This is a genomic window from Micromonospora thermarum, assembly GCF_012034245.1.
GTDB classification, from domain to species: Bacteria; Actinomycetota; Actinomycetes; order Mycobacteriales; family Micromonosporaceae; genus Micromonospora; species Micromonospora thermarum.
In genome coordinates this window covers 56,345-111,704 of record NZ_JAATEO010000022.1, presented here as the reverse complement: position 1 = coordinate 111,704, position 55,360 = coordinate 56,345, and the positions used below count along the sequence as shown (strand labels likewise).

Genomic DNA, 55,360 nt, shown 5'->3' with positions numbered 1-55,360 from the left:
ACCGGGTGGTGGGAGGTGTCAGGCCACGAAGCGGGTCCGGCGGCGGCGGGCCACCACGTAGCCGGCGGCGCCGGCGAGGAGCAGCAGGCCGCCGACGACGGTCACCAGGGTGGTCGAGTCACCGGTGATCGGCAGGGTCGGGTCGTCCCCGTCACCGCCGCCCCCGCCGGAGGCGCCCTTGAGGGCGAACGGAGCGACGTCGTTCTTGGGGTTCAGGTCGGCGACGGGACTGTCGTCCTCGCCGAGGCTGAAGTGCAGCAGCTCGACGGAGCCGGCGGCGCCGGAGAGCTTGTCGATCCGCAGGCCGAACTCGAGGACGGCGGCGTCACCCTTGCGCAGCAGGTCGAACCACTCGCAGAAGTAGACGCGTCCGCCGGGCTCGCCGAACCCGCCGATGTCGTCGCCCTTGACCGGGGCGCACTGCTCCGGAACGGCCACGACGGTCGCACCCGCGGGGATGGTGACCTGCGCGGCGGTGGTCTGCTCACCCGGCATGTACGCGTTGATCATGGCGGGGCCGTTGTTCACGAAACCGACCTTCGCGGTCACCGTCCTGCCGACCGTGCCGGCGACCTCCGCGCCGGTGACGGCGGCGTCGGCGCGCTGGTAGCCCTTGACGGTCGCCGAGATTTCGGTGGCGTTGTTGGACGGGTCGGTGTCGACCTGCTTGAGCCCTCGAGCGGCGGACGTCACGGCGGGCACCAGTTCCAGGGCGCTGCCGCTACCCTTCTCCCACTCCTCGGCAGGGACGGGGAACTCCGCCACGAACTCCGCCCAGTCGCCGCTGCCGAACCACACCGCCACGCCGTACTGCTCGCCCGGCGCCCAGGCGTCGTCGGCGATCTTCAGTGCGGCCGAGCCGCCCAGCTGGAGAACGGCGCCCGGTGCGATCTCGCCCATGCCGCACCGGGCGAAGTGGGTGCCGAACGCGAAGAGGTAGGAGCAGTTCGAGTGGCGCTGCGCCGGAACGAGGCCCGGAGTCATGGCGAAGAACAGCACCGCGTCGCGGGCAGTCGTCTTACCGATGTTCGTCACGCCGAGCGGGGACTTCGCCGAGGTGCCCGGCGCGCCGGAGAAGGCGAAGCTCTCCTGCGCCTTCAGATCGATACCCTCGCCGATCTCGACGGTGGCCGTGGTGCTGACGCTCTCCTCACCCTCGGTGGCGAGGGTGAAGGTCAGGTCGCCCTTGTCGCCGGCCGCGGCCGAGTCCTTGGCCTCGACGGTCAGGTCGAGGAGGTAGTCGATGACGTCCTCGCCCTTGAACTTGCACGTGATCGTGCTGGCGGTGTCGGTGCAACCGGGCAGCGTGTCGGTGAGGCTGACGTCGGCGAAGCCCGTGACCTTGCTCTTGTCGACCGTGACGGTCAGGTCCTCGGGGAATGCCTCGGTGAAGGCGTGCAGCGTGACGGACTTCGGGGCGCCGCCGGGTGCCAGAAGGACGCTGTTGGCGAAGAGGAAGACCTCGCCCCCGCTCTCCTCGGCGGAGGCGGGGGTGGCGGAGGCGGCGACGAGCGCGCCTGCGACGCCGATCCCGGCGAGCCAGCGCCGGGTCGAGTGCTTGAGCATGGGGATCCTTCGGTGGGGTGCCGGGGGGGTGCTGGCGTGGGGATCTTAAGGAGCCCTTAAGCACCTCCGCTGCCCCCGGACGCCCCGGAGCGGCAACCTCGCCCGAACAGCTGACCACCTCGAACGCAACGGGTCGGTCCGCCGTCACGCCAGGTGACGGCATCGACCGCCCCTGGTGCGGTGCTCGTCCCGGTCACCCCGCCCGCTGAACGGATCCGGCCGGCACCGCCCTGGTCCGGGCGGCACCGGCCGGTCGGCCCTGCCAAGTGTCAGCGGTAGTCGTCCTCGTCGGCGGCGACGACCCGGGCCTGCTCCATGGCGTCCCAGTCGTCGACCTCCAGGCCGCGGTGCGGCTCGACGTCGACCTCGCCCGGGTTGACGACCATGGCCTGTTCGACCGCGTCGGCCGGCTCCGCCTCCAGGTCCCGCTCCTCCGGAGCGAGGTGGTCGCTCGGGGCGAAGTCCTCGTCGGGCTGACCCATCGTCCCTCCCTGGATCTCGTGCGGACAGCTACCCACACACCGTACGGGTTGACTCCCGTCCCCGCTCGGAGCCGGGACGAACCAGGAAACCGGGAATGGCGCCCCCCGTCCGATGCGCCGGTGCCACGATGGTGACATGGGCTTCCTGATCCGGCTGGCGATCACCGCGGTCGCGCTCTGGATCACGACGCTCATCGTGCCCGGGGTGGAGGTGGGTGGCCGGTCCGGCGCGAACAGGGTCCTCACCCTGGTCGTCGTGGCGCTGATCTTCGGTGTGGTCAACGCCGTGCTCAAGCCGTTGATCAAGGTGGTGGGGTGCGTCTTCTACCTGCTCACCCTCGGGCTGTTCGCGCTGGTGGTGAACGCCCTGCTCTTCCTGCTCACCGACTGGATCGCCGGCGTCCTGGACCTTCCGTTCCAGGTGGACGGTTTCTGGGCGGCCTTCTGGGGCGCGATCGTGATGGCCGTCGTGACCTGGCTGATCAGCGTCGTCGTGCCGGACCGTCTGGAAGGGCGATGACCACGCGCACCGGGTCGGTTGTGCCGGCCGCCGCCTTCTACGGGATACTGCCGGCGGTGGACAGCGCGGTCCGGCGCACCCAAGGACAACAGCGGCCGGTGACGGCCGAGAGCGGTAAGTAAGGAGCGTTCGACATGCCCATCGCTTCCCCCGAGGCCTACGCGGAGATGCTGGACCGGGCCAAGGCAGGCCGGTTCGCGTACCCCGCGATCAACGTGACCTCGTCGCAGACCCTCAACGCGGCGCTGAAGGGCTTCGCCGACGCGGAGAGCGACGGCATCATCCAGGTCTCCACCGGTGGCGCCGAGTACCTGTCCGGCCCGTCGGTGAAGGACATGGTCACCGGCGCGACCGCCTTCGCCCTGTACGCCCGCGAGGTGGCGAAGAACTACCCGGTGAACATCGCCCTGCACACCGACCACTGCCCGAAGGACAAGCTGGACAAGTTCGTCCGGCCGTTGATGGGCATCTCCCAGGAGCGCGTCAAGAACGGGCAGGAGCCGCTGTTCCAGTCGCACATGTGGGACGGCTCGGCGGTGCCGGTCGCGGAGAACCTGGAGATCGCCGAGCAGCTCCTCGGTGAGGCCGCCAAGGGCAAGATCGTCCTGGAGATCGAGGTCGGCGTCGTCGGTGGCGAGGAGGACGGCGTCGAGAACGCCATCAACGAGAAGCTCTACACCACCGTCGAGGACGGCCTGGCCATGGTCGACGCGCTCGGCCTGGGCGAGAAGGGCCGCTACATGGCGGCGCTGACCTTCGGCAACGTGCACGGCGTCTACAAGCCGGGCAACGTCAAGCTCCGCCCTGAGGTGCTCCACGACATCCAGGTGGCCGTCGGCGGCAAGTACGGCAAGGACAAGCCGCTCAGCCTGGTCTTCCACGGCGGCTCCGGCTCGCTGCTGTCGGAGATCCGTGAGGCGCTGGACTACGGCGTGGTGAAGATGAACATCGACACCGACACCCAGTACTGCTTCACCCGCCCGGTCGCGGACCACATGTTCCGCAACTACGACGGCGTGCTCAAGGTCGACGGCGAGGTCGGCAACAAGAAGATGTACGACCCGCGGGTCTGGGGCAAGGCCGCCGAGGCCGGCATGGCCGCCCGGGTGGTCGAGGCCTGCGAGGCCCTGCGCTCCACCGGCACCAAGATGAAGTGACGCGCTGACGCGTACCGCGGCCGGCTCCCTTCACGGGGGCCGGCCGCTCGCGTCTTCAGGACCCGGTGAGCAGGCGGACGGCCTCACGGACGTCGTCGGTCAGGTGGATGGTGGGCGAGAGGTCGCCGAACGGGGAGGCGGCGAGCAGCGGGCGCAGCAGCGACTCCACCGGCAGCTCCCGGGTCCAGTACGCGCGGTCCAGGAACACGTACGCGCCGCTCGCCCCGTCCGTGCCGTAGTAGGTCTTCGTCGCCGCCTGGAACACCTCCTGCACGGTGCCGGCCCGGCCGGGCGCGAACACGATCCCGCCCCGGGCCAGCCGCAGGATGGTGTCCTCCCGGATGGCGTTCGAGAAGTACTTGGCGATCCGCCCGGCGAACAGGTTCGCCGGCTCGTGCCCGTACAGCCAGGTCGGGATGGCGAGCCCGCCGCTGCGCGCCCAGTCCAGGTCGCCGGCCGCCAGGGCGGCCGAATCGGCGCGGGACCGGCTGGCCGCGTCGCCGGTGCCGGCCGGCGGCGGCAGCGCCGCACCGAACAGCTGCCGGACGCGCAGCGCCGCCGCCGTGTAGCGGTCGTGGTCGGTGAAGTCGGGCGCCTCCGCCAGCAGGTCGATCGCCGCGTCCAGGTCGACGGCCGGCCGCAGCGCGAGGTACGCCCCGAGGTTCGCCGCCTCCATCACGCCGGGCCCGCCGCCGGTGACCACCAGGCGGTCGGCCCGGGCCAGCTCACGACCCAGCACCGCCGCCATCCGGTACGGCGTGCTGCCCCGCGGCACAGCGTGCCCGCCCATGATGCCGACCACCGACTGCGGGCCGTGCGTGGTGAGCCAGGCACGGGTGGCGTCGGCGAGGGCGTTGTCCACACCGTGGTCGTGCAGCCGCTGGCCGAGCGCCTCGCGGACGTCCGGCAAGGCACCGCCGTGCGCGCGGAAGTGCGCGTACACGCGGGTGTCGTACATGCCGTCGAAGCCGCCGTCGGCGAACCCGGCGGCCAGGTCCTCCGGCGTGTACAGGTGCGACGGCTGTGTCGGGTAGGGCAGCCCGGAGAAGGGCGGCACCACGTTCGCACCGCGCCGGACCAGGTCGGCACCGACCTCCCGGGAGGCGAACCGGCAGCCGACGAAGAGCGTGCCGGCGACGGCCACGCCGCTGAGGTCGGGAGGGTCGAGGTCGAGCCGGAGCCCCTGCACGGTCAGCCCGGCGAGGCTGCCGGTGGCCAGCCGCCGGTCGAGCTCGGTGCGGGTCTCGACCTCGTCGGTGCAGATGTGCGGCTCGATGACGTCCGCGGGTGGTGGGGTCGGCACCGGATCATCCTGCCCGGTCCCGGCAACCCGCCAAACCACCCGGGCGCGCCCGGCCTCCAAGGGCAGGAGCCCGGTGGCGTGGCCACCGGGCTCCTGCTGAACCGGGTCCTGGGGAGGCTCCGGACCAATAGTTGTAGTGGAAAATATCCCGCTCCGGCATGGGCCGCAGGCGTGACCAACTCCTCACCCGTTCAGCCAACCGGCTCCGCCAACCCTCTCGCGTGTCGCGTCGCGAAGCGGGTTGAATGGGGCGATGCAGAACCTCTTGCCGGAGCCACCGGCCACCCTCCTGCCCGCGCACGACGAGGCCGAAGCTGCCCTGGCCGCCGCCGAGGAGACCGGCAGCGACGAGGCGTTCGCCGAGGTGGCGGCGCGTTTCCCGACCTTCAGCGCAGCCTGGGCCGCGCTGGCGGCCCGCGCCTTCGCGGCGGGCCAGGTCGTCCCGGCGTACGCGTACGCCCGCACCGGCTACCACCGGGGCCTCGACCAGCTGCGCCGCAGCGGCTGGAAGGGGCACGGCCCGGTGCCGTGGTCGCACGAGCCGAACCGGGGCTTCCTGCGCTGCCTCTACGTGCTGTCCCGGGCCGCCGACGCGATCGGCGAGGCGGACGAGGCGGCCCGTTGCGCCCAGTTCCTCCGCGACTGCGACCCGGCCGCGGCGGACGCCCTGGCCAGCAACTGACCCACCGCCGAGGGCCAGCCGGGTGCGTGGCCGGCCCTCGGCGCGCGTCAGGCGCTAGAGACCCTCGGCGACCGCTGCGGCGATCTTGAGCCAGGCGTCGCGGGTGGCCGAGGAGAGTGCGCCGTACCGGATCGGCTCGCCGGTGTCGATGAGCCGCTCGTACGGGGCCAGCAGCACCGCCCGGGTCCGCGCCGAGAAGTGCTCCTGGATGGCCGGCAGGTCGATCTCCTTGCGGGACGGCGGCATCGACACCACCGTCACCGCCTGCCGGACCAGCCGCTGCCGCCCGCTCTGCTCCAGGTGGTCGAGCATCCGGGCAGCGGTCTCGGCCGAGTCGTTCCGCGCCGACATGGTGACCACCAACTGGTCGGTGGCGTCCATCGCGGCCTGCCAGTTCTGTGCCCGGACGTTGTTGCCGGTGTCCACGAAGATCAGCTTGTAGAAGCGGCTGACCACCTCACGGATCTCGGCGAACGCGGCGGCGGTGAGCATCTCGCCGCCGGTGGCCGACTCGTCCGAGGCGAGGACGTCGAACATCCCCTCACCCTGCGAGCGGACGTACTGGGACAGGTCGCCGACCCGCCCGTGCGAGCCGTGGAACTGCCCCAGGTCGCGCAGCAGGTCCCGCACGGTCCGGGCGTGGAAGTCCTGCTGGGCGCGCATGCCCAGGGTGCCCTGCGTCTCGTTGTTGTCCCAGGCCAGCACGTAACCGCCGCGCTTCTGGCCGAAGGTCATGGCGAGCAGCAGGATGGCGACCGTCTTGCCGGCGCCGCCCTTCGGGTTGACCACGGTCACCTGCCGTAGCCCACCGAAGTTGCGGCGGACCATGTCGATGTCCCGCCGCACCTCCTGCTCGTGCCGGCCGGGCGGCAGGCGCAGCCCGATGCGGTTCGCCACCGCCCGGACGCCCATCGTGGCCACCGGGTCCGCGGGGCGCACCTGCCGGCGCCGGGCGAAGTCCTCCGCCGTCGGCGGGGCGCCGACCTCGGGGCTCCACGCCGCCTGCGGCGCCGGTTCCGGTGTCGGGTACTGCCCCGGCTGCGCCACCGCGCTCTGCTGCCACGGCGGTGGATACCAGCCGGGCTGGGGCGGGAACGGGCCGGGCGGCGGTGGCACGGCAGCCGCCTCGCCGGGGCTGCCCGCCTCGGGCGGCGTCGCGGCGGGGACCGCTTCGGCCGGTGCCGCCCACGCGGGGGCGGGCGGGGCGCTGTCGTTGCCCCACGCGGCGGCTGGCGTGCCCGCCTCGACCGGCTGCGCGCCGGCGTCGTCGCCCCACGCCGCGGTGGGCGTGCCTGCCTCGGCCGGCGGCGTCCAGGCGGGGGCCGGCGGGGTCGCCCCGGCGTCCGGGCGGCTCGGCTCGGCGGGCGATGCCGTGCCCGAGTGGCCGGGGGGCTCGGTCGGCGCGGGTCGCTGCGGGGGCTGGGCCCAGGGAGACTCGCCCGCCCGGCCGGCTGCCGTCGCGCCGGGCACGGCGGAGCCCTCCTCCGCGTGCGCCGACGTCCCGCCCCGCGCTTCGGCGGAGCCCGGAGCGCCGGTGCCCGGTCCGCCGGGACCGGCCGGGTCGAGACTGAACGGCAGGTCGAGGTCGACCCCGGCGGGCTGCCCGGGTCGTGGCGCCGGCACCGCCGCCGCGCCGGAGACCGGTACCTGACCGCCGGGAGCTGCGGCCGTGCCGCCGGAGGCCGCACCGGCATCCGGGGCAGGGTGCGGGACGGCCCGACCGCTCCAGGCGCCGGCGTCCGGCGCCGGGAAGCCGCCCCCGGACGGATAGGTGCCGGGCTGGGTGGTGCTGGGCGGCGGTGGGGGCGGCGGGGTCTGGCCGCCCCACCGGGCCGGATCACCTCCGGGCGCCCAGCCGGACGACCAGGTGGTCGCGGTGCCGGGGGGTGCCCACCCGGACGACGCGCCCCCGTCGGGCGACGCGCCGGTCGGGTCGTCGTTGGTGTCCGGAGTCCACGGGCGGGCGGCTCCGGGCGGGCCGATCATCGCCCATCCACCCGGGGCCTGCGCCCCGCCGCTCACCCCCGGCCCGGCGGACGGGGGTGGCTGGCCGGGGACGCCCGGCGGAGCCCAGGACGGCGCCCCCTCCGCCTGCGCTGCGGGCCACAGTGGTTCGATGTCCCGCTCGGGCACCGGCTGCTGGCCGGGCGCGTACGACCGGTCGGCGTTCTCGTCCACCACGAGTCCTCCCCATTCCTCCTGCCGAGGATAGGCCCCCGGGGCCGGCCGGATCGGATCGCCGGGACCGGGTCAGGCCGACCACACCGCCCAGGCACCCGGCTCGGTCCACCAGGACCGCTTGCGGCTCAGCGTGCCCTCTGCGCCGTCGTCGACGAACGGGACGCTGCCCTCGCGCGGCACCACGGCCACCGCCCGCCCACGGGCGCGGCGGACCTCCAGGCGTACCCGCTTGCGACCCCAGCGGGACCGGGTGACCACCGGGACGGCCACCGCGACCTCGACCAGACCGTCGGTCGGGTCCGGGGCCGCGAGCAGCGCCACGTCGTCCAGGCCGGCGTACCCGCCGGCGTTGCCGACCGCGCACGCCAGCAGCGGGTCGTCACCGGCCGAGAGGATCGTGTCGTCGACCTCGACCCGCCCCCGCCAGTGCAGCGGCCGGCCGCCCTCGTCGGCCGCGCCGAGCAGCGCGCCGTCCAGCGTCACCGAGCCGCCGTCGTTGCGCAGCAGGTCCAGCCGCCGGGGTGTGCCGTCCAGCACCGCGGCGGCCACCGCCGCCGGGTCGCGGGGCAGCCCGAGCTGCGCCGCCAGGTCCCGGTGCGCGCCGCTGCGGGCCGGGTCGAGCGGGAGTACGCCGACCGGCGGCAGGTCTGGCACGGTCCGGTTGGCCGGCAGGTCCTCCGGCCGGCGGCTCGGCGGCGGGGCGTACCGCCGGACGAGCCGGCGCACGACGGCGCGCAACTGTGCGTCACTGGCTGTGGCGACGACGAGTCGGGTCTTGGAGTCGGGGTCGGGCCACGTGAGGCCGTCCGGGCGGGGCGGGCCGTCGAGGCGGGCGAGCACCTCGTCGATCTCCGCGTCCGAGCGGGCGGTTACCGTCTCCACCCGCGCCCCCCGCGCGGTCAACGCGTCCGCGCAGGCCAGCACCGGTACGCGCGGCGTCTCACAGCGTTCCTCGGCCGGCTTGCCGGCCGCCTCACCGGCGCCACCGCAGCAGGCGTCGCCGCTGCCGCAGCCCCCGCGAGCGTCCCGCTCCGAGCCGAGGGTGAGCAGCACCACGTCGTACACGGGTAGGAGCCTCCTGCCTCTCGGCGCGAACCCCTGCCGGTCGCGCCGTCACTACTTGTTAGCCTGACACCCCGGGCTCGCTGACCGGTCGCCACCTGGCACCCGAGCCTTCTGGAGGCGGAGAAGATGCCAGCGATCGTGCTCCTCGGCGCCCAGTGGGGCGACGAGGGCAAGGGCAAGGTTACCGACCTGCTGGGTGAGCGGGTCGACTACGTCGTGCGCTACTCCGGCGGCAACAACGCCGGTCACACCGTGATCACCCCGGACGGGCAGAAGTACGCGCTGCACCTGATGCCCTCGGGGGCCCTCTCGCCGAGCGCGAAGATCATCATCGGCAACGGCGTCGTGGTCGACCCGAAGGTGCTGCTCACCGAGATCGACGGGCTCGCCGAACGCGGTGTGGACGTCTCCCGGCTGCGCATCTCCGGCGACGCGCACCTGATCATGCCCCACCACCGGGCGCTGGACCGCGTCGTCGAGCGCTATCTCGGGTCGTCCCGCATCGGCACCACCGGCCGGGGGATCGGGCCCGCGTACGGCGACAAGGTCGCCCGCATGGGCATCCGCGTGCAGGATCTGCTCGACCCGGGCATCCTCCGCAAGAAGCTGGAACTCGCCCTGCGCGAGAAGAACCAGATCCTGTTCAAGGTCTACAACCGCAAGGCGATCGACGTCGACGCGACCGTCGAGGAGTACCTGGGGTACGCCGAGCGGCTCACGCCGTACATCGCGGAGACCCGGGCGATGCTCTGGGACGCGCTGGACCGCGGCGAGACCGTCCTGCTCGAGGGCGCCCAGGCGACGATGCTCGACATGGACCACGGCACGTACCCGTTCGTGACCTCGTCCAACCCGACGGCCGGCGGGGCGTGTGTCGGCGCGGGCATCCCGCCGACCGCCATCACGAAGGTCATCGCGGTCAGCAAGGCGTACACCACGCGGGTCGGCTCCGGGCCGTTCCCCACCGAGCTGTTCGACGACAACGGCCAGCACCTGCGCAAGATCGGCCACGAGTACGGCACCACGACCGGCCGGGAGCGCCGGTGCGGCTGGTTCGACGCGGTCGTCGCCCGGTACGCGTGCCGCCTCAACGGCGTCACCGACCTGGTGGTCACCAAGCTCGACGTGCTGACCGGGCTGCCGAAGGTGCCCATCTGCGTCGGGTACGAGATCAACGGCCGGCGGGTCGACGACATGCCGATGACGCAGACCGACTTCCACCACGCCACCCCGGTCTACGAGGAACTCGACGGCTGGTGGGAGGACATCACCAAGGCCAGAACCGAGGACGAGCTCCCGGACGCTGCCCGCCGCTACATCGCCCGCATCGAAGAACTCTGCGGCACCCAGGTCAGCATCGTCGGCGTAGGCCCCGGCCGCGAAGAAAACGTAGTCCGCCACCCCCTCCTCCCCTAACCCCCGCGCCCGCCGCCCGCCGCCCGCCGCCCGCCGCCCGGCCGCCCGGCCACGCGCGTTGATCATGGGGTTAGCGGGCGAGTTGATCTCTAAAGCACCCGCTAACCCCATGATCAACCGGGGCTCGGCGGGCGGTTGTCCACAGGTGGGTGGAGGTTATCCACAGGGTCTCGCGGTGAGTGTGGATGTGGTTCACCGTCATGTCCCGTGGATCGTTACGAGGTGTTGGGCAGGATCCTGGGTCGGCAGGACGGGTTGATCACCCGGGCGCAGGCGCTGCGGACCGGGTTCAGTCGGAACGAGATCGACTGGCTGGCCGGGGCCGGCCGGTGGCGTCCTGTCGCACGCGCTGTCTACCTGGTCGGCCACGATCCTCGGGCCGAGCTGTCTCGGCGGTGTGAGATCCGCGCCGCGTTGCTGTCGCTCGGGCGGCACGCCCACGCCGTGCTCGGAACGGCCGCAGAGTTGCACGGCATCGCCGGCCTGCCCCGGAGCAGCGAAATACATGTCGCCCTGCCGGGGAATCGCGGCCGACCGCAGTCGGCAGGCCCGCCGAACGTGGTGCTGCACCAGATCGAGCGCTCGCCCGGTCAGGTGGTGGGAGTCGATGGTCTTCCGGCGACGACGCCACTCGTCACCGTGGCCGAGGTGATTCTGCGGGTCGCTCGATACCCGGCGGTCTCGGTGCTCGACTCCGCGTTGAGCCGAGGGCTTGTCACTGACGATGACCTGCTCGTCATCCCTCGCCTCATTCGGGGTCGGCGGGGAGCGGTGGCGGCACGGAGCTACCTGGCCGAGGCGGACGGGCGGGCTCAATCGCCACTGGAGACGAGGACGAGACTGCGCTGCGTCGACGGCCGGGTGCCGCCCGACGCCTTGCAACTGGAGGTTCGTGACGACGACGGATACCTGCTCGGCGTCGGCGACCTGGGCTGGCGCGCACCCAGGGTGATCGCCGAAGCGGACGGCCAGGGCCCGCACGGCACGCCGGAGGCGGTCTTCGCCGACCGCCGCCGGCAGAACCGACTCGTCAACGCCGGCTGGACGGTCCTTCGCTTCACCTGGCAGGACACCCTCGACCCCGCCTACATCCCCTGGACCGTCCGCAACGCGATCGCCGCCGTCCGCGTGCGTTGATCATGGAGTTGGCGGGCGAGCTGATCTCCAGATCACCCGCCAACTCCATGATCAACGGGAGCGAGGTGGGGGGTCGGTAGGATCCGCTCGTGCGGGTTCTTCTTCTTGGTGGTGGGGGGCGGGAGCATGCGCTCGCGCTCGGGCTTGCGGCCGATCCGGCTGTCGAGGCGCTGATTGCGGCTCCGGGGAATCCGGGCATCGCTGCGCTTGCCGAAATCCGGGACGTGGCGGCGGCCGATCCGGGTGCCGTCGCGGCGTTGGCGGTCGAGACCGGTGTCGACCTGGTCGTCGTCGGGCCGGAGGCTCCGCTGGTCGCGGGGGTCGCCGACGCCGTACGCGCCAAGGGCATCCCCGTGTTCGGCCCGTCCGCCGAGGCCGCCCGGCTGGAGGGCTCGAAAGCGTTCGCCAAGGACGTGATGACCGCCGCCGGCGTGCCGACCGCCCGCGCGTACACCTGCACGGACGCCGACAGCGTCGCCGTCGCCCTGACCGAGTTCGGCGCGCCGTACGTGGTCAAGAACGACGGCCTCGCCGCCGGTAAGGGCGTCGTCGTCACCGACGACCGCGCCAGTGCCGAGGAGCACGCGCGGGAGTGCGGCCGGGTGGTGATCGAGGAGTACCTGGCCGGACCGGAGGTGTCGCTCTTCGTCGTCACCGACGGCGAGGCGGCGGTCCCGCTGCTGCCGGCGCAGGACTTCAAGCGGGTCGGCGACGGCGACACCGGCCCGAACACCGGCGGCATGGGGGCGTACGCGCCCCTGCCCTGGGCCCCGCCCGGCCTGGTCGACGAGGTGATGCGCGACGTCGTCCACCCGACGCTGGCGGAGATGCGCCGCCGGGGCACCCCGTTCGCGGGCCTGCTCTACGTCGGCCTGGCGATCACCGCCGCCGGCCCGCGGGTGATCGAGTTCAACGCCCGTTTCGGTGACCCGGAGACGCAGGTGGTCCTCGCGTTGCTGGAGACGCCGCTCGGCGGGCTGCTGCACGCCGCGGCCACCGGCACGCTGGCCGAGCACCCGCCGCTGCGCTGGCGCGACGGCGCCGCCGTCACCGTCGTGGTCGCCGCCGAGGGCTACCCGGCGACGCCACGCGCCGGCGACGTGATCACCGGCGCCGACCGTCCGGGCGTCATCCACGCCGGCACTCGTCGCGACGCCGACGGCACCCTGCGCTCCGCCGGGGGCCGGGTCCTCTGCGGTACGGCCACCGGCCCGGACCTGGCCGCCGCTCGGGAGGCCGCCTACGAGCTGGTACGCGGCATCGACCTGCCCGGTTCGCACCACCGCACCGACATCGCCGCCGCCGCGGTCGAGGACCGGATCGTCATTCCCCGCTGAACGGTAGGTACCGGGCCGCGCGCAGCGCGCGGTCCCCGGAACCGGTCCGGCCCGCCGGGGCGAGACCGCACCCATCGGCGGCCGTCAAGCCACCCGTTCTGTCCGCCGGTTCCCGGGCCGGCATGTCGCTGCCGTTCGTGTCGACGCCGTATCGGGATGCCGACTCATTCCTCCTCCGGCGCCGTGGATTCGCCCGCAATTCCGCGCATGTCAGGAATTCGCGTCCGTCGGTGTGGTCCCGGGCCCGCCACAGCCTGGAGGTCGAAGCCGATCCGAAGGTGGCGAGATGTCCATGCACGACAGGTAGCGAGCTCGGGAAGAGGAGCTGCGCCGACAGGTCGACGAGATGGAGAAGATCGTCGAGGAGGCGGCGGCCCGGGCGCGGGCGGCGGACGAGCGTACGAGCGAACCGCTGGCCGAGGTGCGGGACGGTGTCCGGGAGGCCCGGCAACTCGCCGACACCATCGCGCAGGGCGGCGGCGAGGCGGCCGCGGATCTGGCGACGGAGAAGTTGATCCTGGCGGCCAGCGCGACGATCCAGCCGAGGTTCAGCCCGAGCAGGGCGTCGACGAGACTGAGCGTGGAGGGGGTCAGTCGTAGTAGCGGCGTAGTTCCCGGGCGAGCACCTTGCCGGTGGCGTTGCGCGGCAGGTACTTCACGAACACCACGTCCCGGGGCACCGAGAAGCGGGCCAGGTAGTGCCGCACGTACTCGCGGACCGCGTCCGGGTCGAGCGTCTCGCCGGGGTGCAGCGCGAGGAACGCGGCGAGCCGCTGCCCGTACTCGGCGTCCGGCACGCCGATCACGGCCGCCTCGCGGATCTGGGGGAGCTGTGCGAGCAGGTGCTCCACTTCGGACGGGAAGACGTTCTCGCCACCGGAGACGATCATGTCGTCGGCGCGGCCGTCGACGAAGAGCAGGCCGTCGCTGTTCATCCGGCCGAGGTCGCCGGTGTCGACCAGGCCGTCGTGGCGTTCCCGGTCCGCCCCGGAGGTGTAGCCCTCGAAGAGCATCTCGTTGCCGACGAAGATCCGGCCGACCTGGCCGCGCGGCACCGGCTCGCCGACCACGTCGAGGATGGCGACCCGGGTGCCGTGCGGGGGACGGCCGGCGGTCGTGGGGGCGGCGCGCAGTTCCGCCGGGCCGGCGATGGACGCCCACGAGACCTCCGTGGAGCCGTACAGGTTGTAGACGACGTCGCCGTACGTGTCCATGAAGGCGGTGGCGAGACCGCCGGGCAGCGCGGACCCGCTGACCGCGACGACCTTCAGCCGGGGTTTCGGGTCCGGCGCCGGCACCTCCATCAGTCGCTGCACCATCACGGGTACGGCGAAGAGCGCGTCGCACCGGTGCGTCACGAGGGCGGCCAGCGTGGCGGCCGGGTCGAAGCGGCGGTGCAGGACGATCGTGGCGCGCAGCGCGAAGCACACCTGAAGAGCGGCGAAACCCCAGGTGTGGAAGATCGGGGCGGCGATCAGCACCCGGTCCCGGACGTGCAGCGGGATGCGGTCGATGATGGCGACCAGCGGGCCGAAGCCGTTCGGGGTGGGTCGTCGTGCGCCCTTCGGCGCTCCGGTGGTGCCCGAGGTGAGGACGATGATCCGGCCGTCGCGCTCCGGCGGGGTCAGCGAGCCGGGCAGGGCGTTGACCCTCAACTCCTCGCGGGCCCGCTCGTCGAGGCGGGGCAGTTCGTCGGGGAGGCCCAGCAGCCGCTCGGCGAACTCGTCGTCGTGCACCAGCACCCGCAGCCGCTGTTCGTCGGCGACGGTCGCGAGCTGCGCCGCCGATAGCCCGGTGTTCACCAGGACGGCGTCGACCCCGAGCAGGGTGGCGGCGACGATCGACTCGATCAGGCCGTGGTGGTTGCGGCAGAGCACCCCGATCCGCTCCCCGGCGTGCAGGCCGTACGCCGCGCGCAGCGCCCGGGCCAGCGCCTCGGACCGGTCGAGCAGCTCGGCGTACGTCAGCTCGGCGCCCTGCTCGTCGATGACCGCGGTGCGGCCCGGGTCCCGGGCGGCGGCCTGGCGCAGCTCGCCGGCGAGACTCCATCCCCACCGGCGTAGCGCGTTGAGCTGGGAGGCGACCCGGATCGGCCGGCCGGGGGTGAGCAATCCGCGGCGGGTCAGGGTGGCGACGACGAACGGCAGGTCCATGCCACTGGCCTCCTTCGGCGGTACGCGAAGGGCCCCCGATGCCGGGGGCCCTTCGTCGACGAACGGTGCAGCCGTGGACCGGCCGGGCCGGCTCGGCTCAGCGGATCTGGACGCCGGAGATGGCCCGGGAGATGACGAGCCGCTGGATCTCGGAGGTGCCCTCGAAGATCGTGTAGATCTTGGCGTCCCGGTACCAGCGCTCGACCGGATGGTCCCGCAGGAAACCCGCGCCGCCGAGCAGCTGCACGGCCTTGTCGGTGACCGCGACGGCCACCTCGCCGGCCTTCAGCTTGGACATCGAACCCTCGCCGGCCGTGAAGGGCCGGTTGTTGCGCCCCATCCAGGATGCGCGCCAGACCAGCAGCCGGGCCGCGTCGATCTCCATCTTCATGTCGGCCAGCGCGAACGCGACGGCCTGGTTCTCGATGATCGGGCGTCCGAACTGGACCCGCTCCTTGGCGTAGTCCAGCGCGTACTCGTAGGCGGCGCGGGCCACGCCGAGCGCCTGCGCGCCGACGGTGGGCCGGGACAGCTCGAAGGTGCGCATCGCGGCCTGACCGGAGGCGCGCTGCCCGGAACGGGCCCGGGCCAGCCGCTCGTCGAGGGCGTCCTTGCCGCCGAGCAGGCAGCGCCCGGGCACCCGTACGTCGTCGAGGAAGACGTCGGCGGTGTGCGACGCGCGCAGACCCAGCTTGCGTAGCTTGCGGGTGGCGCTGAGCCCGGCGGTGCCGGGCGGGACGACGAACGCCGCCTGCCCCCGCGACCCCAGCTCGGGGTCGACCGAGGCGGTGACCACGTGCACTCCGGCGATGCCGCCGTTGGTGGCGTACGCCTTCTGCCCGCGCAGCACCCACTCGTCGGTGGCCTCGTCGTAGACGGCCCGCGTCCGCATCGCGCCGACATCGGAGCCGGCCTCCGGCTCGCTGGTGCAGAACGCCGCGACGGCCGGGGAGTCGATGTCGCCGAAGCACTGCGGCACCCACTCGACGAGTTGGTCGGGCGTGCCGGCGCCGTAGATGGCGGCGACGGCGAGACCGGTGCCGAAGATGCTCAGGCCGATGCCGGCGTCACCCCAGAAGAGCTCCTCGCTGGCGATGGGCAGGGAGAGCCCGGTGGGGTCGGCCCAGCAGGTGGCGAGGAACTCGAAGCCGTAGAGGCCGACCTTGGCGGCCTCCTGGATGATCGGCCAGGGAGTCTCCTCCCGCGCGTCCCACTCGGCCGCGGCCGGGCGCACGACCTCGGCGGCGAAGCCGTGCACCCAGTCGCGTAGGTCCCGCTGTTCCTCGGTCAGGTCAAGCGAGAACTCGGCCATGTCAGGCCTTGGGGATGTCGAACAGGTTGGCGATGTTGGCGGCGAGGCCCAGGTCGCCCTTGGCCTTCAGCTTGCCGGTCATGAACATCATGACCGGGTTGGCGCCACCGGAGACGGTCTTGAGGAACTCGACCGGGCCCATGGTGAGGCTCAGCTTCGGGTCGTGCTGCGGGGTCTCGTTGACCGTGCAGGTGCCGTCGGCGATGACGACCTCGTAGGTGTCGGTGCCACCGTCGGGGCGGCCGGTGATGTTCCAGTGGATGACCGCGTTGGTCGAGCCGGCCCGGTCGGCGCGGAACAGCTGCGGCATCCGGCCGAAGACCTCGCTGAGGATCTTGCCGCGCAGGTCACCGGACATCACCTCGGCGATCTTGTCGTCGGGGGTGGACTTGACCAGCTGCGCGAACTCCTTGGGGCCGACGTTGGCGAAGTTGGCCGGGTCGAAGTCAGTCATGAGGGCGCACCTTCCGGGGGAATTGGCTACTCGCGCGTAACCCTACGCACGAGTAGGTATGCTCGCAAGGGTGTCCAGCACCCCCGCCTTCAAACGACTGCCGCGGGCCGTCCGTGAGCAGCAGATGCTCGACGCGGCGGTCAAGGTCTTCTCCCGACGGGGCTTCCACGCGGCCAGCATGGACGAGATCGCCGACGACGCCGGCATCTCGAAACCGATGGTGTACGCGTACCTGGGCACCAAGGAGGAACTCTTCGTCGCCTGCCTGCACCGCGAGGGGACGCGGATGATGCAGGCCATCGCCGGCGCGGCCGCCCCCGACCTGCCGGCCGACGAACGGCTCTGGCGTGGGCTGCGCGCCTTCTTCGGGTTCGTCGGCGCGCACCGGGACGGCTGGGCGGTGCTCTACCGGCAGGCCCGCGGTGAGCAGCCGTTCGCCGGGGAACTCGCCGCGATGCGGGCCCGGATGGTGGAGGTGGTGGCCGGGATGCTCGACCACGCGCTGCGCGCCGAGGGCCGCGAGGTGGCCGAGGCCGAGCTGGAGGTGGTCGCGTACGCCCTGGTGGGCGCGACCGAGTCGCTCGCGGACTGGCTGGCCGACCATGCGGAGGCCGACCCGGAGAAGACCGCCACCCGGATGATGAACGTCGCCTGGGTCGGCGCCGCACAACTCCTGCAGGGCACCACCTGGCGCCCGCCGGCGGCGTGAGAAACGGCCCCTTCCCGACACCCGCCGCGCGGGGTCAGCGGCGCGTGGACATCCGGTGGCGGGCGCGGTGGCGGGCCCGGCGCACCGCCTCGATCAGCACCGTCACCCCGACCGACAGGCCCAGGCCGACCAGGACCCCCCGGAGCGGATCCCGCTCGAAGGCCAGCCCGCCGAAGTAGCCCAGCAGCACGTTGTACAGCGCCCAGGTCACCCCCGCGATCGTGTCGAACAGCAGGAACGACCGGAGCGGGTAGCGCACCGCGCCCATGGTCAGGGTCACCGCCGTCCGCCCGCCCGGGAGGTAGCGGGCCGTGGTGAGGATCAGCCCGCCGTGCCGCTCCACCGCCCGGCGCGCCCACTCCGAGCTGGCGCGCCGCCGGCTCTCCTCCGGGAAGCGGCTCAGCCGCCGCGCGCCGCCGCTGCGGCCGATCGCGTACGAGACGTGGTCGCCGACGACCGCGCCGATCGCGGCGGACGCGATGACCGCGACCACGTCCGGGTCACCGGAGGTGGCGAGCACGGCGGCGGTGATCACCGCCGCCTCGCCGGGCACCATCGGGACGACCGCGTCGACCGCCGTGAGCGCGAAGATCAGCAGGTACACCCACGGCGAGGTGACCGTCTGTCGCAGCAGGTCGAGCACGGACTCCATGCCCCCATGCTCGGGGCCGGGGCGGGTTCACCGGTGCGAAAGGCGTCAGGAAGCGGCCCGTCCCTCCTCCCGCAGCGTCCCGAGCAGGTGCGGACGGCCGTGGGAGTCGTGCAGGGCGAAGTCCCCGGTCGGGGTGCTGCTGAAGCCGACCGTGCTGGGCAGCGGCAGCGGCAGCTTGAACGCCACGTCGACCGTGTAGGCGTCCGGCAGCCGGGGCTCCAGCGCGGCCAGGCAGCGCGCCTTGCTCCACATGCCGTGGGCGATCGGGCGTCGGAACCCGAACAGCCGCGCGCCCAGCCGCGAGGTGTGGATCGGGTTGTGGTCGCCCGAGACGCGCGCGTAGGCCGTACCGACCGACGGCTCGACCCGCCAGCGGGCCGAGGCGGCCGGCGCCGGGGCCCGCTCGGCCCGGTCGCGCCGCTCGCCGCCGCCGGGCGTGCGCTCCTTCCCGAGGTACGTGGACACGCCGCGCCACACCTCCTCGCCGCCGACCGAGCCCACCAGCACCACGTCCACCTGCCGGCCCCGGTCGTGCGGGCGCAGGTTCTCGGCGTACGTGGTGAAGTCGAGGGTCTCGTCGGCGCTGATCGGCCGGTGGACGGTGATCCGGTTGCCGACGTGGACCACGCCGGTGAGCGGGATCGGGAAGTCCGGGGCGGTCATCAGGCGCAACGCCAGCGGGAACCCCATGATGTGCGGGAACGTGGCGGGCAGCCGGTCGGTGAGCCGGAACCCGCACACCCGGTCGTACGCGGCGAGGTGGCTCCGGTCGACGGGGACACCGGTGACGGTCAGCTCGACCGACGGCGGCTGCGGAGCGCGCCGGCGTCCGCCGAGGCCGGGCAGCGCGCCGAGCAGGGCCCGGCGGTAGAGCGCGCCCGGCGCCGGGACCTGTGCCAGCTCGACGCGGGACCGGACGACCCGCGCCGCGCTCGCGGTCAGGTCGTGCGTCCGATCGTCGGCGAGCGCGGACAGGTCGGTGGTCGACTCGAGGCTCACGTCGTGGTTGCCGGCGTGGAGCGCCGCGAGGTCGCCCTTCGAGATGACCCGGGTGGGCCCCTCGATCAGCTCGTCGACGGTGAGGTCGTCGGATGGTTCCTTCGGGTCCGCCATCACGCCCCCAGCAGGCTCTGGCCGCAGACCCGGACGACGTTGCCGCTGACCGCGCTGCTCGCCGGCCAGGCGAGCCAGCCGATCGTCTCGGCCACGTCGACCGGCAGGCCACCCTGGGACATGCTGTTCATCCGCCGGCCCGCCTCGCGGAGCATCAGCGGGATCCGGGCGGTCAGCCGGGTCTCGATGAAGCCGGGGGCGACGGCGTTGACGCTGATGCCGCGGTCCCGCAGCGCCGGGGCCAGTGACTCCACCAGGCCGATCACGCCGGCCTTGCTGGTGGCGTAGTTGGTCTGCCCGCGGTTGCCGGCGATCCCCGCGATCGAGGAGACCGAGACGAGCCGGCCGCCGGCCGGGATCAGCTCCCGCTCCAGCAGCACGTCGTTGATCCGCTCCTGGCTGGACAGGTTGACGTCGAGCACCGAGTCCCAGCGGTCGACGTCCATCCGGCCGAGGGTCTTGTCCCGGGTGATGCCGGCGTTGTGCACCACCGCGTCGACCCGGCCGTGCCGGGCGGCCAGGTGCTCGGCGAGCCGGGCCGGCGCGTCCGGGCTGGTCAGGTCGAGCTGGACGGCGGTCGCGCCGATCTCGTTCGCCACCTGGGCCAGCTCGTCCCCGGCGGCCGGGATGTCGAGGGCGACCACCTGGGCGCCGTCGCGGGCGAGGACCCGGGCCAGCGCCGCGCCGATCCCGCGCGCCGCGCCGGTGACCAGCACGATCTGCCCGTCGAGCGGGCGGTCCCAGTCGGCCGGCGGCTCCGCGCGCCCGGTGCCGACCCGGACCACCTGCCCCGACACGTACGCCGACCGCCCGGAGAGCAGGAACCGGAGGGTGGCCTCGAGGCTGGTGAGCGTGCTCGCGTCACCGCCGGGGGTGACGTGCACGAGTTGGGCGGTGACCCCCCGGCCGAACTCCTTGCCGATGCTGCGGGTCAGCCCCTCCAGGGCCCGCTGCGCGGTGGCCTCCCGGGGCGACGAGCACTCGGCGGGCGTGGTGCCCAGCACGATCACCCGGCCGCTGGGCAGCACCGAGCGGGCGTGCGGGTGGAAGAAGTCGTACAGCTGGCGCAGCCCGGTCGAGTCGGTGATGCCGGTGGCGTCGTACACCAGGGCACCGAACCGGGCGTCGGCCTGCGGGGACGGCGCCGCCTGCTGCGCCGGGGCGTCCCCGACCCGTTCGTCGCTGCCGGCGGCCGGGTCGCGCAGTTCGACCCCGGCGGCGGTCAGGATCTTGCCGACCGGCTCGGCGAGGCGGCCACCGGTGGCGGCGCCGAGCAGGACGGGCCCGGGGAGGAGCGGGTCGCCGGGGCGGTGCCGGCGCAGGCGCGGCGGGTCGGGCAGCCCGAGGCGCTTGACCAGCGCGCGGCCGGCCCCCGATTGGACGAAGCTCGCGTACCTGTCGGTCATAGGCGTAGCCTACTGACGAGTAGGTTGAGGGCAAGCCTTTCGAGGAGGCGGGATCGTGCAGAACATCCGGCGGGTCGCGGTCATCGGCGGCAACCGCATCCCCTTCGCCCGCTCCAACTCGCGGTACGCGGAGGCGTCCAACTCGGACATGCTCGGGGCGGCGCTCGACGGGCTGGTGGCCCGCTTCGGGCTGGCCGGCCAGCGGGTCGGTGAGGTCGTGGCCGGGGCGGTGCTGAAGCACTCGCGCGACTTCAACCTCACCCGCGAGGTGGTGCTCGGCTCGAAGCTCGACCCGCACACCCCCGCGTACGACATCCAGCAGGCCTGCGGCACCGGCCTGGAGGCGGCCATCCTGGTGGCCAACAAGATCGCTCTCGGGCAGATCGACGTGGGCATCGCCGGTGGCGTCGACACCACCTCGGACGCGCCGCTCGCCGTCAACGAGGAGATGCGCCGCACGCTGCTCAAGCTGAACAACGCCCGCACCCTCGGCGAGCGGCTGAGGATCGCCGCGCGGCTCCGGCCGACGCAGCCGTTCCGGCCGGACATCCCGCGCAACGCCGAGCCGCGCACCGGCCTGTCCATGGGGGAGCACGCCGCCCGCACCGCCGTCCGCTGGCAGATCGACCGGCAGGCGCAGGACGAGCTGGCGCTGCGGTCGCACCAGCGGCTGGCCGCCGCGTACGAGCGGGGGTTCTTCGACGACCTGATGACGCCGTACCTCGGGCTGACCCGCGACCAGAACCTGCGGCCGGACACCACCCTGGAGAAGCTCGGCGGCCTCCGGCCGGTCTTCGGGACGAAGGGTCCGGACGCCGACCAGGCCACCATGACCGCCGGCAACTCCTCGCCGCTGACCGACGGCGCCTCCACGGTGCTGCTGGCCAGCGAGGAGTGGGCGCGGGAGCACAGCCTGCCGGTGCAGGCATGGTTCACCTGGTCGGAGGCCGCCGCCGTCGACTTCGTGCACGGCGACGAGGGGCTGCTGATGGCGCCCGCGTACGCGGTGCCCCGGATGCTGGCCCGCGCCGGCCTGACCCTCCAGGACTTCGACTACTACGAGATCCACGAGGCGTTCGCCTCGCAGGTGCTGGCCACGCTGGCCGCCTGGGAGTCGCCGGAGTTCTGCAAGGACCGGCTGGGGCTGGACGCCCCGCTCGGCGCCATCGACCGGGACAGGCTGAACGTCAACGGGTCCTCGCTGGCCGCCGGGCACCCCTTCGCGGCCACCGGCGGCCGGATCGTCGGGACGCTCGCCAAGCTGCTCGCGGAGAAGGGCGGCGGCCGGGGCCTCATCTCGATCTGCGCCGCCGGCGGCCAGGGCGTGACGGCGATCCTGGAGCGCTGACGGTTGGGCCGCGCCTGCCCTCCATGGCGGGCACCGGCCTTCCGTCAGTGGCCGGTTGGTCCCGCGCCGTCGTCGCGCAGCCAGCCGAGGAACCGTGCGTGCAGCGCCTCGGCGGGCAGGTGACGCAGGTCCGACGCAGCGTCGGCCTACTGCATGCCCAGGTAGACGCCGAGCGCCGCCCGGTCTCCGGCGTACCGGTCGAGCAGGCGCTGCCGCCGGTCCGGGCACGGCCACGCCTGCCCGCAACCAGCGCAGCCCCAGCCCGGCCGGACGGGCACGTGCGCGACCGGGCCCGGTGCCGGCCTGATCCGGACGGCGTCGATGCGGGCGAGCAGCCGACGCTGGCGCGGGCCGCGTGGGTCGTCGAGTTCGACGCCACGCAGGTGGATCCAGAGGCCGTCACTGTGTCGCTCCCGGCGACCCACCTCGACCACCCGCAGGGTCAGCGTGCCGAGGCCGTAGCAGTAGTGCTGTTCGGCCAGCTCCACCACGTCACCCACGCGAATCGGCAGCCCGGGGCGCGCGGTCACGGCGTGACCCCGGCGTTCGGAACGGTAGTGACTACGCCGAGCCGGATGAGCCAGACGAACGTGAGCAGCGGTGCGCGGCGCGGCGGCTGCACTGCAGTCTTCGCCTGCGCCCAGGTCCCTCCCTGAGCTGCCGTCGCCGACCGGAACCAGTCCCGCCAGCCGGCCCGCCGGCGGCGCGGCCGGTGAGCGGGCAGCACCGGGCGGCCCAGGTCGACCAAGCGGTTCGCCGCCGCGTTGGCCGGACCGCACGGGCCGGGGACCAGGCAGACCGCGCAGAGGCCGCTCTCCCGATCAAGTACGTGGCTCGCCAGGATCTCGCGTGCCGCCTCGGCCTCCGCCTCCTCGCGGTGCCAGGACCGGCTGACCGTGGATCGGTAGACACCCATCTTCCACTCCTGTCGGCGGGGGGCGGGCGCACGGCGGTGTCCCCACCGCCGCAGGCGAGTGCGGCGGTCAGGGTGTCCGCTGTCGGGCGAGAGGCCTACGCCCGCCCCGTCACGGGCCGGTGCGCGCCGTCGGATCGGGCGCGCATTGACCACCTTACTGCCTATCGAATAAGGCAGCAAGGATGTGATGCCGTGAGGGTGCTTGGGGGTGGATACCCTGGCCCCGACGGAGTCGGCAAGGAGGCGAAGATGCGTGAGTGGCTCAGCGTCTCGATGCCCTACGTCCGATCGCATGAAGCTCACGGTGGGGACGCATGGGCCGCCGATGCGGCGGGGCAGGGCGGGGTTGGCACCCAGCGACTGCTCGAGGTGCGTGAAGTGGTGCCGGTCGCCGAGGTGGCTGAGGCGTTTCGCCTGGCACCGGGCGATCGCGTGATCGTCCGACGACGGTTGATGCTGCTGGACGGTCAGCCAGTGGAGTTGACCGACTCGTACTACCCGGTCTCCATCGCCCGCGGCACCGCCCTTGCCGAGCAGCGGAAGATCCGCGGTGGGGCCGTCAGGCTGCTCGCCGAGTTGGGCTATCGTCCGAGGCGGGTACGGGAAGACGTCTACACGCGTCAGCCCGACGCGGCCGAGCGGCGCATGCTTGACCTGACCGGTCACGAGTGGGCACTGGGCCTCACCCGTGTGCTGAGCACGGAAGAAGGCGTACCGGTTGAGGTCAGCATCATGACGATGGTGCCGTGGGGCCGGCGCCTACGGTACGAGCTGTCGATCGATTGACGGAGCGGGAGCCCGACATGGCCAGCGGAACCGACGGCCGCCCGCGCCATGAGCAGATCGCGGCCGACCTCCGGTCCCGCATCATGTCCGGCGAGCTTGCTCCGGGGTCGCAGTTGCCGTCGATCCCGACGCTCGTGCAGCAGTACTCCGCTGCCACCGCGACAGTGCAGCGCGCCCTCGGCGCGCTGAAAGCGGAGGGCTCTGTCTACAGCGAGGTCGGTAAGGGCGTCTACGTCCGGCGGAGGCGGCCACTGGCTGTCGAGGCGTCGGCATACGTCACCCCTTCGCCCGACGGCTACACCTATCGGCTCCTTTCCGTGGCGGAGGTCGTGCCACCAGACGAGGTGGCGCACGGATTGGAGTTGGCCGAGGGCGAGCGAGCCATCCTGCGGCATCGGCTGCTCCTGCATGACGACGAGCCGGTCGAGTTGTCCTGGTCGTATTACCCGGCGGCCATCGCCAGGGGTACCGAGCTGGCCGAGCACCGCAAGATTAGGGGCGGGGCCCCAAGGGTCTTGGCGGACCTCGGCTATCCGCAGCAGCACGTGCGCGACCGTGTATCGGCACGGATGCCAACGACGGAGGAGATCGAGGAGCTCGACTTGCCGCCGTACGTACCAGTGCTGCGTCAGCTGCGGGTGATCCGCTCAGTCAACGGTCGCCCGGTCGAGGTTTCGGTTCTCGTCAAGGGCAGCCACCTGCATGAGCTGCACTACGACCAAGATGCTCTGACGCAGAGCACCTGACCTGCCACGGACTTCTGGCGGACTGCGGAGACCCGCGCGTGCGACCTGACAGCACACGCCCACGGCACGCAGACGAAGACCCTCGTGGTGAGCGCGACCGTGCACGAGGTCCCGGAGGTGTGACGTCACCCGCGGCGCTATGCCGCTGAGGTCGCGGCCAGCGCGTACGGGAGAATGCGGTACGTGACGACGATCCCGAACGTGCTCGCCAACCGGTACGCCTCGCCCGAACTGGCCGCCCTGTGGTCCCCGGAGGAGAAGATCCGGATGGAGCGGCGGCTGTGGCTCGCCGTCCTCCGGGCTCAGCGGGATCTCGGCGTCGCCGTGCCGGACGGGGTGGTCGAGGCGTACGAGCGGGTGCTCGACCAGGTCGACCTCGCCTCGATCGCCGAGCGGGAGCGGGTCACCCGGCACGACGTGAAGGCGCGGATCGAGGAGTTCAGCGCCCTCGCCGGGCACGAGCACGTGCACAAGGGGATGACCTCCCGGGACCTCACGGAGAACGTCGAGCAGCTCCAGGTCCGGGCGTCGTTGGAGCTGATCCGGGACCGGGTGGTCGCCACTCTGGCCCGCCTCGCCCGGCTCGCTGTCGAGCACTCCGACCTGGTCCTGACCGGTCGCTCGCACAACGTCGCGGCGCAGGCCACCACGCTGGGCAAGCGCTTCGCGTCGGCCGCTGAGGAGCTGCTGATCGCGTACGAGCGGCTGGACGACCTGATTCGCCGGTACCCGCTGCGGGGGATCAAGGGCCCGGTGGGCACCGCCGCGGACCAGCTCGACCTGTTCGACGGCGACGCCGACAAGGTCGCCGAGTTGGGGCGGCGGGTCGCCGAGCACCTCGGCTTCAACCGGGTGCTGGACAGCGTGGGCCAGGTCTACCCGCGCTCGCTCGACTTCGACGTGCTGTCGGCGCTGGCGCAGGTCGCGGCCGGGCCGTCGTCGCTGGCGACCACGATCCGCCTGATGGTCGGTCAGGAGCTGGCCACCGAGGGCTTCAAGCCGGGTCAGGTCGGGTCCAGCGCCATGCCGCACAAGATGAACACCCGCTCGTCGGAGCGGGTGAACGGTTTCGCGGTGATCATCCGGGGCTACCTGTCGATGGTCGGCGAGCTGGCCGGCGACCAGTGGAACGAGGGCGACGTGTCCTGCTCGGTGGTGCGCCGGGTGGCCCTGCCGGACGCCTTCTTCGCCGCTGACGGACTGTTCCAGACGTTCCTCACCGTGCTGGACGAGTTCGGGGCGTATCCGGCGGTGATCAACCGGGAGCTGGAGCGGTTCCTGCCGTTCCTGGCCACCACCAAGATCCTGGTGGCGGCGGTCCGGCGCGGTGTGGGTCGCGAGGTGGCCCACGAGGTGATCAAGGAGCACGCGGTCGCCGTCGCCCTCGCCATGCGCGAGAAGGGCGCCCCCGAGAACGACCTCTTCGACCGCCTCGCGGGGGACAGCCGCCTCAACCTGAGCCGGGCCGAGATCAACGAACTGGTCGCCGACCGGCGCGCCTTCGTCGGCGCCGCCCCCACCCAGGTCCAGGCCGTAGCGGACCGCGTAGCCGAGGTGGCGGCGGCCCACCCGCAGGCCACCACCTACACCCCACCCCCCATCCTCTAGCCTGCTCGCTTCCCCGGTTGATCATGGAGTTAGCGGGTGAGTCGATCTCCAAATCACCCGCTAACTCCATGATCAACGCGGTCGGGGCGGGGTGGTCCGCTAGGTTTCGCGGGTGGGGGTTTCGGCTGCGGTGCGCAGGTTCGGGGCGCTCGCCGGTTCGGCGATGCCGCCGGGTTCTTCCGCGAACTCGCCCTCGTGGGCCGTCTCCGCGGCGACCAGGGGCTGGTCGGGCGGCATGACGTCGGGGACCTTGGGTACGACGATCACCGCCGTGCCGTACGCGCAGATCTCCATCCACATCTCGCCGCAGTCCCGACTGTCGAACCGCATCCCGATCACCGCGTTCGCGCCGAGCCGGCGGGCCTCCTCGCCGAGCCGGGCCACCGAGTCGGTCCGCCAGCGGGTCAGGTTGTCCGGCGCCATGGGGTCGTACGCGCCGCCGCGCAGGTTCTTCACTCCCTCGCGGTACGGGTTCCGCGTCCTGGCCATCGAGGAGACCACCTCGCCGAGGATCTGGCGGATCTCGTAGCCGGGAAGTTGATCCGTCGTCACGACCAGCACGTTTCCGATGCTGTCAGCCGATCGTGGGGCCCATCGTGAGCCCTGTTCACCTGGTCGGATGCTGAAAAACCGCGCGGCGCGGACGGCCGGCACTCCGCCGGCCATCCGCACCGCCGAGGCGCTAACCGTCAGACACCGGCCACCGAGGTGATCCAGGCCCGGTTGTACGCGACGCTGCCGTAGTTCTGGATGCTGGAGCCGTCGGCGGTCGACGCGACGCCGACCTGGCGGCCGTTGTAGAACTGCGGGCCGCCCGAGTCGCCCCGCCACGCGTTGCCGTTGATCCGGGTGCTCCGGATGGCCTGCCCGCCGTACGCGTCGGTGGCGCTGTTGCTGGTGACCTGGACGCTCGCGGTCTTGAGCTGGCTGGAGGCGGAGCAGCCGCTGTAGCAGGTCATGCCCCAGCCGTAGATCGAGTTCGTCGAGCCGATCGGCGGGTTGCTGCTGGCCAGCGTCACGTAGCTGGTGCTCACCGAGCTGGACAGCCGCATCAGGGCCAGGTCGTACCGGCCGTAGGTGGCGCTCACGGTGCGGGTGACCCCGCCGGAGGAGCGGTAGACGCTGCCGACCCGGACGGACATCGTCCCGCCGAGGCAGTGCCGGGCGGTGAGCACCCACTGCGGGGCGATGATCGTGCCCGAGCAGGTGAACGAGCCGTTGCTGAACACCGCGGCGGCCCACGGCGCCGACGAGACGTAGCTGCCGCCGATGATGTAGGGCGTGGGTGTCGGGTTGGCGACGGCGCCGGAGCTGGCGCCGAGCACGCCGGCCACCGCGGTGGCGAGGACCGCGACCAGGGATCGGATGCGCATGTGCGGGGCTCCTTCGGGGGCTGGGCCCGGGTTCACCGGGTCTGACCTGCCGGCCGACGGGAGCGGGTGGCCCGCCGGCGAGGGACATCTATCGATATCTGACGATGTACGGTAGGGCCCTGAGATGTGGTTCACAAGTGTTTCATCGAAAAGAATCAATGTCTTCGGCGGCGGACGCCCGACCTGGCGAAAGGTGACGAACGGGCTCGGACGGCAACGGAATCGCATCGGGAATGCAACGAACTCGCATCGATCTCCGGCCGCCCGCGCTGACAATGTCGATCACTGCCTGAACCGCGTACGGCCGGTGCGTCCGGGGCGGCATCTGCCAGGTAGGCTGGCTGCGCTCGCCCGTAGTGGGTCGGCACCCAACTGCGTACACAGTCAGGAGTGCCCAGTGCCTCGCGTCGTCGTCGACGTCATGCTCAAGCCCGAGATCCTCGATCCGCAGGGCCAGGCCGTCGCAAACGCGCTGCCCCGGCTCGGCGTCAGCGACGTCGCCTCGGTCCGGATCGGCAGGCGGATCGAGATCGAGTTCACCGGTGAACCGGACCTGGACCGCGCTCGGGAGATCGCCGACAAGCTGCTCGCCAACCCGGTCATCGAGGACTTCACCGTCCGCCTGGTCGAGGCCGACGAGACCGTGGACGCCCGCTCGTGACCGCCCGGGTCGGTGTGGTCACGTTCCCCGGGTCGCTCGACGACGGGGACGCCGCGCGGGCCGTCCGGATCGCCGGCGCCGAGCCGGTCCGCCTCTGGCACGGTGACCCGCAGCTGCACGGCGTGGACGCGGTCGTCCTGCCCGGCGGCTTCTCGTACGGCGACTACCTGCGTTGCGGCGCCATCGCCCGGTTCGCCCCGGTCATGGAGACGATCGTGGACGCCGCCCAGGGCGGCCTGCCGGTGCTCGGCATCTGCAACGGCTTCCAGATCCTCTGCGAGGCCCACCTGCTGCCCGGCGCGCTGACCCGCAACCAGCACCTGCACTTCCGCAACCGCGACCAGGTCCTCCGGATCGAGTCGGTCGGCACCGCCTGGACCAACGCGTTCCAGCCCGGCCAGGAGGTGCTGATCCCGGTCAAGAACGGCGAGGGCTGCTACGTCGCGGACACCGCGACGCTGGACCAGCTCGAGGCCGAGGGCCGGGTCGTCGCCCGCTACGTCGGCGGCAACCCCAACGGGTCTCAGCGCGACATCGCCGCCATCACCAACTCCGCCGGCAACGTGGTCGGCATCATGCCGCACCCGGAGCACGCGGTGGAGGCGCTCACCGGTCCCTCCCTGGACGGCCTCGGCTTCTTCACCTCGGTGCTCAAGCACCTGGTGGGGGCCCCGGCGTGACCGTGCGCGGCATCATCGGTCGGCTCACCCGCCCGACGGGCGGCCCTGAGCGCAGCGAGGAGAGCTCATGACCACCCAGGACCCGGTCCGGGAGACCTCGGACGCCATTCCGGCCGCGCCCGCAGCGCCGGCCGGGGAAGCCGTGCCGGCCGACTGGGCCGACGGCGTGGACACCGTCCCCCGCGCCGGCGGTACGCCCGGCGAGCTCCAGCCGTACACCGAGCTGGGCCTCCGGGACGACGAGTACGAGCGGATCCGGCAGATCCTCGGCCGCCGGCCCACGCAGGCCGAGCTTGCGATGTACTCGATCATGTGGAGCGAGCACTGCTCCTACAAGTCGAGCAAGGTGCACCTGCGCCAGTTCGGGGAGAAGGCTCCGCCGAGCGACCGCCTGCTCGCCGGCATCGGCGAGAACGCCGGCGTGGTCCAGATCTCCGACGAGCTGGCGGTGACCTTCAAGGTCGAGTCGCACAACCACCCGAGCTTCGTCGAGCCGTACCAGGGCGCGGCGACCGGCGTCGGCGGCATCGTCCGGGACATCCTCGCCATGGGCGCCCGCCCGGTCGCGGTGATGGACCCGCTGCGCTTCGGCGCGGCCGACCACCCGGACACCGCCCGCGTGCTGCCCGGCGTGGTCGCGGGTGTCGGCGGCTACGGCAACTGCCTCGGCCTGCCCAACATCGGCGGCGAGGTCGTCTTCGACCCCTGCTACCAGGGCAACCCGCTGGTCAACGCCCTCTGCCTCGGCGTGCTGCCGGTCAACCGCCTCCAGAACAAGGCGGCCGCCGGCCCGGGCAACGTCGTGGTGCTGATGGGCGCCAAGACCGGCCGGGACGGCATCGGCGGCGTGTCGGTGCTCGCGAGCGCCACCTTCGACGAGGGCAGCGAGCAGCGCCGCCCGTCGGTGCAGGTCGGTGACCCGTTCACCGAGAAGCTGCTGATCGAGGCCTGCCTGGAGCTGTACGACGGCCAGCTGGTCGTCGGCATCCAGGACCTGGGCGGCGCCGGCCTGACCTGCGCGCTCACCGAGACCGCCGCCGCGGCCGGCACCGGCATGCGGGTCTGGCTGGAGCGGGTCCCGCTGCGGGAGCCCTCCATGGAGCCGCACGAGATCCTGGCCAGCGAGTCCCAGGAGCGGATGCTGCTGGTCGTCGAGCCGGACAAGCTGGAGGCGGTGCTCAAGACCGCAGAGAAGTGGGGCGTGCTCGCCACCGCCATCGGCGAGGTCACCCCGCCGGCGCCGGACGGCCAGCCGGGGCGCCTGGTCATCACCTGGCGGGACCACCTGGTCGTCGACGTGCCGCCGGGCTCGCTCGTCGACGACGGGCCGGTGTACGCCCGCCCGATGCGCGAGCCGGCCGACCTGATCCTGCTCCAGGCCGACCGGGCGGAGACGCTGCCCCGGCCGGGCGACCCGGAGGCGCTCCGGGAGACCGTGCTGCGCATGATCGCGTCGCCCAACCTGGCCGACAAGACCTGGGTCACCGAGCAGTACGACCGGTACGTGCTGGGCAACACCGTGCTCGCCCAGCCGGAGGACTCCGGTGTGATCCGGATCGACGAGCGAACCGGCCTCGGCGTCGCCCTGTCCGTCGACGGCAACGGCCGGTACGCGCGCCTCGACCCGTACCACGGCACGAAGCTCGCGCTGGCCGAGGCGTACCGGAACGTGGCCGTGACCGGCGCGAAGCCGATCGCCGTCACGAACTGCCTCAACTTCGGCTCGCCCGAGGACCCGGGCGTGATGTGGCAGTTCGCCGAGGCCGTCCGCGGCCTGGCCGACGGCTGCGCCGAGCTGGGCATCCCGGTGACCGGCGGCAACGTCAGCTTCTACAACCAGACCGGTGCCGCCGCCATCCACCCGACCCCGGTGGTGGGCGTGCTGGGCGTGCTGGACAACGTCGCCGACCGGGTGTCGATGGGCTTCGTCCCGCGCGGCAGCGGCGACCACGACCAGATCTACCTGCTCGGCGAGACCCACGTGGAGCTGTCCGGCTCCGAGTGGGCGTGGGTGACCCACGAGCACCTCGGCGGCGTACCCCCGCAGGTCGACCTCGCCCGCGAGCGGGCGCTCGCCGACCTGATGGCGGAGGCCGCGCGGGTCGGGCACCTCAGCTCCGCGCACGACCTGTCCGACGGTGGTCTCGCGCAGAGCCTGGTCGAGTCCTGCCTGCGGCGGGGCGTCGGGGCCCGGATCGCCGTGCCGGAGCGGTTCGAGGGCGGGTCGATGCCGTTCGTCTTCCTGTTCAGCGAGTCCGCCGGTCGTGCGCTGGTCTCGGTGCCGCGTGGGCACGAGAAGGCGTTCACCGCGCTCGCCGCCGAGCACGGGGTGCCGTTCGAGCTGATCGGCGTCACCGACCCGGCCGGCGGTGCCCTGGAGGTGCACGGCCAGTTCCGGATCGACCTGGACGAGCTGCACGCCGCGCACAGCGCCACCCTGCCCCGCCTCTTCGGCGGGTCGGAGGTCCTGGAAGTGGACGCCCCGGCGGCCGGCGTGGCCGGCGCCGTCGAGGCGGTGCCCCTGCCCACCGGGACCGACGCCGAGCCGGTCGACCCGGCCGAGGTCGTGAGCGAGCCGATTGCGTCGTCCGGCCCGGACCCGGTGACCGGCGCACCCGAGCCGATCGCCGAGGCCGAGGAGCCGACCGAGGAGCCGGCGGGCGGCGTCGCCTCACCCGGTGGGGTGATCGCGACCCCGCCGGTCGAGACGGCCGAGCAGGTGGCGACGACCGGCGACGCCACCGAGGCGTCCGACTCGGCCTCCGGTGACTCCGAGCAGCCCTCCGCCCCTGACAAGCGCTGAGGCGTTGGCCGCCGCCGTCTACACCCAACCCGGATCGGGTGCCCGGTTCGAGTGGGGGTTGGCGGGGGCGGCCGAGCTCGGCCGCGTCTGCGCCGCCCTGGTGGTGGTGGACGTGCTCTCGTTCACCACCGCCGTGGAGGTGGCGGTCGCCCGGGGCATGCGGGTGCACCCGTTCCCGTGGGGCGAACAGGCCGCCGAGTACGCCGTCCGGGTCGGTGCCGTCGCCGCGGTCGGCCGCCGGCGCACCACCCCGGACCATCCGTGGTCGCTGTCGCCGGCGGCCCTGAGCACCGCGCCGGCCGTCGCCGACCTGGTCCTGCCGTCGCCGAACGGCTCGGCGATCAGCGCCGCCGCCAGCGCCACCGGCCTGCCGGTCGTCGCGGCCTGCCTGCGCAACGCCCGCGCCGTCGGGCGCTGGCTCCGCGACGAGGGGTACGGCTCGACCGACGCGCCGATCGGCGTCATCGCCGCCGGGGAGCGCTGGCCGGACGGGTCGTTGCGCCCCTCGGTGGAGGACCAGCTCGGCGCTGCCTGCGTCCTCGACGCGCTGTCCGGGGTGCCGGGCGGCCTGTCCGTCGAGGCGGCCGTGGCCCTCGCCGCGCTGGCCAGCACGCCGGACGTCCCGGCGGCCGTCCGGGGCAGCGTCTCCGGTCGGGAACTCGCCGAGGGCGGATTCGCCGGCGACGTGGACATCGCCGTGGCGGTCGGCGTGTCGGACGTCGTGCCGGTGCTCCGCCAGGGCGTCTTCACCCGCGCCTGACCGGCACCCGCGGCCGCACCGCTCGGCCGATTCCAGGCCCCGTCGTATCCGGGCCGTCCTTCGCTGGTTCTCCTGCTCACCCCTGCCGGCCGCTGCCGCCGTCCCGTTCGATGCGCGCGCCCTTTGCTCTGCCTCATCCCACGCAACGGAATCGCGCGAAACCATCGCGTCCGGTGAAGCAGAGCAAAGGGGCGCGAAGGTCTTCCAGCCGCCGTCGTGCAGATCTCGCTGCGGCGGACCGTCGGCGACGAGCGGGATCGGGCACCACCTCGTGCAGGTGGCCAACCGCGCCGCGACGAGTGAGGGGCCGTCCGATGCCGGACGGCCCCTCAGCGTTTGTCGTGTTCCCGGTGTCAGTCGTCCAGCCAGTCCAGGCGGCGGCCGCTGCGGTCCTGCGGCGGGCCGTCAGGCCGGCCCCGGCCGCCGGCCTGCGCCGGATCGCCGTAGCCGCCACCGTAGCCGCCCTGGTCGTAGCCGCCGCGGTCGTCGTAGCCGCCGCGCTGGGCCGCCGGGGGCTCCTGGCCGTAGCCGCCGCCCTGCTGCCCGTACCCGCCGCCGTAGCCGCCCTGGTCGTAGCCGCCGCGGTCGTCGTAGCCCCGGTCGTCGTAGCCGCCGCGCTGTGCGGCCGGGGGCTCCTGGCCGTAGCCGCCCTGCTGGCCGTAGCCACCCTGGTCGTACCCGCCCCGCTGGTCGTACCCGCCGGTCGGCTCGCCGCCCCGGCCGTAGGGCGCGGGATCGGCCTGGCCGTAGCCGGCGTCCGGCTGGTACATGCCGGTCGCGTACGGGTCGGCCGGTGCCGGGTACTGCGTGGCGTCGCCCTGGTAGCGGCCGGTCGGCTCGTCGTACCGCTCGCCGTAGCCGGGCGCGCCGCCCGGAGCCGGCGGGTAGCCCGTCCCGGCCGGTGCCCCGGCGGGCGCGCCGTAGTCGTTGCCGCCGTAGCCGCCGCCGGACGACGGCGCGGTGCCGTAGCCCCCGCCCGAGGACGGGGCGTTGCCGTAGCCGGCCGCGCCGTAGCCGGCCGGTGCGGAAGGGTCGTTGCCGTAGCCGTTGCCGGCCCAGCCGCCGCCCGGGCCGGCGGGAGCGCCGTACGGCTGCGGGGGAGCGCCGTACGGGTCGGGCGGGACGTCGTCGACCACCGGGCGGTGCATCATCGTCGGTGCGTCGCTGAGCCCGGCGCCGCCGACCATCGTGGGAGCCGCCGCGGCCGGGTTGACGACCCGTGTGTGGTCGTCCGCGCCGCGGTACGCGCCCCGGGCGCCCGGCACCGCGCCGCCAGCAGCGGCGGCCGGAGCCGCGTCGTCCTCGGCGTCGTCGCCGTTCTCCTTGCGGCGCATCCAGAGCAGCACGATGGTGCCGACACCGGCGGCGACGAGGAGACCGCCGAGCAGGATGATCAGCAGCGAGCCGATGCCGCCCGAGTCCTCGTTGCTGGCGTTGGTCGGGGCGGCCGCTGCGTCGGCCGACTCCTCGGTGCCCTCCTCGGTCGCCTCCTCGGAGGGCAGCGCCTCCGCGGAGGCCGACGGCGTGGCGCTCGGCGTCACCTCGGTCTTGATCGCGAGGGCGATCCGCTGGCCGGTGATGGTCTGTCCGGCCGAGGCGTTGAAGCTCTTGGTGGCGTAGATGTTGTCGAAGCTCGCGCCGATGTCCAGCCGGCCGGGGGCGATCGGGTTGCTGGTGCTACCGGTGAAGCGGAAGCTGCCGTCGTCGCCGGTGATCGTGTCGAACTTCTTGCCGCTGGCGTCCTGGAGGATCACCACGGCGTTCGGCACGGCGTCGCCGGTGGCCTGGTTGACGACCTTGCCGGAGACCGACTTCACGGTCTGCGCCTGAGTCGGCTGCGGGGCGGCCTTGCCCTTGACGTTGAGCTGGAACGTGGCCGTGCCGGGACCCGAGTCGGCCTCGACCGCGACCGTGACCGTGGCGTTGGCGTCGGCGGCGTTGTCGTTCGCCCTGATCGTCACCAGTTGGGACTTCGGCAGGTTCGGCGGGGTGAAACGGATCTCACCGCACCCGCGCGAGCAGGTGACGCCGGAGGGTAGCCCGGAGAGGCTGATCTGGGCTGTCTCGTCGTCGCCGCGCGGTGTGACGGTGACGGTGACGGTGGCGTCGCTGCCGGCGTTCACGGTGACCGAGCCGGGGGTAACGGCGACATCGGCCGCGAACGCCGGGGTGGCGGGGGCGGTGAGCAGGGCGCCGACAACCAGCGCCATGACCACACCGGCCCGCTGCTTCCAGGCACGTCGGTGTGTTGACACGTCCACCGCCCTTCCGGACTGACCTACCTCCGCGGCCGGCGGGCGCCGGGCCGGGGATCATCACGGTACGAATACGCCGTCGGCAACTATGCCTTGTCTGACCGGATCAGCGCGACCCAGGGCCAGCGTGATGCGCGCTGCGCGCGAGTCGTATCGTCCCGTCGTGTCCTCTCCGCACGTTAAGTCCGCCGCGGTCGCGGCGGCGTTGTCGGCGCTCGACGAGGGGCGTACCCCCGACCGGTCGGTGTACCGAGGGGCGGTCCGTGCCCTGTTGACCGCCCTCGCGGAGCGTGCCCCCGGCCGATCGGTGGAGGTGCGTGTCCCACCTTACGGTGCAGTTCAGTGCGTTCCGGGTCCCCGACACACCCGTGGCACCCCGCCGAACGTGGTGGAAACGGACCCGGAGACCTGGCTGCGCATCGCCACCGGTCGCCTCGACTGGGGCGAGGCGGTCACGGAGGGTCGCGTACGGGTGAGCGGAATCCGGGCGGATCTCTCCGCGTACCTGCCGCTCTAGCTGCGATGGCGATCGACGCCTGGTAACGGGCCGCACCCATTTCGTGACTTTCTGTGTCGACTCGGGTTCGCGTACACTGTCAGGCGACGACAGTGGTCCCGGCCGAACAGTGCGGATCCCGCGATCCCGCAAGGCCAGTCCAGCATAAGGGAGCGGCAGGTGCCCCGAGGCGATGGCCGGCTGAGCCACGACCTTGATCCCCAACGTCCCGGCCCCCAGGACGCGTGCGGCGTCTTCGGCGTCTGGGCACCCGGCGAGGAGGTCGCCAACCTGACCTACTTCGGGCTGTACGCGTTGCAGCACCGGGGGCAGGAGGCGGCCGGCATCGCGGTCAGCGACGGCTCCGGCGTGGTGGTCTACAAGGACCTCGGCCTGGTCGCCCAGGTCTTCGACGAGCCGACCCTGGCCAGCCTGCGCGGGCACGTCGCCATCGGTCACGCGCGCTACTCCACGACCGGCGCCTCCAACTGGGAGAACGCCCAGCCGACGATCCGCGCCACCACCTCCGGCACGACGATCGCGCTGGCCCACAACGGCAACCTGGTCAACACCGCCGACCTTCAGCGGGAGGTCGGCGAGCGGGGGCTGGTCGCCGACGGCGCCACCAACGACACCTCCCTGGTGACCATGCTGCTCGCCAGCCGGCCCGACCTGTCGGTCGAGGCCGCCGCGCTGGAGGTGCTGCCCCGGCTGCGGGGCGCGTTCAGCTTCGTCTTCATGGACGAGTCGACTCTCTACGCTGCCCGCGACCCGCACGGCGTCCGCCCGCTGGTGCTCGGCCGGCTGGAGCGCGGCTGGGTGGTCGCCAGCGAGACCGCGGCGCTGGACATCGTCGGCGCGAGCGTGGTCCGCGAGGTCGAGCCCGGCGAGCTGATCGCGATCGACGAGGACGGGCTGCGTTCCACCCGGTTCGCGCCGCCGGAGCCCAAGGGCTGCCTCTTCGAGTACGTCTACATCGCGCGTCCCGACGCCACCATCGCCGGCCGCAACGTGCACGCGGCGCGCGTGCAGATCGGCCGCCAGCTCGCCAAGGAGCACCCGGTCGAGGCCGATATGGTGATCCCCGTCCCGGAGTCCGGCACGCCGGCCGCCATCGGCTACGCGGCCGAGTCCGGCATCACGTACGGTGCCGGCCTGGTGAAGAACCCGTACGTCGGGCGGACCTTCATCCAGCCGTCGCAGACGCTGCGCCAGCTCGGCATCCGGCTCAAGCTCAACCCGCTCCGCGAGAACGTGCGCGGCAAGCGGCTGGTCGTGGTCGACGACTCCATCGTCCGCGGCAACACCCAGCGGGCCATCGTGCGGATGCTCCGCGAGGCCGGCGCGCTGGAGGTGCACGTCCGCATCTCCTCCCCGCCGGTGACCTGGCCGTGCTTCTACGGCATCGACTTCGCCACCAGGGCCGAGCTGCTCGCCAACGGGCTGGACAACGAGGGCGTCCGCCGGTCGATCGGTGCCGACACCCTCGGGTACGTCTCGCTCGCCGGTCTCATCGCGGCCACCGAACAGCCGAAGAACCGGCTCTGCCGGGCCTGCTTCGACGGCGAGTACCCGATCGAGCTGCCCGCCGCGAACCTGATCGGCAAGCACGTCCTGGAGGCGGTCGGCCGGCGGGTCACCGCCGAGACCTCCGACCAGCACGGCCTTCCGGTCGTCGTAAGCACCCACCACCCGTAGCACCACCGGGTGCGGCCCGGCCGGCGCCGGTCCGCATCGGAACCACCAAAGGGGAGAACCGTGACGCACGTGTCCGAGCGCAGCGGCGCAGGAAGCAGCCCGACCGGTGCTGGCGGCGACCGCCAGCCCTGGACGGCCGGCACCGGCCGCCCGGCGCGCAAACGCTCGGTCTCGTACGCGGACGCCGGCGTCTCGATCGAGGCGGGTGACCGCGCGGTCGAGCTGCTGAAGTCCAAGGTCAAGCAGACCCGGCGGCCCGAGGTGATGGGTGACCTGGGCGGCTTCGCCGGCCTGTTCCGGCTGGACACGAAGAAGTACAAGAACCCGATCCTCGCGTCGTCCACCGACGGCGTGGGCACCAAGCTGGTCATCGCGCAGCAGATGGACATCCACGACACGGTGGGCATCGACCTGGTCGCGATGGTGGTGGACGACCTGGTCGCCTGCGGTGCCGAGCCGCTGTTCCTGCTGGACTACATCGCCACCGGCGAGGTCGTTCCGGACAAGGTCGCCGAGATCGGCGCCGGCATCGCCGACGGCTGCCGCTACGCGGGCTGCGCACTCCTGGGCGGCGAGACCGCCGAGCACCCGGGCGTCCTCCGCCCGGACGAGTACGACATCTCGGCCACCGGCGTCGGCGTGGTGGAGGAGAGCGAGATCCTCAGCTCGGAGCGGGTCGAGGTCGGCGACGTCGTGATCGCGATGCGGTCGTCCGGCCTGCACTCCAACGGGTACTCGCTGGTCCGGCACGTGCTGCTCGGCGCCGGCCGGATGCGGCTCGACGTGGTCATCGAGGACTTCGGCCGCCAGCGCACGCTCGGCGAGGAGTTGCTGACCCCGACGAAGATCTACGCGCAGGACTGCCTGAAGCTGATCGCCGAGGCGGAGGTGCGGGCACTCGCGCACGTCACCGGCGGCGGCATCCCGGGCAACCTGGTCCGGATCCTGCCGGAGCACGTCGACGCGGTGGTCAACCGCTCCACCTGGAAGCCGCAGCCGATCTTCGACCTCGTCCAGTCCAAGGGCCGGATCGAGGACCCGGAGATGGAGGCGACCTTCAACATGGGCGTCGGCATGTTCGCGATCGTCTCGGCGGAGGACGCGGACCGCGCCCTGGCCACCCTGACCGGGCGGGGCGTCGACGCCTGGCAGGCCGGCGAGATCATCGAGGGCTCCGGCAACGTCCAGATGATCGGGCAGCACACCCGGGGTTGATCACGCTCTGGTGATCGTACGGGCACCTGATCAGGGCTTCACCCGAGTGGCCGTCGCCGCCTAGCCTGAAGGGCACCCTCAACGCTGCCCGGCACCCCCTGTGCCTGGACAGCTCCTCAGGCACGGTAGAGGAGGGCGATGGCTGCTCGGGGACAGTCGATCGGCGGGATGCGTGGCCTGGCCACCGTCCCGACGTACGTCGTGATGCAGCCCACCACCCTCTGCAACCTCGACTGCGCGTACTGCTACCTGCCGTTCCGGGCGGCCGACCGGCGCATGCCGGTTCCGGTGGCGGAGGCGGTGGCGGCGTCGGTCAACCCGTGGGCGCGGGCCGGCCGGTTCTCGGTGGTGTGGCACGGCGGTGAGCCCCTCGCTGCCGGCCGGGAGCACCTCGCGGCGCTGATCGCGCCGTTCGGCCCGGAGGTCGAGCACCACGTCCAGACCAACGCCACGCTGATCGACGACGCCTGGTGCCGGTTCTTCGCCGAGCACCGGGTCCGGGTGAGCGTCAGCGTGGACGGGCCGCGGGAGCGCAACTCGGACCGGGTCGGCCGGGGCGGGCGGCCGGCGTACGACCAGATCGTGCGCGGCGTGGCGGCGCTGCGCCGGCACGGCCTGCCCTTCTCGGCGCTGGCCGTGGTGGGCCGTCCGGAGCCGGGGCTCGCCACGGAGCTGTACGACTACTTCCTCGATCTCGGCCCGGACGTGCTGGGCGTCAACATCGAGGAGACCGAGGGCGTCAACACGCGGGACAACAGCCACGACCCCGCGGCGGTGACCGCCTTCTGGGCGGAGCTGCTGGCGGCCTGGCGCCGGGACCCGCGGATCCACCTGCGGGAGGTCGAGTGGTCGCTGCGGTACGCCGCGGCGGTGCTCGACGGCACCGCCGACGACCTGCTGCCCCGCCGGCTGGACCCGATCCCCACGGTCGGCCACGACGGGTCGGTGATCGTCCTGTCGCCGGAGCTGGCCGGCTTCACCGATCCCCGGTACGGCGACTTCAGCAGTGGCAACGTGCTGGTCACGTCCCTGGCGGAGATCCTCGCCGGTGCCGAGGGGACGCCCTGGGTCGGCGAGTTCCTCAGCGGTGTGGAGGCCTGCCGGACGTCCTGCCCCTACTTCGGTTTCTGTGGCGGGGGTCACGCCGCCAACCGGTACTTCGAACTGGGCCGTTTCGACGGTACGGAGACCGAACACTGCCGCAACAGCAAGATCCGCCTACTGGAGGGAGTGTTGGAGCATGCCCGAGACCACCGGTCACCGGCAGCCTGAGCGCGCGACAGGGGTCGCCCTGGACGAGGTCGCCGACCGCGTCCGCGCGGCGGCCCCGGGCCTGTCCGCGTTGCTCCACGAGGCCGAGGTCGCACGTCGACTACGTGCGGAGGTGGCGGGTGGCGACGGCGCCAGTGCGGTCTGCGCCTGGAACCACTTCGAGAACATCCCGACGTTCTACAACTGGAACAACCGCCCGCGCTGAGCGCGGGCAGGCCGCCGAGCCAGGGGCCGACCGGACGGGTCCGGCCGGCCCCTGGTTTTCAGTCGGGACGCCGCTGCCGAACGGGCACATACGTGAGCACGCGGGGCCTACCGCGTGCTCAGATGCGACCGGGGGTCAGCGGGTGGGACGGACCCAGGACTCCGGGTCGTCGTCCGCGTGGTCCTCGTCATCGTCGTCGACATACTCTTTGTAGTCGTCGTCGAAGTCGTGGTCCGACTTGCGGCTGCCGCCGAGTTCTCGCTGCAAGGCGGCGAGGTCGGTGTTCGGGGAGTGGTACTTCAACTCCCGGGCCACCTTTGTCTGCTTGGCCTTAGCACGGCCGCGCCCCATGGCTCGACCCCCTCGCACAGAATGCGGGGCAGCCCGAAGGCGGGCCCCGATGACGTCAGGCATCTCTCGTGGCTCTTACGGTACATGGGGATGCCGTCGTTCGGCACCTCGGGTTACCGTCGACCGGCTCCGCGCGTCGCGGTGGTCCAGCCGTCACACAGTGTACCCGGTAAGGACCGATCCCGTGTGCGCCCGTGACACCGGACGAATCGCCTCGAAATACAGCTTAACGGCGGCGGCAGTGTTCGGGAGGCCGGGGGCGGAACCGGCTGGCGCCGCCCCCGGCGCCCGGATCAGGGCAGGTGGATCGTGCGCAGGCGGCCGACCTCGGCCATCCGGCGCTCGGCCAGCCGGTCCGCCGCCACCGCCGGCGGCACGCCCTCGGCGTCGGCGAGCCGGAGGATCTCCCGCGTGGTGTCGTAGATCTTCGTGGCCCGCAGCTTGGCCCGCTCGAAGTTGAAGCCCTCGATCTCGTCGGCGACCTGGATCACGCCGCCGGCGTTGACCACGTAGTCGGGCGCGTAGAGGATGCCGCGGTCGGCGAGGACCTTCTCGATGCCGGAGTGGGCGAGCTGGTTGTTGGCCGCGCCGGCGACCACCTTGGCACGCAGCACGGGCACGGTGTCGTCGTTCAGGGCGCCGCCCAGCGCGCACGGGGCGTACACGTCGATGTCGGCGGCGACGAGCGCGGCGGCGTCGTCGACCAGCGTCACCTGCGGGTGCGTCGTGCGGGCCCACTCCAGGGCCTTCGGGTTGACGTCGGTCGCCACCACCTCGGCGCCGTCGTCGAGCAGGTGCCCGACCAGGTACTTGCCGACCTTGCCCAGGCCGGCCACACCGACCCGCTTCCCGTGCAGCGTCGGCGCGCCCCAGACGTGCTCGGCGGCGGCGCGCATGCCCTGGAAGACGCCCCAGGCGGTGAGGACCGAGGAGTCGCCGGCGCCGCCGTGCTCGACGCTGCGGCCGGTGACGTACCGGGTCTCGCGGGCGATCACGTCCATGTCGGCGACGTAGGTGCCGACGTCGCAGGCGGTGTAGTAACGGCCGCCGAGCGTCTCCACGAAGCGGCCGTACGCGCGCAGCAGCGCCTCGCTCTTGATCTGCTCCGGGTCACCCCAGATGACCGCCTTGCCGCCGCCCAGGTCCAGACCGGCGAGGGCGTTCTTGTACGCCATGCCGCGGGACAGGTCGAGCACGTCGGCGAGGGCGGCCTCCTCGCTCGCGTACGGGTAGAACCGGGTGCCACCGAGCGCGGGGCCCAGCGCGGTGGAGTAGATACCGATGATCGCCTTGAGGCCGGTCTGCTTGTCCTGGCAGAACACGACCTGTTCGTGGCCGGTCGACCCCGGGTCGTCGGCGGTGGCGAATACGCCCATGACTCGCTCCTGGTGTGGTGTGCGACCTTGTGGGCCGCGGACCTCTGGACGCCGGCGGGATGCTGCCGGTGCCGCTGAGCCTAGTATCGGCCGACGCCGTCCCGCCGTCCCCGGTCGTGCGGCGTCCGCAGGCCGGGACCGGCCGTGGGCCGCCCATGGCGCCTGCCGGCGCGGTGCGGGCGGGGCTACGTGTCCGACTCGTGGGAGGATCGCGCCGTGCCGTCGCTCTTCGCTTCATACCTGCGCGTGTACGAACCGCTGACCGCCTTCGATCGCGATCGTCAGTCGTACTGGCGGCGCTACGTCGAGCAGGGACGCGCCGTGCCCCCGGTGGAGGGCCCCGGACGGCAGCGGACGTCGGTGATCGAGGCGCTCGGCGCGGGCTGGACGCGCCTGCCGGACCCGCCCGACGAGGCGTACGTCCTGGAGACCGACGACACCCTGCTGGTCTGCCCGTGGAACCTGCGCATCCGGGTGGCGGAGGCGGCGCTGAGCGCGCGGGACGGCGTACCTCCGGTGCTGGCCGACGCCTTCGTGCCCCCGGTGCTGGCCGGGCAGGCCAAGGCGGTGGTGGACGACTGGCGCAGCGGGGCGCGGGTGCTGGAGCACGGCGTCCCCCGGGTGCACGAGCAGATCGCCACCTGGGGCGTACCGCTGCGGTGGTTCGTCCTCTTCGACGCGGAGGAGCGGCACCACGTGACCCGGCCGGGCCGGCGGGCGCTGCGGTACCGGACGGAGATCTCCAAGGCCCGCCGCCGCGCGTCCCGCGCTCTGGCGGTGCTGCGCAAGTCCGTCGGTGCGGCGCCGATCACCGAGGCCGTGGAGGAGGCGGCCCGCTGGCTGGAGGAGTTCCACCCGCGGTCGGTGGTGGAACTGGACTACGGCGGGCTGGTCGAGCTGCTCTCCGACGAGACGCTCGCCGCCGACGACTCGCCGGAGCTGGTCGCGGCCGGCCTCGCCGGGCTGTCGCGGGGCGAGGCCGAGGAGGCGTCGGCCGCGTACGACAAGCTGGTGGCGCGGTGGCGCGCGGTGCAGTTGCTCGAGCGGTGCAATTAGCGACAAATCGGCCGGTTACGCGAGGGTCGTTCGTAGTTGACGCATCACGAAGCGTGATCATGAGTCCGAATAAGGTACTTTCTGCCGTGTAAAAGTCGCATAATTCGGGCATGGTTCATCCGTCCGTCTAGGGACGTTCGGCCGTTCGGCCCATGTCGGACATCGGGGACTAGCCGGACCATGGGAGACGCGTCGGCCGGCGGGACCCCGGCCGATGTCTATACATGTGGAGGAGTGACCCATGGCATCGCGAACGCACGAACCGGAGCCGCTGCTCACGCCGGCCGAGGTGGCGTCGATGTTCCGTGTCGACCCGAAGACGGTGACCCGGTGGGCCAAGGCGGGCAAGCTGAGCGCCATCCGGACCCTCGGCGGCCACCGTCTGTACCGGGAGTCGGAGGTCAGGGCCCTGCTGCAGGGGCAGATCCCGCAGCAGCGCCAGGGGGACTGACCGAACCGACAGTCAACCAGACGATGTGCGAAGGGCGGCGGACCGATCGGTCCGCCGCCCTTCCGCGTGTCGGCCGATGTCCGTCCCCGAGCGCGCCGGGCCGGCCGCCGACCGGCCGGACGACCCTCGACGCAGAACCTAGTCCTTGATGGTGACCCGGATGCCGACCGTGCCCTGCTCGCCCCGGCGCAGCCGGCTGCCGAGCAGCGTGAGCCGGCCGAGCAGGCGGTACTTCTCCTTGATCAGCGCCCGGACCCGCCGGGTGCCGGCCGGATCGGACAGCGTGGCGTGACCGGCCACCGATGGTCCGTGCGGCCGGCCCCGCACATCGCACGGCGCCACCCTCACGTCCCCGCTGCGACGGATCCGCTTCACCTTGCCGGAGTCGGCCACCGTCCACACCGCGAGCGCGTCGCCGTCGCGGACCGCCCATACCGGCGTCGGCACCTCACGACCGTCCTTGCGGAAGGTCGTGAGCAGGATGTACTTCTCTGCCGCGAGGCGGTCCAGCGTGGTCACGCCGCCAGGATACGGCCGCCGCGGCCCCGCGACCCGGCGGTTGGGCGTGTCTCCCGGATCGTCGTCCGTGGCCGTGGCGGTCCGGCGAGGATCGGGAGACACGCCTAACGTGAAGGGTGTGATCGGCGAGCCACGCATCGGGGACGTGATCGGGGAACTGCTGCGCGACACCCTCGCCGTGGCGACCGGGGTCGGCCCCCGCCCGCTCGTGGGCGGTCGGCTGCCCCGCCCGGTCATCGAGATCATCGAACGCGACGACGGCCTGGTCAACGGCGCTCCGGCGGCGCACTACCTGGACGGGCCGGAGCACTGGCAACCGTACGACCACCGGGCGGTCGACCGGGCGCGCGGCGCCACCCTGGACGTCGGCGTCGGGGCGGGCCGCATCGCGCTGCTGCTCCAGGAGCGCGGCGTCCCGGTGACCGGGCTGGACACCTCGGCGGGCGCGCTCGACGTCTGCCGCCGCCGGGGCGTACGCGACCTGGTGCACGGGACGGTCGACGCGCACGTCGCCGACGGCCGGCGCTACGACACCTTCCTGCTCCTCGGCAACAACCTCGGGCTGATCGAGGGGCGTGAGCGGGCACCCGGCTTCCTGGCCGCACTCGCCGCGCTCGCCCGCCCCGGCGCGCAGGTCATCGCCCACGGCACCGACCCGTACGGCACCCGCGACCCGGTGCACACCGGGTACCACGAGCGCAACCGCCGCCGGGGCCGCCTCGGCGGGCAGCTCCGGCTGCGGCTGCGCTACCGGGAACTGGGCACGCCCTGGTTCGACTACCTGGTGTGCTCGCCCGAGGAACTGGCCTCGCTCGTCCACGACAGCCCGTGGCGCCTGACCGACGTGGACGACCGGGACGTCCCGTACTACCTGGCGACGCTCCGCCTGCGCGGGCGGTAGGACGGCACGCTCACACCTGGACGGTCGGGGGGAGCTGCTCCGGGGGCAGGCCGCCGTCGCCGTCGACCACCGTGTCCGGGGTGCCGTCCTCGTCCAGGTCGACCATCGTCACGTCCACCGTGCCGTCCCCGTCGGTGTCGAACTGGAACAGGTCCGGCCTGCCGTCGCCGTCGGTGTCCACCACCCACACGTCGGTGCGGCCGTCGTTGTTGGTGTCGGCGCGCAGCAGGTCCACGCGGTCGTCCCCGCGCGTCTCGACGGTCTCCGCCGGGTCGACGGCGTTCGTGGTCTCCGGTGACTGACTCATCTCGTCGTCCTCCCTCGATCGATGGCCGGACAAGTACCCGGACCGTCCCGACGCCACGCCTACCGCCCGGGGAGACCGCCCGGACCGGGCGCGCGGACCGGCGCGGGCCGGCCGGCCCGACCGGAGCACGCCCTAATAGGGTCGCCGCATGAGCGAGTCGAAGATGCGGAGGGGCGCGGGCGACCCCCGTGGCGCCGCCGGAGGCAGGGAGGGGTCATGAACGACCGCTGTGTCGTCGTCGGGGCCGGCACGATGGGGCTCGGGATCGCGTACGTGGCGGCCGGGGCCGGGTACGCCGTGGAACTGGTCGAGGTCGACCGGGCGCGGGGCGAGGCCGCCGTGGCGCGCCTGGGCGAGCTGTGGGACCGGGCGGTGGGCCGCGGCAAGCTGACCGCCGAGCAGGCCGCCACCAACCGGTCGCGGATGACCCTGCGCGGCGCGCTGGCCGAGGTCGCGGAGGGGCCGGACGTCGTCGTGGAGGCCGTACCGGAGCGGACCGACCTCAAGCGGACCGTGCTGCGCGAGGCCGAGGCGCTGCGCCCGGCGCTGCTCGGCAGCAACACCTCCAGCATCTCGATCGCCGAGCTGGCCGACGGGCTGGCGCGCCCGGACCGCTTCCTCGGCCTGCACTTCTTCAACCCGGTCTGGGCGATGGCGCTGCTCGAGGTCGTGGTCGGCCCGGCCACCGCCCCGGAGACCACCGACGCGGCCGTCGCGCTCGCCGGCCGGCTGGGCAAGGACCCCGTCGTCGTACGCGACATGCCCGGCTTCGCCACCTCCCGGCTCGGGGTCACGCTCGGGTTGGAGGCGATCCGGATGGTCGCCGACGGGGTCGCGAGCCCGGCCGACGTCGACAAGGCGATGGTGCTCGGGTACCGGCACCCGGTCGGCCCGCTGGAGCTCACGGACCTGGTGGGCCTGGACGTCCGGCTCGACATCGCGCGCACGCTCCAGGCCGCGTACGGTGACCGGTTCGCGCCGCCGCCGCTGCTGGTCGAGATGGTCGCCGCCGGGAAGCTGGGCAAGAAGTCCGGGCAGGGCTTCTACCGCTGGGAGAACGGGGTGAAGGCGTGACCGGGCTGCGCGTCGAGGAGCGCGCCGACCGGGTGGTCGCCACGCTGGACCGCCCGGAGAAGCGCAACGCCATCGACGCCGACCTGGTGCGCAGCCTGCACGAGCTGTGCGCCGAGCTGGAGGCGCGCCCCCGGCTGCTGCTGCTCACCGGCGGTGCCGAGGGCATCTTCGCCGGCGGCGCCGACATCGGGCAGCTCCGGGAGCGGGGTCGCCTGGACGCGCTGGCCGCGATCAACTCCGCCGTGTTCGCCCGGATCCGGGCGCTGCCCATGCCGACCGTGGCCGCCGTCGACGGACCGGCTCTGGGCGGGGGCGCCGAGCTGGCGTACGCCTGTGACCTGCGGGTCTGCACGGCCCGTGCGGTCTTCGGGCAGCCGGAGGTGCGGCTGGGGATCCTGGCCGGCGCCGGTGCGACCCACCGCCTGCCGGCGCTGGTCGGCGAGGCGCGGGCCAAGGAGCTGCTCTTCACCGGCCGGCGGGTGGACGCCGACGAGGCGCTGCGGATCGGCCTGGTCAACCGGGTGGTCGCCGAGCCGGCCGACCTGCTGCCGACGGCCCACGGCCTGCTGGACGAGGTGGCGAAGGGTTCCGCCCTGGCGCTGCGGCTCACCAAGCTGGCCGTGGACGCGCCGGCCGCCGCCCACCCGCATCTGGACCTGGTCAGCCAGGCGGTGCTCTTCGAGGACGACGAGAAGCACCGGCGGATGACCGAGTTTCTGGAACGCCGCCGCGACCGCTGACACGGAAACGGCCGCACCGGTTCATCCGGTGCGGCCGTTGCGGTCCGTTCGACGGTGGCTCAGCGCCGCAGCTGCACCCCGGCGTCGGCGAGGGCGCGGATCACCGCGGCCGACTCACCGAAGCCGATGATCAGGACGGCGTCGGCCCCGAAGGACTTGATCTCCTGGGCGCCGGACGTGAAGTCGACCGGCTTGGCCTTCGCGTCCTCCGGCGGCTCGTACGTGAGCAGCTTCAGCCGGTCCGCGCCGATGCCGGCCTTCTCCAGTTCGGCCCGCACGATGTTTTGCAGGCCCTCGCCGTAGGAGTCCTTGCGGGCCACGATGGCGATCTTCTGCGAGCCGTCCCGCATGATCACGTCGGCGAGCGCCCGGCCCTGCAGGCTGTCCGGCGGCGCGGTGCGGAAGTAGAGACCCTTGTCGTCCAGGTCGGTGAGGCTCGCGTCGGTGTTCGACGGGGAGAACAGGACCAGCCCCGCCTTGACCACGTCCGGCAGCACCTCCCGCGAGATGCCCGAGCCGCCCGCGCCGATGATGACGTGCACGCCCGCCTCGACGTGGCTGGCCACGGTGGCCTTGGCCACCGCCGGGTTGGTGCCGTCGTCGCCGTCGATCCAGGTGACCGGGTCGCCGAGGACACCCCCGGCGGCGTTGATCTCCTTGATGGCGAGCGCGGCTCCGGCCGACAGCGGCGGGTGGGCGATCGCCAGGTCACCGGTCTTCGGCAGCAGGCCGCCCAGCACCAGCGGAGAGCCGTCGTTGCGGTCGGCCGCGCCGGTGCCCTGCTTCTTCGGCCGCGGCGGAGCCTTGGTGCTCGCCGCCGACTCGATGCCGGCGCCGACGAACTCGGTCTTGCCGTCGTTGATCTGCTGCCCGTCGAAGTGCAGCGTGGCGTAGCTGGCCGTGGACGGCTCACCGGCGTCGGTGAAGCCGGCCCGCGTCAACGAGACGCTGCGGTACTCGATGTCCCGCCCCTTGCGGGCCAGATCCAGACAGGTGGCGGCCGTCTCGCAGCGCTGCCCGTCGTTGGTGACGCCGACGATCTGCTTCGCGATGGCGGCCGGGTCGGTGCTCCCGGCGAGCTGCGCGGCGAGCGCGCTGATCAGCACCGCGTCGTACGCCTCCGCCGAGTAGAGGAAGTCCGTCAGGCCCGAGTTGACGGCCAGCAGACGGCGCTTGAAGTCCTCCGGTAGCGGCGTGAGCGGGGTGGTGCCCTTCATGCCGTCGACCAGACCGGCCCGCTCCTTCAGCTCAGCGGGGTACGAGTTGAGCATGTTGCCGTCGGTGCCGTAGAGGCGCACCTGGGTGGTGGTGCTGCCCTCTTCGGGCTTGTCGGTCCCGCAGGCGCTGGTGGCGAGCAGGAACGTCGCGCAGGCGGCCAGGGTGGCTGCCCGCGAGGCGCGTGAGATGAGCATGGTCGTCCTTCCTCCGGCGAAGGTCCGCTGGGCAGATTAGCGTGCCTCGCTTCCGCGCGGGACCGTGGCTGTGCCTCAATCCGCAGGTAGGCCCCTGTGCTCACGCAGAGTGACGGCCGGCCAGGGGCTTGACGGCCCCTCCTACCGTGCCCTCCGTGACCGATTCACCACAGCAGACGCAGGACGACGCCGCGGCGGTGCTCCGCTCGGCGCTGGCCGGCGACGGGGACGCGGTCTGCGGCACCTTCGACGCCGTCGTCGACCGGTCCGGCCTGGCCGGCGCGTACGGGGTCGCGTGGTGTCTCGCCGCGACGATGGTGGGCGAGCCGGCTGGACCGGGCACCTGCGCGCTCGACTTCCCGGGCATCGACGAGGCCGGCTACGACACCCGCTGGGTGGCGCGCTTCGTGAGCGCGTACGCCAACTCCGACGCCGACACCGGTGCGGCGCTGTTCGGAGCGGCGGCGGCCGACGGGCTTCTGCCCGACTGCCTGCTCACCCTCGCCGGGTCGACGGTGGCCACCCTCCGCAGCCGCGCCGGGTAGCGCGGCGCCCGTCGGGGGGCGGGCGCCGCGCGACACCCGACCCGGGTGCCGCCGTCCTGGCCGGCACCCGGGTTGTCGGAGCTGCCGTGATCCCACCTTTCTGTCCTGGGCGCTGTCGCGGGCCGATGTCACACCGATCGCCGTCCCCCGGCGTGGTAGGCCTGTGCCCATGTCCGAGGCGATGCTGAGCAAGGTCCGGAAGCTGTTGGCCCAGGCGGAGGACCCGGCCTGCACGCCCGCCGAGTCGGCGGCGTTCATGGCCAAGGCGACCGAGTTGATCGCCCGCTACGGCGTCGACCGGGCGCTGCTGGCCGCCCGTGACCCGGCCACCGACCCGGTCGGCGACCGGGTGGTCGAGGTCGTCGCCCCGTACGCCCGGGACAAGGCGGGCCTGCTCGCGGCCGTCGCCGATCCGCTGCGCTGCCGCTGCGTACGCCGTCGACAGGGCAGCGGCTTCGCCATGCACCTCTTCGGCTTCGCCAGCGACCTCGAACGGGTCGATCTTCTCTTCACCTCACTGCTGGTGCAGGCCGCGCACGGCCTCGCCGGCACCCCGGTCCCGCCGGACGAGCACCCCGCCGCGTTCCGGCGCTCGTGGCTGGCCGGGTTCGCGCAGGTGATCGGTGAGCGGTTGGGTACGGCGGAGGCGGAGGCGGCGACCGATTCAGGCGGGCCGTCCGTCGCCCTGGTCCTGGCCGACCGCTCCGACCGGGTGCAGCGCCGGCTCGCGGAGGTCTACCCGCGGCTTCGTACGGCACCGCGGCGGCGGCTGGCCGGGACCGGGTTCCGCTCCGGTGCCGCCGCCGGCCACCGCGCCGAGCTCGGCGGTCGCGGTGTCACCACCGGCCCCCGCCCGGGCATCGGCCACTGAGGCGTAGGCAGCCGGCGCCGTACGGCGGGCTGTGGCGGCGCGCCCAGCCGCGGTGGGGTCTCGCGGTGCTGAGGCGGCGGTGGGTCTCGCGGGCCAGGCCGGCCGGCGGGCTCGCGGTGCTCAGCCGGTGGCGCGCTTGGCGACGACGGTCGCGTAACGGGAGAGCAGTTCGTGCCAGCCGGCGGTGAGTGCCTTCCGATAGCCCTCCGCCGCCGCCCCGTGGCGGTCGAAGTGCCGGTGCTCCAGCTCCACGCGGGTGCTCCCGGGCCGGTCCGGCTGGAACAGCGCTTCGACCTCGCTGGCCTGGGCCGGGTCGGGAACCGGGACGCGGTCCGCGCCGATCTGCCAGGTGAAGACGAGCCGCCGGGGCGGATCCCAGGTCAGCACGCGGCCCCAGTCGTTCCGGAAGCCGTACGGGCCGATCTCGTAGAGCATCCCGCCGGCCCGGGGCTCCATGCCCAGCTCGGTGAGGAGACCCGGCCCCGACCACGTGTACTCCGTCACCCACCAGTCGGTCATCGCGCCGGTGAACAACTCGAACGCCTGCTCGCTGGGGGCGGGAACGAGGAGCGAGCTACGGAGCGAGAACCGTTCGACGTCCTGCCGTATGTCGGCCGGATCGAACATCTCCTGTCCCATAGGCCCGGACCATACCGGCTGATGCCCGGGTGTGCGACTTCGCGGGCTGCCCGGTTCCGGACACCCGAGGAATGCCGCGCACCGGTCCGCAGCCACATCTCGGGCGGGCGTCGGGATGGGCGGACGGAATACGGGTAAGCGCGCCCGACCGTCCTTGGCAGCGGTGCGGGAAAGCGGAGCGGGGAGCATGAGTGACGAGAGCCAGCAACGGGGGGCGGACCGGGCGGCCGACGGACCGACCCGGTGGCGGGTGAGCGCCGAGCCGGCCCGGCGGACCGCGGGTGGGGAACCGGCCCGGCGGGACGTGGGCCCCGAGCCGGACGTCCTGCTCGATGTGCCGGAGGTGTCGGTCGACTCGATCCGCCTCGCCGTGGAGGGACTGGACGCCGACCTCTCCCTGCGGGCCCGGCTGGCCAATCTGCTTCAGATCGACGCCGGGGTCCGCGTCCACCTTCAGAACGTCGAGCTGGACATCACCGGTGTGCAGGCGGAGGCGCTGCTCAAGGTACGCCTGGAGAAGCTGGTGGAGATCCTCGACCGCGCGCTGACCACGATCGACCGCAACCCGCAGATCCTCGAAGTCCTGTCGCGGACGGTCAGCCCCTCGATCGATGACGTGAACCGCGCCGCGCAGCAGGTCATCCAGCAGGGTGACCAGGTTTCGGCGACGGCGCGTCAGCTTGCCGGCGTCCGCGCCGAGACGGTCCGCGCCGCGGGCGACGTCGACCGCGGCGCCGGCGAAGCCACTCGGGGCGTCACCGAGGCGACCCGCACCGGCGGCGGGGCGACCGGCCCGGCTGTCGGCGGGGTGGGCCGGGCCGCTGGCGGCCCCGGCGGCGCAGCAGCGGGCGGTGCTGCCGGCGGACGGGATCCGGAGGGCGGCGGTGCCACCGACGACCTGGGTCAGCTGACGGGGGCCATCGGGGCCGTCGCCGACCGGACGCTGCGAGACCGGGCCGGCGGGCGCCCGGGTGGTACGGGCCGACCGACCGGCGAGGGGTGTCCCACCGGTCCGACCGGAGGTGGCGCGGGCGAGGAGCCGCGGACGGGCGGGGAGCCGCAGAAGGAGCCGGGAGCGGGTGGCGGACCGCGGGAGGAGCCGGGCGAGGGGCCGCCGAGCGCCGCTCAGCTGGCCGAGCAGGCCGGTGAGACCCTGCGGCAGGTGGGCCGCAGCGTGTGGGAGGCGATCCAGGGCGGGATCGGTCAGCGCCGGAACCAGTGACCCAGGCGGTCGTTTCCCTCGACTCACTCCATGCCGTCGGCATCGCGGCTTCCGGCCGCCGAGGAAGCCCCGATGCCGCCGAACCCGAGTCGATCTTGTCCTCGGGCGTCGCGCGATCAGGCCGCAATCTGCGATCGGCCTTGACGCCCATCTGATGATGGCCACATGAGCTTCGACGGAATGGACCCGGTCATGGTCGCCTTGCGTCTCGTGACCCTGATCCTCGGCCTGGCTCTGCTGGCACTCGGGATACGTGTGGCGGTGTCGCGACGGATTCCCCGAGCCTGGATTCGGATGGCACGCCTGACTGCGCCTCAGCAGGCCCAGCCGGTCGGCATGGGCATCGGCCAGGCGTTGGCCGGCGCAGGCCTGCTGGTCCAGCAGGCGCCGTTCCTCTTCTCGGTGCCCTATCCGGTCGGAGTCGCCCTGCTCGCGGTGTCGCTGCTGCTGTTCTTGATCGCGCTGGGATTGTCCGCGCGTCGTCCGAGGCCGGGGACGAAGCGGCCGACTCTGGCGGCATAGCGTCGGTACGCGTCGCCGTGGGTGGCGAGCAGATAGGACTCCTCGACCACTCGAACCTGCAGTTGCAGCGCCAGGACCAGGACGAGCAGGGCGGCGAGTGCTGCGGCGTTGGGGACCATGAGGGCCATTGCGTCACGCCTTCCGGTCACCGCAGCAGCGGTCCGTGCAGTCGGTGACGGTGTCGGAGACAGGCAGGGGTGCGCAGTCGTCGCAGCGTTCGCCCCGCCAGGCTTCCACGCCTTCCTTGACGGCGACCCCGGCGATGACGAGCCCGGCCAGCGGATCGGCCCAGGACCAGCCCCACAGGGCGTTGAGGGCCAGGCCGACGAGGAGCACCGCGGACAGGTAGGTGCACAGCATCGTCTGTGTGGAGTCGGCCATGACGGTGGCGGAGCCGAGTTCCCGGCCGGTGCGCCGCTTGGCCCGTACGAGCAGCGGCATCACGATCAGCGACGCCACGGCCAGGCCGATGCCGACAGGGCTGGCGTCGGCATCGCCACCGTCGAGGAGCGAGCGGAGGGCGTCGAAGGTCACCCAGGCGGCCAGGGCGAAGAACGACAGACCGATCAGCCGCAGCGCCAGGCGCTCGTGGTCCTCCGGCACACGGGAGCGGAACTGCCAGATGAGTACGGCCGCGCTGGACACCTCGACGAACGAGTCCAGGCCGAAGCCGATCAGAGCCGCGGAGGAAGCCGCCGCCCCGGCGGCGACGGCGACGAGGCCCTCGATCAGGTTGTAGCCGGCGGTGGCGTAGGCCAACCACAGGCTGCGCCGGGACAGCACCGCCCGACGCTCCGGAGTCAACAGAGGCGTGCTCACGCGGCCGCCGCCGGGGAGGTGGCCGGCGTCCCGTAGACCGGGCAGAGCGCGACGGCCTCCCCGGTGGCGGCGAGAACCTGCTCTGCCGAACGCAACAGGTCGAGCAGTTCGTGTCGGGTCAACGCATAGAACGACTGGCGGCCGTCGACCCGGTAGTCGATCAGTCCGCAGTCACGGAGACAGGCCAGGTGCTTCGACACCGTCGACTGTGCCAGGCCCAACTCGTTGGTCAGGTCCACCACCCGCGCCTCCCCAGACGCGAGCCGTCGCAGGATCGCCAACCGGGTCGGATCACCGAGGGATCGGAACAACGCCACGGCAGGTTCGAGACCAGAGGTGCAACCAATCGCCATGAAGCGATGATAGCGCCCAAGCGGCATGATGCCAGAGCTGGCGCGCAACCCACGTACGACAGGGGGCGCCATCGGCGGATCGACGAGGCAGGCCGGGGGTCAGGATCCCGTGCCGAAAAGCAGAACGCCGACCTGCGTTTCCGCTGGTCGGCGCTGCTGTAGCCCGGCGAAAGGCTATGTGGCCAGGGGCGGGGTCGAACCGCCGACCTTCCGATTTTCAGTCGGACGCTCGTACCAACTGAGCTACCTGGCCGTGCTCGGCTCATGCTACCCGGCCGTCGGGGTCTCCGCCGAGCGGGCCACATGCTCCGATACGCAGAACGCCGCGCGTGGTGCGCGGCGTCAGCGCTGGCGGTCCTGACGGGACTTGAACCCGCGACCTCCGCCTTGACAGGGCGGCGAGCACTCCGACTGCTCCACAGGACCTAGCTCGCCCGGCCGAAGCCGGACCTGTGCCCCCAACGGGATTCGAACCCGTGCTACCGCCTTGAAAGGGCGGCGTCCTGGGCCGCTAGACGATGAGGGCGGCCCCGCCATCATTGCACACTCGCAACTTCAAGCGGACTTGCTCCCATCCGGCCCCGCCGGAGGCTTGGAAAGCATACGTGATGCCCCGCCGGTCGACCAAACCGGTATGGCTGGAGCCACAGCAGACCGGGAATCCGCAGCTCAGGAGCGTCCCGCGACGTATCGACGGCACCGCCCGGCCGCTCCGTGCCGGTCCCGCCGCGACTCGGTCGGGAGTCGGGGCACGCCCTAGCGGAGCCGGACGACCCCGTACCGGTTCTTGAGGTCGGTGATCATCTGGGGGCACGCGGCCAGGGTGGCGGCCCGGTCGCCGCCCCCGTCGTGCAGCAGGATGACCGCGCCGGGCCGGGCGGCGGTGTGTACGCGCTCGCTGATCGTCTCGGCCGGAGGCTTTCCCCAGTCCCGCGGGTCGACGGTCCAGTGCAGCGACCGCATCCCGAGCTGCTTGGCCACCTTGACCACTTCGGGTGTCCAACGTCCGCCGGGCTGGCGGTAGAAGGGGACCCGGGCGCCGGGGGTGGCCGTCCGGATGGCCCGGTGGGTCCGTTGCAGGTCGGCCCGGATCTCGGCGACCGGTCGCCGGCCCAGGTCGACGTCGTGGTTCCAGCTGTGGTTGCAGAGCTGGTGGCCCTCCCGCACGATGCGGCGGACCAGGTCGGGGTGGCGGCGGACCTGCGTACCGACCACACAGAAGGTGGCCGTGACGCGGGCCGCGCGCAGCCGGTCGAGCACCTTGGGGGTCCAGACCGGGTCCGGGCCGTCGTCGAAGGTGAGCGCGACGCCGCGTTCGCCGGTGGTGCGCTGCAACCCGGCGGGCAGCGCGTCCGGCAGCGGCCGGAGGGGGCGGGCGGTGGAGGGCTTGGGGTTCGGTCGGCGTGTCGCGGTCGGTGCCGGCTCGGCGGGAAGCGTGCCGGAGGCGACCGGGCTGGGGCCGGTGGCGGCCCGCAGCCGCCCGGTGCCGTCGCCGCAGCCGCCGGTGAGGACGACCAGGGCCAGACCGGACGCGAGGAGAGCGCGCAGGCGCATCGTGTCGCTCCCGAGGGGTGGCGGGGGTCGGCGGACCTCCCGGAGGCTACGGGACGGTTGCCGGCACCGGACACCCCTGCGGGGCGTGCGTCACAGCTATGGGCCGATCACGTCACGGTGCGTGAGCGCGCCTGGGCCCGCCGCGTCGGCGCGGCGGACCCAGGCAGGACGGGACGAACCGGTCCTACTCGCCGGTCGACTGGTCCAGCGAGTCCCGGACGGCCACCGCGAGCGAGACCGCCTCGGCGAGATCGATCGGCCGGACGACCCCCGCCGGGAGCGTGTCGGCCCGCCACCCCGGCCCGGCGGCGAGCACCAGCAGTGGCCGGCGGGGCGCCGCGAGCAGCGCGGTGAGCTGCTCAGGGTCGGCGGTGTCGCGGATGTGCGACCAGATCACGACGGCGGCGGGCCCGGTGCGGTTGACCGCCTCCAGCAGCGCCTCCACCGGCACCCGGGCGCCGAGCATCCGGTACGCGACCCCGGCCTCGGCCAGCGCCGCGCCGAGCGCCTCCAGCGGCAGGCTGTGCTGCTCCTCGTCGGCGCAGGAGAGCAGGATGCGGGGTGGGCCGCCGGGCGCGTGGGCGCGCGCGACCGCGGCGAGGGCCTCCGAGACGCACCGGGACACCAGGTGCTCGACCTCGATGAACGCGGTCGTGGCGGCGTGCCGCTCGCCGATCCCGGCGAGGACGGGACGCAGGAGCCCGTCCCAGGTGGCGACCACACCCTCGACCTGGATGGTGCGGGCGATCGTCTCGCTCATGACGACCGAGTCCAGCCGCATGGCGGCGCGGGCCAACCCGCGGGCCGCCGGACCGGCCCGCCCCACCGGGATGGTGGTGCCGCCCCCGTCGCGGGTGCCGGCCGTGCGGACCCGGGCGGCTCGTACGGCCGGCACCGCGTCGGGTGCCTGGCGTGCCCAGCGGGCAGCCTCGGCCGGGGCGATCCCCTCGGCGGTGAGCCGCCGCATGATCTCCAGGCGCGCGAGGTCTGCCAGCGTGTACCTGCGGTGGTACCCCGGGACGTGCTCGCTCGGCCCGAGCCCGTAGCGCTGGTGCCAGGTGCGCAGCGTCGTCACGGCGACCCCCAGCCGCCGGGCGACGGCCCCCGCGCTCAGCGCCTCATCCGCCACCCGACCGCTCCGGAGCGTCGGCCGCGCCCGGCTGGAGCGCGGCGGGTCCGGC

56 protein-coding genes and 3 tRNA genes (1 of these 59 only partly in view) are annotated in these 55,360 nt (G+C 73.0%); 29 read left to right on the top strand and 30 right to left on the bottom strand.

Annotated elements, in window-relative coordinates:
- Positions 1-18: 18 nt before the first annotated feature.
- Together HCJ94_RS20325 and HCJ94_RS20320 are read right to left on the bottom strand one after the other, a co-directional pair.
- The gene (locus HCJ94_RS20325; protein WP_168002615.1) at positions 19-1,566 is read right to left on the bottom strand and encodes an LPXTG cell wall anchor domain-containing protein; all 1,548 of its coding nucleotides are present in this window, start codon (positions 1,564-1,566) and stop codon (positions 19-21) included.
- A 269-nt stretch (positions 1,567-1,835) separates the two neighbouring features.
- Positions 1,836-2,048, bottom strand: coding sequence for a hypothetical protein (locus HCJ94_RS20320; RefSeq protein WP_168002614.1), 213 nt, complete (start codon positions 2,046-2,048; stop codon positions 1,836-1,838).
- A gap of 136 nt (positions 2,049-2,184) precedes the next feature.
- Between HCJ94_RS20320 and HCJ94_RS20315 the strand changes: the two genes are divergently transcribed.
- Positions 2,185-2,568 (top strand): phage holin family protein, encoded by a 384-nt coding sequence (locus HCJ94_RS20315; RefSeq protein ID WP_168002613.1) that lies wholly within the window; start codon positions 2,185-2,187, stop codon positions 2,566-2,568.
- Positions 2,569-2,702: 134 nt separating this feature from the next.
- Positions 2,703-3,725, top strand: a complete 1,023-nt coding sequence (fbaA, locus tag HCJ94_RS20310) for a class II fructose-bisphosphate aldolase (RefSeq protein WP_168002612.1) — start codon at positions 2,703-2,705, stop codon at positions 3,723-3,725.
- Positions 3,726-3,780: 55 nt separating this feature from the next.
- On the opposite strand, the gene HCJ94_RS20305 is transcribed toward fbaA, so the two are convergent.
- Entirely contained in the window at positions 3,781-5,028 is a 1,248-nt protein-coding gene (locus HCJ94_RS20305) for an LOG family protein (protein WP_309227353.1), read from the bottom strand.
- A 253-nt stretch (positions 5,029-5,281) separates the two neighbouring features.
- Between HCJ94_RS20305 and HCJ94_RS20300 the strand changes: the two genes are divergently transcribed.
- The gene (locus HCJ94_RS20300; protein ID WP_168002611.1) at positions 5,282-5,710 is read left to right on the top strand and encodes a DUF3151 domain-containing protein; all 429 of its coding nucleotides are present in this window, start codon (positions 5,282-5,284) and stop codon (positions 5,708-5,710) included.
- A gap of 54 nt (positions 5,711-5,764) precedes the next feature.
- On the opposite strand, the gene HCJ94_RS20295 is transcribed toward HCJ94_RS20300, so the two are convergent.
- Entirely contained in the window at positions 5,765-7,891 is a 2,127-nt protein-coding gene (locus HCJ94_RS20295) for a chromosome partitioning protein (protein ID WP_168002610.1), read from the bottom strand.
- 69 nt (positions 7,892-7,960) lie between these two features.
- Positions 7,961-8,956 (bottom strand): diacylglycerol kinase family protein, encoded by a 996-nt coding sequence (locus tag HCJ94_RS20290; RefSeq protein WP_168002609.1) that lies wholly within the window; start codon positions 8,954-8,956, stop codon positions 7,961-7,963.
- Between the two features lie 126 nt (positions 8,957-9,082).
- On the opposite strand from HCJ94_RS20290, the gene HCJ94_RS20285 reads away from it, so the two are divergent.
- The 3 genes from HCJ94_RS20285 to purD all read left to right on the top strand — a co-directional run bounded on the left by HCJ94_RS20285 (position 9,083) and on the right by purD (position 12,846).
- Positions 9,083-10,372 carry an adenylosuccinate synthase gene (locus tag HCJ94_RS20285; RefSeq protein WP_168002608.1) on the top strand — a complete coding sequence of 430 codons (1,290 nt, stop codon included), beginning with the start codon at positions 9,083-9,085 and terminating at the stop codon, positions 10,370-10,372.
- 207 nt (positions 10,373-10,579) lie between these two features.
- The gene (locus tag HCJ94_RS20280; protein ID WP_168002607.1) at positions 10,580-11,509 is read left to right on the top strand and encodes a type IV toxin-antitoxin system AbiEi family antitoxin; all 930 of its coding nucleotides are present in this window, start codon (positions 10,580-10,582) and stop codon (positions 11,507-11,509) included.
- Positions 11,510-11,598: 89 nt separating this feature from the next.
- A complete protein-coding gene (gene purD, locus HCJ94_RS20275; RefSeq protein WP_168002606.1) occupies positions 11,599-12,846 on the top strand; it encodes a phosphoribosylamine--glycine ligase in 1,248 nt (415 codons plus the stop codon).
- A gap of 590 nt (positions 12,847-13,436) precedes the next feature.
- Here purD and HCJ94_RS20270 read toward each other — a convergent pair.
- From HCJ94_RS20270 to HCJ94_RS20260, 3 genes are all read right to left on the bottom strand, one after another.
- Complete coding sequence (locus HCJ94_RS20270) at positions 13,437-14,999, bottom strand: AMP-binding protein (protein ID WP_168002605.1); 1,563 nt, start codon at positions 14,997-14,999, stop codon at positions 13,437-13,439.
- A gap of 97 nt (positions 15,000-15,096) precedes the next feature.
- Complete coding sequence (locus tag HCJ94_RS20265) at positions 15,097-16,311, bottom strand: acyl-CoA dehydrogenase family protein (protein ID WP_168002604.1); 1,215 nt, start codon at positions 16,309-16,311, stop codon at positions 15,097-15,099.
- A 1-nt stretch (position 16,312) separates the two neighbouring features.
- On the bottom strand, positions 16,313-16,765 hold the full coding sequence (locus HCJ94_RS20260; protein WP_168002603.1) for an SCP2 sterol-binding domain-containing protein: 453 nt from the start codon (positions 16,763-16,765) through the stop codon (positions 16,313-16,315).
- Between the two features lie 70 nt (positions 16,766-16,835).
- Here HCJ94_RS20260 and HCJ94_RS20255 point away from each other — a divergent pair, with 70 nt between their 5' ends.
- Positions 16,836-17,474 (top strand): TetR/AcrR family transcriptional regulator, encoded by a 639-nt coding sequence (locus tag HCJ94_RS20255; RefSeq protein ID WP_309227352.1) that lies wholly within the window; start codon positions 16,836-16,838, stop codon positions 17,472-17,474.
- A 34-nt stretch (positions 17,475-17,508) separates the two neighbouring features.
- Here the strand turns inward: HCJ94_RS20255 and HCJ94_RS20250 are convergent, their stop codons facing one another.
- Genes HCJ94_RS20250 through HCJ94_RS20240 form a run of 3 tightly spaced genes read right to left on the bottom strand, consistent with a single transcriptional unit; the run spans position 17,509 to position 20,645 of the window.
- Positions 17,509-18,126, bottom strand: a complete 618-nt coding sequence (locus HCJ94_RS20250) for a DedA family protein (protein WP_168002601.1) — start codon at positions 18,124-18,126, stop codon at positions 17,509-17,511.
- Positions 18,127-18,171: 45 nt separating this feature from the next.
- Positions 18,172-19,239, bottom strand: a complete 1,068-nt coding sequence (locus HCJ94_RS20245; protein ID WP_240944357.1) for a MaoC family dehydratase — start codon at positions 19,237-19,239, stop codon at positions 18,172-18,174.
- Positions 19,239-20,645, bottom strand: a complete 1,407-nt coding sequence (locus tag HCJ94_RS20240; RefSeq protein WP_168002600.1) for a 3-oxoacyl-ACP reductase — start codon at positions 20,643-20,645, stop codon at positions 19,239-19,241. The genes HCJ94_RS20245 and HCJ94_RS20240 overlap by 1 nt, the downstream gene beginning before the upstream one ends.
- 55 nt (positions 20,646-20,700) lie before the next feature.
- On the opposite strand from HCJ94_RS20240, the gene HCJ94_RS20235 reads away from it, so the two are divergent.
- Complete coding sequence (locus tag HCJ94_RS20235) at positions 20,701-21,993, top strand: acetyl-CoA C-acetyltransferase (RefSeq protein ID WP_168002599.1); 1,293 nt, start codon at positions 20,701-20,703, stop codon at positions 21,991-21,993.
- Between the two features lie 146 nt (positions 21,994-22,139).
- Here the strand turns inward: HCJ94_RS20235 and HCJ94_RS20230 are convergent, their stop codons facing one another.
- Both HCJ94_RS20230 and HCJ94_RS20225 read right to left on the bottom strand, forming a co-directional pair.
- Positions 22,140-22,523 (bottom strand): hypothetical protein, encoded by a 384-nt coding sequence (locus tag HCJ94_RS20230; RefSeq protein WP_240944356.1) that lies wholly within the window; start codon positions 22,521-22,523, stop codon positions 22,140-22,142.
- Positions 22,520-22,909 (bottom strand): hypothetical protein, encoded by a 390-nt coding sequence (locus HCJ94_RS20225; RefSeq protein ID WP_168002598.1) that lies wholly within the window; start codon positions 22,907-22,909, stop codon positions 22,520-22,522. The genes HCJ94_RS20230 and HCJ94_RS20225 overlap by 4 nt, the downstream gene beginning before the upstream one ends.
- Positions 22,910-23,158: 249 nt before the next feature.
- Between HCJ94_RS20225 and HCJ94_RS20220 the strand changes: the two genes are divergently transcribed.
- The 3 genes from HCJ94_RS20220 to purB all read left to right on the top strand — a co-directional run bounded on the left by HCJ94_RS20220 (position 23,159) and on the right by purB (position 26,049).
- Entirely contained in the window at positions 23,159-23,695 is a 537-nt protein-coding gene (locus HCJ94_RS20220; RefSeq protein WP_168002597.1) for a UTRA domain-containing protein, read from the top strand.
- A 17-nt stretch (positions 23,696-23,712) separates the two neighbouring features.
- Positions 23,713-24,441 (top strand): GntR family transcriptional regulator, encoded by a 729-nt coding sequence (locus HCJ94_RS20215; protein ID WP_168002596.1) that lies wholly within the window; start codon positions 23,713-23,715, stop codon positions 24,439-24,441.
- Positions 24,442-24,624: 183 nt separating this feature from the next.
- The gene (purB, locus tag HCJ94_RS20210; RefSeq protein WP_168002595.1) at positions 24,625-26,049 is read left to right on the top strand and encodes an adenylosuccinate lyase; all 1,425 of its coding nucleotides are present in this window, start codon (positions 24,625-24,627) and stop codon (positions 26,047-26,049) included.
- A gap of 99 nt (positions 26,050-26,148) precedes the next feature.
- Here purB and HCJ94_RS20205 read toward each other — a convergent pair whose 3' ends face one another.
- Together HCJ94_RS20205 and HCJ94_RS20200 are read right to left on the bottom strand one after the other, a co-directional pair.
- Complete coding sequence (locus HCJ94_RS20205) at positions 26,149-26,715, bottom strand: YbjQ family protein (protein WP_168002594.1); 567 nt, start codon at positions 26,713-26,715, stop codon at positions 26,149-26,151.
- A gap of 23 nt (positions 26,716-26,738) precedes the next feature.
- On the bottom strand, positions 26,739-27,422 hold the full coding sequence (locus HCJ94_RS20200; RefSeq protein ID WP_168002593.1) for a S1 family peptidase: 684 nt from the start codon (positions 27,420-27,422) through the stop codon (positions 26,739-26,741).
- Positions 27,423-27,819: 397 nt separating this feature from the next.
- Here HCJ94_RS20200 and purS point away from each other — a divergent pair, with 397 nt between their 5' ends.
- The 4 genes from purS (at position 27,820) to HCJ94_RS20180 (ending at position 32,326) form a co-directional block, all read left to right on the top strand.
- Positions 27,820-28,083, top strand: coding sequence for a phosphoribosylformylglycinamidine synthase subunit PurS (purS, locus tag HCJ94_RS20195; protein ID WP_155329437.1), 264 nt, complete (start codon positions 27,820-27,822; stop codon positions 28,081-28,083).
- Positions 28,080-28,763 (top strand): phosphoribosylformylglycinamidine synthase subunit PurQ, encoded by a 684-nt coding sequence (gene purQ / locus HCJ94_RS20190; protein ID WP_168002592.1) that lies wholly within the window; start codon positions 28,080-28,082, stop codon positions 28,761-28,763. Before purS ends, purQ begins: the two co-directional genes overlap by 4 nt.
- Before the next feature lie 67 nt (positions 28,764-28,830).
- Complete coding sequence (gene purL, locus HCJ94_RS20185; RefSeq protein ID WP_240944355.1) at positions 28,831-31,566, top strand: phosphoribosylformylglycinamidine synthase subunit PurL; 2,736 nt, start codon at positions 28,831-28,833, stop codon at positions 31,564-31,566.
- 4 nt (positions 31,567-31,570) lie between these two features.
- Positions 31,571-32,326, top strand: coding sequence for a 2-phosphosulfolactate phosphatase (locus HCJ94_RS20180; RefSeq protein WP_168002591.1), 756 nt, complete (start codon positions 31,571-31,573; stop codon positions 32,324-32,326).
- A 353-nt stretch (positions 32,327-32,679) separates the two neighbouring features.
- On the opposite strand, the gene HCJ94_RS20175 is transcribed toward HCJ94_RS20180, so the two are convergent.
- A complete protein-coding gene (locus tag HCJ94_RS20175) occupies positions 32,680-34,581 on the bottom strand; it encodes a carboxypeptidase-like regulatory domain-containing protein (protein WP_168002590.1) in 1,902 nt (633 codons plus the stop codon).
- Between the two features lie 163 nt (positions 34,582-34,744).
- On the opposite strand from HCJ94_RS20175, the gene HCJ94_RS20170 reads away from it, so the two are divergent.
- The 5 genes from HCJ94_RS20170 (at position 34,745) to amcA (ending at position 39,467) form a co-directional block, all read left to right on the top strand.
- Entirely contained in the window at positions 34,745-35,098 is a 354-nt protein-coding gene (locus HCJ94_RS20170) for a sterol carrier family protein (RefSeq protein WP_309227351.1), read from the top strand.
- Positions 35,099-35,257: 159 nt separating this feature from the next.
- Complete coding sequence (gene purF / locus HCJ94_RS20165; RefSeq protein ID WP_168002588.1) at positions 35,258-36,775, top strand: amidophosphoribosyltransferase; 1,518 nt, start codon at positions 35,258-35,260, stop codon at positions 36,773-36,775.
- A 60-nt stretch (positions 36,776-36,835) separates the two neighbouring features.
- Positions 36,836-37,990, top strand: a complete 1,155-nt coding sequence (purM, locus tag HCJ94_RS20160; protein ID WP_168002587.1) for a phosphoribosylformylglycinamidine cyclo-ligase — start codon at positions 36,836-36,838, stop codon at positions 37,988-37,990.
- 168 nt (positions 37,991-38,158) lie between these two features.
- Positions 38,159-39,262 (top strand): cyclophane-forming radical SAM peptide maturase AmcB, encoded by a 1,104-nt coding sequence (gene amcB, locus HCJ94_RS20155; protein ID WP_305070259.1) that lies wholly within the window; start codon positions 38,159-38,161, stop codon positions 39,260-39,262.
- Positions 39,231-39,467 carry a multiple cyclophane-containing RiPP AmcA gene (amcA, locus tag HCJ94_RS20150; RefSeq protein ID WP_168002585.1) on the top strand — a complete coding sequence of 79 codons (237 nt, stop codon included), beginning with the start codon at positions 39,231-39,233 and terminating at the stop codon, positions 39,465-39,467. The genes amcB and amcA overlap by 32 nt, the downstream gene beginning before the upstream one ends.
- 135 nt (positions 39,468-39,602) lie before the next feature.
- On the opposite strand, the gene HCJ94_RS20145 is transcribed toward amcA, so the two are convergent.
- Together HCJ94_RS20145 and HCJ94_RS20140 are read right to left on the bottom strand one after the other, a co-directional pair.
- The gene (locus HCJ94_RS20145) at positions 39,603-39,818 is read right to left on the bottom strand and encodes a DUF3073 domain-containing protein (RefSeq protein ID WP_155329428.1); all 216 of its coding nucleotides are present in this window, start codon (positions 39,816-39,818) and stop codon (positions 39,603-39,605) included.
- Positions 39,819-40,111: 293 nt separating this feature from the next.
- Positions 40,112-41,194, bottom strand: coding sequence for a Glu/Leu/Phe/Val family dehydrogenase (locus HCJ94_RS20140; protein ID WP_168002584.1), 1,083 nt, complete (start codon positions 41,192-41,194; stop codon positions 40,112-40,114).
- A 216-nt stretch (positions 41,195-41,410) separates the two neighbouring features.
- Between HCJ94_RS20140 and HCJ94_RS20135 the strand changes: the two genes are divergently transcribed.
- Complete coding sequence (locus HCJ94_RS20135; protein ID WP_168002583.1) at positions 41,411-42,250, top strand: DUF8083 family protein; 840 nt, start codon at positions 41,411-41,413, stop codon at positions 42,248-42,250.
- Positions 42,251-42,491: 241 nt separating this feature from the next.
- A complete protein-coding gene (locus HCJ94_RS20130; RefSeq protein ID WP_168002582.1) occupies positions 42,492-42,701 on the top strand; it encodes a BldC family transcriptional regulator in 210 nt (69 codons plus the stop codon).
- A gap of 138 nt (positions 42,702-42,839) precedes the next feature.
- Here the strand turns inward: HCJ94_RS20130 and HCJ94_RS20125 are convergent, their stop codons facing one another.
- Complete coding sequence (locus HCJ94_RS20125) at positions 42,840-43,220, bottom strand: PPOX class F420-dependent oxidoreductase (RefSeq protein ID WP_168002581.1); 381 nt, start codon at positions 43,218-43,220, stop codon at positions 42,840-42,842.
- A gap of 118 nt (positions 43,221-43,338) precedes the next feature.
- Between HCJ94_RS20125 and HCJ94_RS20120 the strand changes: the two genes are divergently transcribed.
- On the top strand, positions 43,339-44,121 hold the full coding sequence (locus HCJ94_RS20120) for a class I SAM-dependent methyltransferase (protein WP_168002580.1): 783 nt from the start codon (positions 43,339-43,341) through the stop codon (positions 44,119-44,121).
- Positions 44,122-44,131: 10 nt separating this feature from the next.
- Here the strand turns inward: HCJ94_RS20120 and HCJ94_RS20115 are convergent, their stop codons facing one another.
- Complete coding sequence (locus HCJ94_RS20115; protein WP_168002579.1) at positions 44,132-44,428, bottom strand: hypothetical protein; 297 nt, start codon at positions 44,426-44,428, stop codon at positions 44,132-44,134.
- 216 nt (positions 44,429-44,644) lie between these two features.
- On the opposite strand from HCJ94_RS20115, the gene HCJ94_RS20110 reads away from it, so the two are divergent.
- Complete coding sequence (locus HCJ94_RS20110) at positions 44,645-45,502, top strand: 3-hydroxyacyl-CoA dehydrogenase family protein (protein WP_168002578.1); 858 nt, start codon at positions 44,645-44,647, stop codon at positions 45,500-45,502.
- Positions 45,499-46,242 (top strand): enoyl-CoA hydratase/isomerase family protein, encoded by a 744-nt coding sequence (locus tag HCJ94_RS20105; RefSeq protein WP_168002577.1) that lies wholly within the window; start codon positions 45,499-45,501, stop codon positions 46,240-46,242. The genes HCJ94_RS20110 and HCJ94_RS20105 overlap by 4 nt, the downstream gene beginning before the upstream one ends.
- 59 nt (positions 46,243-46,301) lie before the next feature.
- Here the strand turns inward: HCJ94_RS20105 and HCJ94_RS20100 are convergent, their stop codons facing one another.
- A complete protein-coding gene (locus HCJ94_RS20100; RefSeq protein ID WP_168002576.1) occupies positions 46,302-47,654 on the bottom strand; it encodes an ABC transporter substrate-binding protein in 1,353 nt (450 codons plus the stop codon).
- A gap of 155 nt (positions 47,655-47,809) precedes the next feature.
- Here HCJ94_RS20100 and HCJ94_RS20095 point away from each other — a divergent pair, with 155 nt between their 5' ends.
- Entirely contained in the window at positions 47,810-48,199 is a 390-nt protein-coding gene (locus HCJ94_RS20095; RefSeq protein ID WP_168002575.1) for a hypothetical protein, read from the top strand.
- A gap of 169 nt (positions 48,200-48,368) precedes the next feature.
- The gene (locus HCJ94_RS20090) at positions 48,369-49,070 is read left to right on the top strand and encodes a DUF2786 domain-containing protein (protein ID WP_168002574.1); all 702 of its coding nucleotides are present in this window, start codon (positions 48,369-48,371) and stop codon (positions 49,068-49,070) included.
- Between the two features lie 120 nt (positions 49,071-49,190).
- Here HCJ94_RS20090 and HCJ94_RS20085 read toward each other — a convergent pair whose 3' ends face one another.
- Positions 49,191-49,709, bottom strand: a complete 519-nt coding sequence (locus HCJ94_RS20085) for an SRPBCC family protein (RefSeq protein ID WP_168002573.1) — start codon at positions 49,707-49,709, stop codon at positions 49,191-49,193.
- A gap of 187 nt (positions 49,710-49,896) precedes the next feature.
- Here HCJ94_RS20085 and HCJ94_RS20080 point away from each other — a divergent pair, with 187 nt between their 5' ends.
- Positions 49,897-50,931 carry a hypothetical protein gene (locus HCJ94_RS20080; RefSeq protein ID WP_168002572.1) on the top strand — a complete coding sequence of 345 codons (1,035 nt, stop codon included), beginning with the start codon at positions 49,897-49,899 and terminating at the stop codon, positions 50,929-50,931.
- Positions 50,932-51,096: 165 nt separating this feature from the next.
- Entirely contained in the window at positions 51,097-51,453 is a 357-nt protein-coding gene (locus HCJ94_RS20075) for a hypothetical protein (RefSeq protein WP_168002571.1), read from the top strand.
- Between the two features lie 132 nt (positions 51,454-51,585).
- On the opposite strand, the gene HCJ94_RS20070 is transcribed toward HCJ94_RS20075, so the two are convergent.
- From HCJ94_RS20070 to idi, 8 genes are all read right to left on the bottom strand, one after another.
- Positions 51,586-52,272 (bottom strand): cation diffusion facilitator family transporter, encoded by a 687-nt coding sequence (locus HCJ94_RS20070; RefSeq protein ID WP_168002570.1) that lies wholly within the window; start codon positions 52,270-52,272, stop codon positions 51,586-51,588.
- Positions 52,269-52,625 (bottom strand): ArsR/SmtB family transcription factor, encoded by a 357-nt coding sequence (locus HCJ94_RS20065; protein WP_168002569.1) that lies wholly within the window; start codon positions 52,623-52,625, stop codon positions 52,269-52,271. The genes HCJ94_RS20070 and HCJ94_RS20065 overlap by 4 nt, the downstream gene beginning before the upstream one ends.
- Positions 52,626-52,804: 179 nt before the next feature.
- A tRNA-Phe gene (locus tag HCJ94_RS20060) sits at positions 52,805-52,878 on the bottom strand.
- A gap of 96 nt (positions 52,879-52,974) precedes the next feature.
- Positions 52,975-53,051, bottom strand: a tRNA-Asp gene (locus HCJ94_RS20055).
- A 27-nt stretch (positions 53,052-53,078) separates the two neighbouring features.
- A tRNA-Glu gene (locus HCJ94_RS20050) sits at positions 53,079-53,151 on the bottom strand.
- Positions 53,152-53,381: 230 nt separating this feature from the next.
- Entirely contained in the window at positions 53,382-54,179 is a 798-nt protein-coding gene (locus tag HCJ94_RS20045; RefSeq protein ID WP_168002568.1) for a polysaccharide deacetylase family protein, read from the bottom strand.
- A 184-nt stretch (positions 54,180-54,363) separates the two neighbouring features.
- Positions 54,364-55,308: a MerR family transcriptional regulator gene (locus HCJ94_RS20040; protein WP_168002567.1), complete on the bottom strand. Its 945-nt coding sequence runs from the start codon at positions 55,306-55,308 to the stop codon at positions 54,364-54,366.
- Positions 55,298-55,360, bottom strand: the 3' portion of a protein-coding gene (gene idi / locus HCJ94_RS20035; RefSeq protein WP_168002566.1) for an isopentenyl-diphosphate Delta-isomerase. The gene runs 540 nt beyond the window's last position; 63 of the gene's 603 nt are visible here — the last part of the coding sequence; its start codon lies beyond the right edge, outside the window — the gene reads right to left on this strand; it ends in the stop codon at positions 55,298-55,300. Before idi ends, HCJ94_RS20040 begins: the two co-directional genes overlap by 11 nt.

Bases quoted from the DNA above. Each gene is read 5' to 3' on its own strand.
- HCJ94_RS20285 (WP_168002608.1), top strand. From the start codon at position 9,083: ATGCCAGCGATCGTGCTCCTCGGCGCCCAGTGGGGCGACGAGGGCAAG.
- fbaA (WP_168002612.1), top strand. From the start codon at position 2,703: ATGCCCATCGCTTCCCCCGAGGCCTACGCGGAGATGCTGGACCGGGCC.
- purL (WP_240944355.1), top strand. From the start codon at position 28,831: ATGACCACCCAGGACCCGGTCCGGGAGACCTCGGACGCCATTCCGGCC.
- HCJ94_RS20215 (WP_168002596.1), top strand. From the start codon at position 23,713: ATGGCCAGCGGAACCGACGGCCGCCCGCGCCATGAGCAGATCGCGGCC.
- HCJ94_RS20130 (WP_168002582.1), top strand. From the start codon at position 42,492: ATGGCATCGCGAACGCACGAACCGGAGCCGCTGCTCACGCCGGCCGAG.
- HCJ94_RS20200 (WP_168002593.1), bottom strand. From the start codon at position 27,422: ATGCGCATCCGATCCCTGGTCGCGGTCCTCGCCACCGCGGTGGCCGGC.
- HCJ94_RS20140 (WP_168002584.1), bottom strand. From the start codon at position 41,194: ATGGGCGTATTCGCCACCGCCGACGACCCGGGGTCGACCGGCCACGAA.
- HCJ94_RS20115 (WP_168002579.1), bottom strand. From the start codon at position 44,428: ATGAGTCAGTCACCGGAGACCACGAACGCCGTCGACCCGGCGGAGACC.
- amcB (WP_305070259.1), top strand. From the start codon at position 38,159: ATGCGTGGCCTGGCCACCGTCCCGACGTACGTCGTGATGCAGCCCACC.
- HCJ94_RS20265 (WP_168002604.1), bottom strand. From the start codon at position 16,311: ATGGCCGAGTTCTCGCTTGACCTGACCGAGGAACAGCGGGACCTACGC.
- HCJ94_RS20315 (WP_168002613.1), top strand. From the start codon at position 2,185: ATGGGCTTCCTGATCCGGCTGGCGATCACCGCGGTCGCGCTCTGGATC.
- HCJ94_RS20325 (WP_168002615.1), bottom strand. From the start codon at position 1,566: ATGCTCAAGCACTCGACCCGGCGCTGGCTCGCCGGGATCGGCGTCGCA.
- HCJ94_RS20240 (WP_168002600.1), bottom strand. From the start codon at position 20,645: ATGACCGACAGGTACGCGAGCTTCGTCCAATCGGGGGCCGGCCGCGCG.
- HCJ94_RS20090 (WP_168002574.1), top strand. From the start codon at position 48,369: ATGTCCGAGGCGATGCTGAGCAAGGTCCGGAAGCTGTTGGCCCAGGCG.
- HCJ94_RS20300 (WP_168002611.1), top strand. From the start codon at position 5,282: ATGCAGAACCTCTTGCCGGAGCCACCGGCCACCCTCCTGCCCGCGCAC.
- HCJ94_RS20270 (WP_168002605.1), bottom strand. From the start codon at position 14,999: ATGGACCTGCCGTTCGTCGTCGCCACCCTGACCCGCCGCGGATTGCTC.
- amcA (WP_168002585.1), top strand. From the start codon at position 39,231: ATGCCCGAGACCACCGGTCACCGGCAGCCTGAGCGCGCGACAGGGGTC.
- HCJ94_RS20145 (WP_155329428.1), bottom strand. From the start codon at position 39,818: ATGGGGCGCGGCCGTGCTAAGGCCAAGCAGACAAAGGTGGCCCGGGAG.
- HCJ94_RS20085 (WP_168002573.1), bottom strand. From the start codon at position 49,709: ATGGGACAGGAGATGTTCGATCCGGCCGACATACGGCAGGACGTCGAA.
- HCJ94_RS20045 (WP_168002568.1), bottom strand. From the start codon at position 54,179: ATGCGCCTGCGCGCTCTCCTCGCGTCCGGTCTGGCCCTGGTCGTCCTC.
- HCJ94_RS20245 (WP_240944357.1), bottom strand. From the start codon at position 19,239: ATGGCGGACCCGAAGGAACCATCCGACGACCTCACCGTCGACGAGCTG.
- HCJ94_RS20320 (WP_168002614.1), bottom strand. From the start codon at position 2,048: ATGGGTCAGCCCGACGAGGACTTCGCCCCGAGCGACCACCTCGCTCCG.
- HCJ94_RS20110 (WP_168002578.1), top strand. From the start codon at position 44,645: ATGAACGACCGCTGTGTCGTCGTCGGGGCCGGCACGATGGGGCTCGGG.
- HCJ94_RS20100 (WP_168002576.1), bottom strand. From the start codon at position 47,654: ATGCTCATCTCACGCGCCTCGCGGGCAGCCACCCTGGCCGCCTGCGCG.
- HCJ94_RS20225 (WP_168002598.1), bottom strand. From the start codon at position 22,909: ATGGGTGTCTACCGATCCACGGTCAGCCGGTCCTGGCACCGCGAGGAG.
- HCJ94_RS20250 (WP_168002601.1), bottom strand. From the start codon at position 18,126: ATGGAGTCCGTGCTCGACCTGCTGCGACAGACGGTCACCTCGCCGTGG.
- HCJ94_RS20260 (WP_168002603.1), bottom strand. From the start codon at position 16,765: ATGACTGACTTCGACCCGGCCAACTTCGCCAACGTCGGCCCCAAGGAG.
- HCJ94_RS20075 (WP_168002571.1), top strand. From the start codon at position 51,097: ATGAGCTTCGACGGAATGGACCCGGTCATGGTCGCCTTGCGTCTCGTG.
- HCJ94_RS20080 (WP_168002572.1), top strand. From the start codon at position 49,897: ATGAGTGACGAGAGCCAGCAACGGGGGGCGGACCGGGCGGCCGACGGA.
- HCJ94_RS20205 (WP_168002594.1), bottom strand. From the start codon at position 26,715: ATGGCCGGCGGAGTGCCGGCCGTCCGCGCCGCGCGGTTTTTCAGCATC.
- HCJ94_RS20220 (WP_168002597.1), top strand. From the start codon at position 23,159: ATGCGTGAGTGGCTCAGCGTCTCGATGCCCTACGTCCGATCGCATGAA.
- HCJ94_RS20065 (WP_168002569.1), bottom strand. From the start codon at position 52,625: ATGGCGATTGGTTGCACCTCTGGTCTCGAACCTGCCGTGGCGTTGTTC.